This window comes from Rhodococcus sp. ARP2 (genome assembly GCF_001029585.1).
Lineage (GTDB): Bacteria > Actinomycetota > Actinomycetes > Mycobacteriales > Mycobacteriaceae > Rhodococcus_F > Rhodococcus_F erythropolis.
The window spans coordinates 1-57671 of record NZ_LEKE01000002.1 but is presented as its reverse complement, the minus strand read 5'-3'; the positions used below and the strand labels follow the sequence as shown (position 1 = coordinate 57671).

Sequence of the window (57671 nt, the reverse complement as noted above, 5' to 3'; positions counted from 1 at the left end):
TCGTCGAGTCGGTCGTACGTAGGACGCAGGTCGTCGACGGTCCGGTTGTGCATTTTTCCCCAATGCGGCCGGCCGTCGACGGCGCGCGCGATTGCTTCCACTGCGGCGAAGTATTCGGTTTCGGGTCGTCGGTGGTACTGGTGTACGGCGATGTATGCGGTGTCGCGTCCGTGAGCAGTCGAGAGCCAGAGGTCGTCGGCGGCAGCAAAACGTACTTCGACGGGGAATGCGACGTTAGTTCCGGACTTCTTCATCCAGCGGTCGATTTCGTGGAGTGTCTCGGTGACGTGTTCGCGGGGGATCGCGTATTCCATCTCCTTGAACTTCACCCGGCGCGAAGACGCGAATACTCGGTAGCTGCGATCGGTGAACTCCCGGGCGCCGAGCAATCGAGACGACACGTTGTTGATTCTCGGGATCGCGGCCGGTGCCAGGGTGGCAACGCGGTTGACACCTTCGAAGAGTGTGTTCGAGAGGAGTTCGTCGTCGACGAACGCGCGGACCTTGCCCACTGGATCGGGTTCGGTATCTCCGGGCAGTCGCGTATTGCTCTTCGTCAGGACACGGTCGGTGTGCGGAAACCAGTAGAACTCGAAGTGGTCCAAGCCCAGACGATCGCTCTCGAGGGTGTCCAGTATGTGAGACAGCGTGTCGGGTTCCTCGATTGCGCGAAGTGTGAATCGCGGGACGCAGGCGAGAGTGATCTTCGAAATGATGCCGATTGCGCCCAATCCGAGGCGGCCTGCTTCGAACAATTCGACGTTTTCGTCAGCGCTTGCGGTAACGACGGATCCGTCGGCGAGAACGATCTCGATTCCGCGAATCTGTGTGGCGATACCGCCGAATCGTGCGCCGGTGCCGTGTGTGCCGGTGGACGTCGCGCCGGCCAGTGACTGGACGTCGATGTCACCGAGATTGGCCATCGCATATCCGCGTTGCCACAAGGCCTCGTTGAGAGCATGAAGGCGAGTGCCTGCAAAAACAGTGACCAGCGCACCGTCGTCGGTCGGCGTGATCGAGTCGATTCCGCTCAGGTTGTCCAGGCTGACGAGGACACCGTCGGTGACCGCGACACCGGTGAACGAATGGCCGGCGCCGACGGCCTTCACGCGTTGGCCGCGCGCCGCGGCCTCGGCGACCAACGACGAAAGTTCACGGGTATTTGTCGGCGTCGCAAAGCGACGCGGCGCGGCACTTTGAGTGCCCGCCCAGTTCTGCCAAGTGTCCGAAGCCATTACGCAATAATGTACTTGGACGGTCGTCCAGGCAAGTATTGCGCGAAGATTTTGTCATTTGCGTTCTACGATCATTGGATGCTGAACAGGCTTCCGGCGGACGAACGCCGCACACAATTGGTCGAGTCCGCTTTGTCTATTGCGGAACAGCGCGGTGTCAGTTCTGTGACGGTAAGGGCGGTGGCAGAGGAGGCCGGCGTATCGCTCGGCGTCGTTCATTACTGCTTCGAGAGCAAGGAAGCGCTGATCGCGGCAATGGGTGAAACGCTCATTCTGCAGCTCAGTGCGTCGATGCAGTATGCGTTCGCGCAGGTCCGCCATGCGCCGGATCTCAGTGGCGTGCAGGGGCTCAGGGAATTGCTGCATATCGGCCTGACCGGAATGTGGCCGACCATCGAAGCAACCCCGGATCGCCAGTTGTTGACCTACGAAATTACCGCGCAGGCACTGCGTAGTCGCAATCTCGGAGCCGAACGTGCTGGGGCAGTTGCATTTGAGCAGTACCGAATCATGGATGAGCTCGCGGTGTCGTTTCTCGAAGAGTGCGCCAAGATATCGGGCACGGTGTGGACGGAGCCGTTGAGTTCGATTGCGCGACTGAGTCTTGCAATGATCGACGGCCTTGTTCTGCGATGGCTGGTCGATCGTGACTCCGACGCGACTATTGCCGAGTTCGGAGAAATGGTTCAGGTAATCGCCAATAAAGCAGTGGTCGCGCCTCAGTAGAACCGCCATCCTGGACATACGTCCAGGATTGGTGATTGACTGGTCGCACGCCGCGACGATTGGATCATCTGTGACCAGGACCCTCGATCGACTCACTGCTGCCACGCGAGAACTCGACCCGCCTCTGGCTGCTCTGGATCTGACCACACTGCGCAGTAATGCAGCCGACCTGGTGCGCCGCGCCGGTGGAACCCCGGTGCGAGTGGCGAGCAAATCGGTTCGTTGTCGTACGGTTCTGACTGAAACTCTCGGTGACACACTGACTGCATCCGGCGGGTTCCGCGGAATCATGGCGTACTCACTGCGCGAGGCTCTGTGGCTGGTCGGGCTCGGCGCACGGGACATCCTGATGGGATACCCGACCGCCGATCGTGGCGCCATCGCGGATCTCGCTGCCGATGACACCGCCCTCCAATCGATCACCTTGATGGTCGACGACGATGCGCAGTTGGATCTCATTCGTTCGGCGTCGACGGGAGATGCGCCTGTCCGGGTATGTCTCGACGTCGATGCGTCACTGCGGATCGGTCCGATCCATCTAGGCGTACGACGCTCGCCGCTGCGCGAACCTGCCGCGGTCGCCGCACTCGCGGCGCGTGCTCGTCAGCGCGGATTCTCCGTCGTCGGAGTGATGTTCTACGAAGCCCAGATCGCCGGCCTCCCGGACACCAGCGCTCCGATCGGTTGGGTCAAGAAGGCCTCTGCCCGCGAACTGGCGTCCAGAAGGGGCGCTGTGGTCGCGGCCGTCACCGATGCCGTGGGTGCACTCGAGATCGTCAACAGCGGCGGTACGGGGTCGCTGGAGGTCAGCTCGGCCGATCCTGTGGTGACCGAGGTAACAGCAGGCTCCGGACTGTACGTACCGACCCTGTTCGACCGCTACCGCGCCTTCCGTCCCGATCCGGCGCTGTTCTTCGCACTGTCGGCCGTGCGCAAGCCGACGCCGTCGGTCACGACCCTTTTCGGCGGCGGATACATCGCGTCGGGACCTGCCGGAGCCACCCGCGTTCCGTCACCGGTCTGGCCCGCTGGTCTCAAACTGCTCCGCAACGAAGGAGCCGGCGAAGTCCAGACACCGGTCACCGGGAAGGAAGCCGGAAACATCGCGATCGGCGACCGCGTATGGTTCCGTCACGCCAAAGCCGGCGAGCTGTGCGAGCGCTTCGACCGCGTGTATGTGGTCGAAGCCGACGGCACCCGAACCTCGGTTCCCACCTACCGCGGCGAAGGGCAGTGTTTCGGGTAAGGCAGTGTTTCGGGTAGGACAGGCTTTGGGTGTGAAAACATTCGGCTAGCTCGTCAACCTCATGAACGCGCCCAGCTCCACCAACCCTGCGGGCGTGCTCGGCATGTACTGCGTCAACGCGTGTGATCGGACGATGATCGCGCACCACTTGCCGCGGGAGACAGCAACATTGAGGCGGTTCCGCGACAGGAGGAACGACATTCCTCGCGGGACGTCCTCGACGGCAGATGCGGCCATCGACACGATTGCCACCGCGGCCTCGCGGCCCTGGAACTTGTCGACGGTCCCGACCTCGACCTCCGTGAGACCGGCTTCGGTGAGATCGCGCTCGACGGTACCGACCTGGGCGTTGTATGCCGCGACCACGAGGATGTCCGACTGCTCCAGGGGCCGGGTTCCCTCGAACTCGCTCGGATCGGTCCATGGCGTACCGAGAAGGCCCTGGATCTGGCGAACGATTTCCTGGGACTCTTCCGGGGAGTACGTGGAATTGCCGCGGTGATCGACGAACACTGTGTGCACTCCGGCAGCGAGTCCGTCGAGTTTCCTTGCCGCACTCACGGTTTCCTGAGAATGGAGCTTGCCCTCGTACGACAGTGCGGACACGGGCGCACACAGATCCGGGTGCATCCGCCAAGTCTTCTCGAGGAAGTAGCCGAGTTCGGGTGGCAGTGCGCCGTGTCCCTCGGCGAGCCAACCGAGCGCCGATTCGTCGACAGGTTCGGGGTGAGTACCTTGGCTCACCTGCGGCAACTGCTGCGGATCGCCCAGCAGCAACAGGTTTCGCGCGGAAATCGCGACGGCAATGGTGTTGGCGAGCGCGAACTGGCCCGCCTCGTCCACCACGAGCAGGTCCAAGCTGCCCGCTGGAACACGATCGGTGTTCGCGAAGTCCCACGCAGTGCCGCCGATGACGCAGCCGACGCCTTCGGCCTCGGCGATGAATCTCGCATATTCTTCGGATGCGATGTCCTGCCATTCTGCGGTCTTGCTGCGGCTGCCCTTCTTCGCGACCAGTGCAGGGTCCACGCCGGCCTTCAGAATGCCGCCGAGCATGTTCTCGACCACCGAATGTGATTGAGCCACGACTCCGATTCGCCACTGATGTTGTTCGATCAGTGTCTTGACGACACGAGCGCCCGTGTAGGTCTTGCCCGTACCAGGGGGACCCTGTACTGCCACGTAGGAATCATCGAGGTCGAGAAGTGCGGCGGTGATGGCGTCCGCGTAGTTGTTGTCGGTGCCGACGGGCGGGAGCGGTGAACCCGAGCGTGTCCTCGGGGTGCTGCGCCGGAGAATGTCGACCGCTGCTACGGGTGGCAGTTCGGGCAGGATCTCGCTGGCGCCGGATGCGGCAGCGGCGATGGACTTCTCCATGCGTCCGGTGGGAATCGGACGACCAGGTGCCAATGCGACTGGAGCATCGAGGTATTCGTCACCGCCGAGCAGTTCTTCGACGGTGACCACGTCGAGTCCTTCGGACTTGACCACGGCCGTGACCTTGACGCTGCTGGTGCCGCGTTGGGTGGGGTTCTCGCTGGCAACGGCATCGGGGGAGGGGGTTGCGTAGAGAGCGAACAGATCACTGCCCGGGCTCAAAGACGTTCCGGTGCCGAAACTTCCGGTCAGCTGAATGTGTCGACGGAACTTCTTCTGACGTGGGGTGCTCTTGTGCCAGTCCGCCTCGATTTCGGACTGTTCGACCACCATGACGTCGCGGATGTCCACCAGGTCTTCGATCGGTGTGACCAATCGGTCGAAGTGGGCCCACCAGTACGGCTTCCGCTCACGATTGTGGTACCCCACCGCAGCAGCCAGTAGAGCAGCTGCCTGCTGATCGGGGGTACGCGCCGAACCTGCCTTGTGTCCTGCGAATTCGCGGAGCGCGATCTCCGATTCGGTGAGCTCCTCGAGTGGAATCTTGATCTGCCCGGTCGGCTCACGAAGTTCGACGCCGTGTTCTGCGGCGCGCTCGGCAAGCCAATCGCGCAGGCGCAGAGTGGATTCGCAGTCGTATTCGTTGTAGTCGGAGATGCCCTGAAGAAGTTCCCTGGCCTGGTCGGCTTGTCCGCCGTCGCGCAATTGGCAGTAGTCGGCATAAGCGACAACCGAAGCGGCGGCGTTGGTCACGTCGCCGTCGCGGCCGTGCTCACCCATGTAGAGCGGCTCGAGTTTCTTGATGCTGTACGAGCGTTGTCCGATCCGCAGGCAGGCGCGGACGATCGGGTACAGGTCCACGAGCACGTTCTCGCTGAGCAGCGTGTCCACCGTCTGCTCGCCGACACCGTGACGTGCGGCCAAGCGCAACAGCGCCGATTTCTCGTACGCGGCGTAGTGATAGATGTGCATGCCGGGGTGAGCTTCTCGGCGCGCGGTGACATAGTCGAGGAAGTCGAGGAGTGCCTGGCGTTCACCGTCGCGATCGTGTGCCCAGAACGGCTTGAACACGTAGTCGTCCGCCGGTCCTTCGACCACACCGAAAAGGTATTCCAACCCCCAGTCGGTGGATCCGTCCTCGGCCCAGAGCGGATCGCCCTCGAAGTCGAAGAAGATGTCGCCGTCGTCGGGGACGGGTAGTCCGCCGAGCGCCGAGGGTTCGTAGACCTCGAATTCGGCGTCGCCGGATTGTTCCTGACGAAGTTGAACCGCGGCCTGTGCACGGAGTTTGTCGAGTGTTTCCCGTCGAATTCCCTCGACAGGGCCGGTGCTCGCGGCGAGTTCGTCAATTGTCGTGATCCCCGAGACGATCAGTTGTTCACGCTGATTGCCGCGGACGCCCGCAACCAGCAGCAGGTCCCGATGGCTTTCGACTTCGACGCTGCAGGTGTTGCATCGACCACAACGCAGGTACCGATCGTCGAGCCACTGTGTCGGTTTCCCCTCAGCACGGTGCTCGTCGAGGACTCGTTCGAGTTCAGCTCTGCGTGCTGCGAATACCGGCGCGATGTCTCCGATGTCGTGCGACGACGTGCTGCCGTCGCCGAGCAGTAGATGAACCTGATCGGAGGCGGCAATTGCATTGCGCTCCAACGCATCCGCGTATGCGGCGAGTTGTAGAAGTGCCGACACCTTGGCGTGCCGGGAGAGCTTGCTGTCGTAGACCGCGTAGGTGTTGCCTTCGCGGACGAGGAAATCGCAGAACCCGAGGAATCGGCCGTCGAAAAAGGTTCCCTGATAGATGACGGGCGCGCCCGATCGTGCTGCCTCGACGGTGGCCAACGTGGCAGCGGTCAGGCCTGCGCGTGAGTGTTCCGGTCGCGGCATGACGACGACGCCGTCTCCGTGTTGATCGATGAACTTCTGAAGCTGTTCGCGCTCGTGCGAGTCGCCGAGGCTCGACGTCCGCTCGAGCATCGGATCTGCCTCGGCCGCCTCGGCTGAGATCAGACCGGTGCGGGCGTCGAGTTGCCGCAACAGTGCGAACTCGCACGAGGCCGCGGCCGAGAGGTCGCTGGCGCTGTAGACGATCTGATCATCGAGTAGGAACACACGGAGATTGTGCCATCGCTCACCGACAAGGCAACCCACCAGTAATCGCCCACCGCCCGCGGATGCCCGTAGGAGAGTGCAGAATGACGAGCATGCCCTTCTTCGACGGACGAACCGGTCAGGTGCACTTTCGGCATTGGCCGGCGGCAGGGGGCGCAGTGCCCACTGTGTCTTTGGTCTTTCTGCACGGCCTCGGTCAGCACAGCGGGCAGTATCACCGTTTCGCGGGTGCAATGACGGCGTCGGGGATCGACGTGTGGGCGATCGATCACACCGGGCACGGTTTGTCGGAGGGTGATCCGGGAGTCGGGGCTCCGCTCTCCGATCTTGCTGCCGATGCAGCCGCGCTGGCTGACATCGCCTTGGCGGAACTGCCCGAAGTTCCGCAGGCGGTGATGGGTCATTCGTTAGGTGCCGTGACTGCGCTGACGGTGCTGGCTCATCGCGATCACGAATTCGCGTCCGCCGTGTTGTGCGGCATCCCGCGCAGCGCGGTGGAGCAACACGGGTGGGCGGAACTCTCCGACGCGGGCATCCCAGTCCTGGTCGTTCACGGTACCGACGACCGGATCGCCCCGGTCGATCCCGTCCGGGACTGGGCGCGGACGCTGCGCAACGTCGAGATGCGCGAGTTCGAGGACGCCGGTCACGACCTGCTGCACGAGAAGGTTCACGCCAGTGTCACCAACGTCAGCCGTGAATTCCTTCTCGCGCATTCCAGGTAGTCCTCTCAGGAGAGCGCGCCGAGCACCTCTTTCGACGTGACGGGGTGCGAGAACATCGGGTAGTCGTAGGTGATCGCGTTCTCGTGTTCGGCGACCGAAGTGCCTGCCACGCAATCGGTGAGTGTGATGACCCGGTAACCGTTCTCGTATCCGGTGCGCATGGTCGATTCGACGCAGCAGTTGGTCAGGAAGCCGCCGAGAAGGATCGTGCGAATTCCTTTGCTGCGCAGAATGAAATCGAGGTTTGTGCTGGCAAAAGTGTCGAGTCCACGCTTGCCCTCGATGACGATGTCGCCGTCTTTCGGGGCGAGTTCGTCGACGATCGCAGCTCCCCAGGAACCCTTCACGAAAGCCTTGCCGTCGACGACGCCCTTGAGGATGCCGTACGGATGCGAGGTGATTTCGTTGTACCCCTCGGCGAAGGTGATCGGTGCGTGCATCACGGTGACACCTGCCGCCCGAGCCGCATCGACCAGCGCAGTGGTGTTCGCGAGGAGTCCGTTCGATTCCATGACCGGAGCGACGGCCTCGTGAAGAACACCGCCCTCGGTGGTGAAGTCGTTCTGGTACTCGATGAGCACGACGGCTGTGGTTGCTGGATCCAATTCGAGCTTGTCGGTCATGGTCGACACCTTGTCTGTTGTGGTCCGGGTCACGAATCTCCTCAATTAAACAGTTTGTCAGACAAGCAGGCAAGGGGTGGTAGCGTCGCGGTATGGATACGACTCCGTTGTCGCGCATGCCGCTCAGCCTTGCCGTGTCGGGAAGAATCCGTGCTGCCATACTCGACGGCTCGCTTCCCGTCGGCGAGGCATTGCCAACCGAACAGGAACTCGCGCAGACGTTCTCGGTGGGTCGGTCGACGGTCCGCGAGGCACTTCGTGTCCTGCAAGCACAGGGATTGTTGACCGGCGCGGACACCACCTCTACCGCCAGGCCTCGGGTGACGCACGAGCACACCGCAGATTCTGCGGCCACCGCTCTCAGTACGGCACTGCAAGTGGGCGCGGTTCCGCTCGGCGATCTTGTCGAATTGCGAGTGCTGCTCGAAGCTGCTGCGCTACGAACCGTCACCGCCGTGCCAGACGACGCCCGGGCTGCGATCGAGCGAATGCGCATCGCAACCCGGGCCGACGACTCGGTCGCATTCCACGACGCCGACGTCGACTTTCATGTTGCGCTCGCCGGAGCGGGCGGGAACAAGGCGTTCGGGTTGGTCATGACGGTTCTCCGCGACAGCATCGCCGGCTACCTGCTGAGCGAACTCGACTCGCGCGAGAACTCGGCGGCCACGCTCGGCGCACTGCTGGCAGAGCACGAGGGTATCGCCGACGCGATCGAGCGCGGCGCAGCTGACGAGGCCGCCGATTTGGTCGAGCGCCATGTGCGCGGATTCTACGAAGGACGAACGGAATGACCACGAGTATCGATCTGTTGGGCGAACGCTTGCAGAAAGCGGTGGGGGACAGGGCGACAACCGATCCCGACCGAATGGGCGCGTACGTCCGGGATCAATCACTGCTCACCGCAGCCGGAAGGCCCGCCGCGCTGGTCAAGGCGAAGACGGTCGACGACGTCGTCGCGGTTATGACGGTGGCGCACGAACTCTCCGTTCCGGTGGTGACACGAGGGGCAGGTACCGGGTTGGCCGGCGCTGCCAATGCGCTCGACGGGTGCATCGTCTTGAGCGTCGCGGGCATGGATCGCATTCTCGAGATCGATCCTGCCGCGCGCACCGCCACGGTGGAGCCCGGAGTGATCAATGGTGACCTGGCGGAAGCTGCTGCACAGCAGGGTCTTTGGTACGTACCGGATCCGGGAAGCCAGTCCATCTCGAGTATCGGCGGCAATCTGGCGACAAATGCAGGCGGCATCTGTTGTGCCAAGTACGGCGTCACCGGTGATCACGTCGCGGCCCTGACGGCGGTACTCGCCGACGGGCGTGTGATCCGTACCGGTGCGCGGACGCGCAAAAATGTTGCGGGGCTGGACCTGACACATCTGCTCGTGGGCTCGGAGGGAACGCTCGCGGTCATCGTCGAAGCCACGATGCGGTTGCGTACGGCGCCCACTGCCGCGACCACCGTCGTCGCCTTCTTCGATTCCGCGGAGTCCGCGATCGATGCCGTCCTCGCCGTGTCGGCAGTGGCCGAACCGTGTCAGATGGAGTTGATGGACGACGTCACCATCGGCGCGGTCAATCGGCTGACGAGGATGGGGCTGGACGAATCGGCCGGGGCGATGCTGCTCATCCAGTGCGACGGTAGGTCGGCGGCCGCCGAGGCAGCGGACTGCGCCGCGGCGTGCGAAAGTGCCGGGGCTCGAGAGGTTTTCCACACCGACGATCCCGTGGAAGGTGAAGAGTTCACTGCCGCCCGCCGGATGGCGTTGCCAGCTCTCGAGGCGTTGGGCACGGTACTTCTCGACGACGTCGCGGTGCCGGTGCCGGCGTTGCCGTCCATGTTGGAATGCATTCGTGAAGCGGCCGATCGCCACGGTGTCACGATCGGAACCTTCGGCCACGCCGCTGACGGCAATCTCCACCCGACCATCGTGTTCGACGCTGCCGAAACGGGAGCGCAGGATCGTGCGCGCGGAGCTTTCGACGACATCGTTGCCGGCGCACTGGCATTGGGCGGAACGATCAGCGGTGAACACGGTATCGGGGTTCTCAAAGCGCCGTACATGGCAGACATGGTCGGCCAGACCGAACGCCAGTTGATGCTTGCGGTGAAGGCCGCATTCGATCCGAAGAGCATTCTCAATCCCGGACGGGGTATCTGAGCGCTTCGTCCGACCCTCACTCGTCGGAAATTGCGCTACCAGACGAACTTGTTGCTGCACGACGCTTTTCGAGTGACGATGGCCGTCATGAAGCTGCTGATGCTCGGAGGAACACGGTTCCTCGGCCGTGCCCTCGTCGACGACGCCCTGGCACGGGGCTGGGAAGTGACAGTGCTCCATCGGGGGCTCACCGGAGCGCCACCACCTACCGCGGAGGTTCTGTTCGCGGATCGCACCGATCAGCGAGCGATGGTTGAGGCGCTCGGTGATCGTCGATGGGATTTTGTCGTCGACACCTGGTCGGGTAGCCCCCGAGTTGTCGGTGAGAATGCACGCGTCTTGCACGGTCACGTCGACCGGTACGCATACATCTCCAGTGGATCCGTCTACCAATGGGGCTTGCATGTGGACGAGGGCTCGCCGGTGGTTGCCGCATCTGCGACGTCCGATGACTACAGCGATTACGCGTCCGCCAAACGCGGGGCCGAACTCGCTGTCCTGGAATCCTTCCCGGACGCGCTGCTCGCGAGGGCAGGGTTGATCCTCGGTCCGCACGAGGACATCGGGCGGTTGCCGTGGTGGTTGCAGCGCATCGCTGCGGGTGGACGCGTCGTTGCTCCCGGAGCGCCGACCAGACCGTTGCAGTACGTCGATGCCCGCGACATCGCATCGTTTGTCCTGTCCGGACTGGCGGCCGAAATCAGCGGGACGTACGACGTCATCAGTGCGTCCGGGCACACCACTACCTCCGGGCTCCTCGAGGCGTGCGTGGACGCCACCGGTTCGGGTGCGGAGTTGGTGTGGATCGACGAGGACCGACTTGCAGCAGCGGGAGCGCAACCGTGGACACAACTGCCGTGTTGGGTCCCGCAAGAGGGCGAGTTCGCGGGTTTCCTCGAAGCCGACACTGCCAAGGCGGCGCGGGCAGGGTTGCGGTGCCGTCCCGTCGAAGACACCGTGCGCGATACCTGGGAATGGATGCAACGGGAAACTCTGCCGACCCAGCGGGAGGATCGTGCGGTGCACGGCCTTCCATCCGAGATCGAAAAGGAACTACTCTCCGCCGGAGAGTGAATCGAGTCTGGCCCGGTTCGCATTCGAACCGGGCCAGACTCGTGAAAGACGATCGATCAGGCGTACAGGTCGCTGATCTTGGTCTTGTGAGCTTCGTGAATGATGTTGCGCTTGAGCTTGAGCGTCGGCGTCAATTCACCGGTCTCCTGGGTGAAGTCGACCTCGAGGATCGTGTACTTCTTGATCTGCTCGGGGTTGGAGACCTTCTTGTTCGCGTCGGCAACGGCCGAGTCGATCTCGGCGATCAGGTCGGCGTTCTTCACCAGATCCGCGATCGCGGTGCCGGCGGGCAGGCCGTTGCGCTCGACCCAACCGGGCAGAGTCTCCGGATCGAGGGTGATCAGTGCACCGATGAACGGCTGACCGTCGCCGACGACGAGGCACTGGCTGATCAGAGCGTGCGCACGCAGGGAATCCTCGAGGCCTGCCGGTGCGACGTTCTTACCTCCGGCCGTGACGATGATTTCCTTCTTGCGCCCGGTGATGGAGACGTAGCCCTCGTTGTCGATCGATCCGAGGTCGCCGGTGTGGAACCAGCCGTCGACGATCGATTCGGCCGTCGCCTTGTCGTTGTGCCAGTAGCCGGCGAACACGACCGGGCCCTGCAGGAGGAGTTCGCCGTCCTCGGCGATCCGTGCTGCATGGCCGTTGATCGGCTTGCCGACGGTCCCGACGCGCTGCGCGCTCGAGGTGTTGACGGTGATTGCGGCGCTGGTCTCGGTGAGTCCGTAGCCCTCGTAGATCGGGATGCCGACGCCGCGGAAGTAGTGGCCGAGACGCGCGCCGAGGGCTGCGCCACCGGAGACTGCACGCTCGCACTCGCCGCCCAGAGCTGCGCGCAACTTCGAGTAGACGAGCTTGTCGAATACCGCATGCTTGAGCTTGAGTGCCAGCCCGGGTCCACCCTTTTCGAGGGACTCGCTGTATTCGATGGCAGTGGCGGCAGCCTTGTCGAAGATGCTGCCCTTACCGCCGTCGACTGCCTTCTGGCGAGCCGAGTTGTACACCTTCTCGAACACGCGCGGTACCGAGAGGATGAAGTTGGGCTTGAAACCGGCGAACTGCTCGAGGAGCGTCGTCAGATCCGACGTGTGGGCGACGGTGACCTTGGCGTCGAAAGCGCCGAAGGAGATCGCTCGCGCGAATACGTGGGCGAGCGGCAGGAACATCAGCGTCTTCTTGCCGGGGACCATCGACTCCGGCATCGCCAGGCGGCAGGCGTTGGACTCGGCGTAGAAGTTGGAGTGCGTCAGCTGGACACCCTTGGGGCGTCCGGTGGTTCCGGAGGTGTAGATCAGGGTCGCGGGCGAGGCAGCGGTGACCTGGTGACGACGAGTGTGCAGTTCTTCGTCGGTGATTGCCGAACCGCGACTGGACAGCTCGTCGATAGCACCTGACTCGATGACCAGAACCTCGCGGAGGGCTTCTGCACCGTCGGTGACTTCCTTGTGAGTCTCCGCGTGCTTGGCCGTTTCGACGACCAGAAGTGTTGTCGCGGAATCCTCGAGGATCCACTGCGCCTGATCAGGGGAGGAGGTCTCGTAGATCGCGACGGTGCATCCGCCGGCAGTCCAGATGGCGTAGTCGAGAACGACCCACTCGTAGCGAGTTGCTGACAGGATAGCGACGCGGTCGCCGAGCTCGACGCCCGAAGCGATCAGGCCCTTGGCAACTGCGGAGACCTGCTTCGCGAATTCAGCTGCAGTGACGTCGACCCATCCACCGTTCGACGGCCTCTTGAACGGCACGAATGTGGGGTCTTCTTCGGCGTGACGGAACACGGAGTCGGCCATGGATACGTTCTCCGGAATTGAGAACGACTGTGGAACTGAGAACTCGCGCACTATTGACCCCTCCAGTGACTACTGACATTTCTGATGTGCATTGCATCACATTAGTCGTCATTTTGCACTGTCGTTACTATTCGGTAGAACTGGTCGGGCGCTGACCTGCAGTTTAGTGTGACCGCCTGTTTACAGGTACTCATGCGACGTGTTGGAGCATGCGGCCGTGCACGGACAACCACCGGCGAATTGCGTAGTCCAATCGGTCCGGATCCACTCCGAGTTGCTCTGCAGTAGCTGCAAGGATCTCCGAGGTGTCTCCTGGCAACTCGGTGGTGCCGAGTGTTGCGCTGATGAACGTGTCGGCAGCGGTACCCAGATCGGTGTGTGGAATTCCGGCCAACATCAACAGGTGTGCCCAGGTCACTTCGGAACCGTCTCCGCAGGCGTCCACCCAGGCAAGGTGAACCGCATCGAGAGCGTTGTCGGAATCGGCAGCAGAGAGCAGGTCCTCGACGCTGTTGATCCGCAAGTGATGGAGTTTCTCGGCGACCTGTTGGATGTGACGTGCCTCGATCGGGACACCCGTCGCCGTGTAGCGACGCTTGTACGAGCCGATCTTGCCTGCCCACTGGTCCGAACTCCCGGCTTCCTCGAAGGTGCGGAGTAGTTCGCGTGCGCCGTCCGTGACGGGTTTGTCTTCGCGGGCTTTCCGGTAGGCCAGGTAGCGATCTACGACGGTCACTTCGCTGTGACCCGACGTGGACTGAACGGATTCGATGATGCACAGGGCGAGGCTCTGTCGATAAGCGTCTGACGCAACCCAGGCGGAAGGGTCGCCCAGGCGGTCACGGCACGCAGCTGCGACGGCGTCGACGGTATCGGTCGAGATGGTCACGGTTCCTCCAGAAAGCCGAATTCTTTTTGTTCCATTTGGGCTATCGGCACCGAGGAGCGAAATGTTGCACACATCACAAATTCTCAGAGATCTCTTGGACTGCGCTCAGGCTGGAGGGGTGTCCTCTCAGGCGAGGAAGGTCAGCACTTCGTCGTCGCTGAGTTGATGAAAGTCCTCGAATGCAGCACCGACGCCGCCCAGCAGGGCAGGAACGAAGGGGCAGACGACCCGATCGGCTGAGCACGCGATCACTCTCATTGCTTCAGGGGAGGCAACTGGGACAGCGACGATGACGGAGGCAGCACCCGCGGTGCGCGCGCAGCGGCAGGCAACGGCGGCACTCGCACCCGTGGCCATTCCGTCGTCGACGATCACTGCGGTGCGTCCGTGGAGGGAAACCGGGGTCCGTCCCTCGCGCAGGAGCCGCGCTCGCCGTTCCAATTCGGTTCGTTCGTCGCGTTCGACGGCGGCGAGTTCACTTTTCGAGACGCGAACCGCTGCGATGACGTCGTGATTGAGGACCCGCACGCCACCCTCACCGATGGCGCCCATCGCCAGTTCCGGGTTGTACGGACTGCCGAGCTTGCGCACCACCACGATGTCCAGCGGAGCGTTCAGTGCCGCAGCCACCTCGGCTGCGACCGGTACTCCGCCGCGTGGGAGTCCGAGAACGACAGGCTTGTCGAGACGCAAAGACTCGAGCCGCCCGGCCAGAAATTTGCCGGCGGAAGATCGATCCCGATACTGGGTCACTGCGTTGTCCTCGAGAAGCTCGAACCCCGACCTGTTCGACGCTACCCGCTGCAGGTCACCGCGACGAGACAGTGAACCTCCGCAGCGCGAGAGCGGGATTCTTCTCGCGTACTTCGGCGATGCGAGCGGCCGAAACAGTCGCGGCGGCAACCCCGACCTGCTCGCCCAGTGAACACATCACGACGCCCATCGGGTCGACGATCATGCTGGCACCCGCGCCGCCGCGCGCGCTCTGGTCAGCCGCTGCGATGTACATCGTGTTCTCGATGGCCCGGGCGCGTACGAGAGTGGTCCAGTGGTCTTCCTTGAGTGGCCCGGGCACCCACTGGGCGGGCAGGAGCAGGATGTCCGCGCCGACGTCGACTATGCGCCGGGTGACTTCCGGGAAGCGCAGGTCGTAGCAGGTCTGGAGGCCGAAGGTCAGGCCGTCGCACCCGAAAGTCTGCGGTTCCGTGATGTCGCCGGCACGGATCACGGCCGACTCCTGGTAACCGAATGCGTCGTAGAGATGCAGCTTCCGGTAGGTCGCCACCAGTTCGCCGTTCGGGTCCATCGCGACGAGGGTGTTGGAGATTCTGCTCACGTCGTCGATCCGCTCGTTCATTCCCGCTACGAGGAAGATTCCGAACTCCGCGGCGACCGCCGCCAATGCCGAACCGAATTCGCCGTCCAGGTCCTCCGCGGACTCGATCAGTCGTTCATCCGTCTTCGGTGCGGTGAACATCGAGTATTCCGGCGCCACGACAACTTTCGCGCCCCGTGCTGCTGCATCGGAAGCCAGTGATCGCAGTGATTCGAGGTTGGCTTTCTTGTCCGTCCCCGGGGCGAATTGGGCAATCGCGACAACGGTCTGGGCGGGGGTGGCAACGGTGGCTTCGGTCATGCTCCATACGCTAGGCGAAACCCGCTGGGAGGGTGGATCTGTCGTAAATGCACCCCCGGTATGTCGTCGTGTCTATACTCTATCCGCTAAACTGCTGGTCAAATGAGTGATATTGAGCGTGACCCCGAACCCCCAACATTTGCCGACCTCGACATCGATGATCGGGTACTGAAGGCACTGTCAGACGTGGGCTACGAGTCGCCCTCGCCCATTCAGGCTGCCACCATTCCGCCGCTGCTCGAAGGCAAGGACGTCGTCGGTCTCGCACAGACCGGTACCGGCAAGACCGCAGCCTTCGCAGTTCCAGTCCTGTCGCGGATCGACACGTCGATCAAGCAGACCCAGGCGCTGGTGCTTGCTCCCACGCGTGAGCTGGCGCTTCAGGTTGCCGAGGCATTCGGCAAGTACTCCGCGCACATCCCCGGACTCAACGTGCTGCCGATCTACGGTGGCCAGAGCTACGGCGTCCAGCTGTCCGGCCTGCGCCGCGGCGCACACGTCGTCGTCGGTACCCCGGGTCGTGTCATCGACCATCTCGAAAAGGGCACCCTGGATCTGACCAATCTCAAGTACCTCGTTCTCGACGAGGCCGACGAGATGCTCAAGATGGGGTTCCAGGAGGACGTCGAGCGCATCCTCCGCGACACCCCCGGCGACAAGCAGGTCGCCCTGTTCTCCGCAACGATGCCCGGCTCGATTCGCCGGATCTCGAAGCAGTACCTGAACAATCCGGTCGAGATCACCGTCAAGTCCAAGACGTCGACCGCCTCGAACATCACGCAGCGCTACATTCAGGTTGCTCATCAGCGCAAGCTCGATGCACTGACCCGAGTCCTCGAGGTCGAGGCATTCGAGGCGATGATCATCTTCGTCCGTACCAAGCAGGCCACCGAAGACCTGGCGGAGAAGCTGCGGGCCCGCGGGCACTCGGCTGCCGCGATCAACGGCGACATCGTCCAGGCACAGCGTGAGCGGACCATCGGTCAGCTCAAGAACGGCGCCCTCGACATCCTTGTCGCGACCGACGTTGCCGCTCGAGGCCTCGACGTCGATCGAATCTCCCACGTCGTCAACTACGACATCCCGCATGACACGGAGTCGTACGTTCACCGCATCGGTCGTACCGGCCGCGCCGGTCGTCAGGGTGACGCGTTGCTGTTCGTCGCTCCGCGTGAGCGTCATCTGCTCAAGTCCATCGAGAAGGCGACGCGTCAGCCGCTTGCGGAGATGCAGCTTCCCAGTGTCGACGACGTCAACGCCCAGCGCGTGGCCAAGTTCGGTGACTCCATCACCGAGAGCCTGGCCTCGGAGAATCTCGCGATGTTCCGCAAGATGATCGAGGACTACGACCAGGAACACGATGTTCCGCTCATCGACATCGCTGCCGCTCTGGCGCTGCAGTCGCGCGACGGCGAAGCATTCTTGCTTTCTCCCGAGCCGCCGGCACCGCCGCGTCGTGAGCGCGAGCCGCGTGAACCGCGTCCCCCTCGTCGTTTCGACGACGGCCCGGCTCCTCGCTCGCGTGGACCCGAGGGCCAGGAGTTGGCTGCATACCGCATTGCAGTCGGCAAGCGTCACCGCGTCGTTCCGGGTGCCATCGTCGGTGCCATCGCCAACGAGGGTGGACTTCGTCGAAGCGACTTCGGGCACATCAGCATTCGCCCGGATCACAGCATCGTCGAGCTGCCGGCCGACCTCTCCAACGAGACTCTCGAAGCTTTGCGTCGCACACGCATCTCCGGCGTCCTGATCCAGCTGCAGCCTGATTTCGGCCCGCCGCAGGGACGTCCGAGTGGCCGTGGCGACCGTGGTGGCCGGGACGATCGCGGTGGACGTGACGACCGCCGCGGTGGCGGACGCGATCGCTACAACGACTGACCTACAGCTTCAACGACTGACATAAAGACTGAAACAGGCGCTGCCCTCCGCGAGGAGGACAGCGCCTGTTTTCTGTGTGGGGGGGCAAGGCGCTGCGCGGTATCAGATCGGCGTCGGTGCGAGGGCGCCGTTCTTCCGGGCGTTGGTGTCGAACTGCGTGCGGTACAACTCGGCGTAGCGGCCACCGCGCGCGAGCAGTTCCTCATGGTTGCCGCGCTCGACGATCTGGCCTGCTTCGACGACGAGGATCAGGTCGGCGGAACGGATCGTCGACAACCGGTGAGCGATCACCACCGCAGTCCGCCCGGCGAGTGCTTCGCCGAGTGCTTCCTGAACCGCGGCTTCCGACGTCGAGTCGAGATGCGCGGTGGCCTCGTCCAGGATGACGACGCGAGGCTGGGCCAGGAGCAGTCGTGCGATGGTCAGGCGTTGACGCTCGCCGCCCGAGAGGCGGTAACCGCGTTCACCCACCACGGTCTCCAATCCGTCGGGCAGCGACGCAACCAGGTCGGTGAGCCGTGCTCGCTCCAGAACCTCGCGCAGATCTTCTTCGGTGGCATCCGGTCGCGCAAGGAGCAGGTTGGATCGAAGGCTCTCGTGGAACAGGTGCCCGTCCTGCGTGACCATGCCGACGGTCTCGCGGATGGAATCGGCACTGAGGTCGCGGACGTCGACGCCGCCCAACTCGACCGAACCGGAGTCGATGTCGTAGAGGCGCGGAATCATCTGGGCCACGGTCGACTTTCCGGCGCCGGACGTGCCGACCAGGGCGACCATCTGTCCTGCTTCGGTGCGGAAAGACAGGTTGTGCAACACGTCCTCGCCGCCGCGGGTGTCGAGGATCGCGACTTCCTCCAGCGAAGCTAGTGACACCTTGTCGGCAGACGGGTAAGCAAAAGTGACGTTCTTGAACTCGACGGACACCGGGCCCTGCGGCACCGTGCGTGCCTCGGGCTTCTCGGTGATGAGCGGCGCCAGATCGAGAATCTCGAATACCCGCTCGAAGCTGACCAAGGCGCTCATGACATCGACCCGGGCGCTGGCCAGTGCGGTCAACGGCGAGTACAGCCGCGTCAACAACAATGCCATCGCCACGACGGCGCCTGCGTCCAACTGTCCGCGCAGCGCGTAGAAGCCGCCGAGTCCGTAGACGAGGGCAAGAGCAAGGGCCGAGACCAGCGTCAGTGCTGTGACGAAGACGGACTGCAGCATTGCGGTCCGGACTCCGATGTTGCGCACACGCCTGGCGCGAACCGCGAACTCCGCGGACTCTTGCGACGGGCGGCCGAACAGCTTGACCAGAGTCGCGCCGGGAGCGGAGAACCGCTCCGTCATCTGGGTACTCATGAGCGAATTATGGTTGGCTGCTTCACGATTGAGTGCTGCAAGTTTTGCGCCCATGCGCCGTGCGGGGATGACGAAGATCGGGAGAAGTAGCAGCGCGAGGACGGTGATCTGCCAGGAGATCCCGAGCATGACGATCAGCGTGATCACCAGGGTGACCAGGTTGCTGACCACTCCGGACAAGGTGTCGCTGAAGGCGCGCTGAGCGCCGATGACGTCGTTGTTGAGACGGCTGACCAGTGCTCCGGTTCGAGTCCTGGTGAAGAACGCGATGGGCATCTTCTGGACGTGATCGAAGACGGTGGTGCGCAGATGCAGGATCAGGTCTTCGCCGATGCTGGCCGAGAGCCACCGGGTCAACAGGCCCAGAGCGGCTTCGAGAAGTGCTACCAGTGCGATCAGGGCGGCAAGTTTGACGACCACGTCGACGGCGTCGCCGCCGACTATCGCGTTGACCACACGCCCGGCCAGGACGGGTGTTGCCACGGCAAGCGCAGCAGTGACGACACTCAGTACGAGGTACCAGCTGAGGTTGCGTTTCTGTGGAACTGCGAACGTCGCGATCCGCTTCAGTGTCGCCTTCGAGAACGGGCGCCGATCTTCTTGCGCGTGCATCGCGTTGTACATCGCGTTCCACGCGGTGACTTCCATACTCATGACTTCGCCCCTCCGGTCGCCGGCCACGAAGATTACGTGGCCGGTACGACACGAAGGTAGAACCTCAACCAAACTTCAGGTCAAGTGCGGCCTCAGCGGGCCACGTCGACCACCACTCGCGGAGGGTCGCTGAGCGTCGTGACCGTGAACGGCTGCTTCTCGGTCACGCCGATGAACGACTGGGTGACTCCCTCGAAGACGTTGGACCCGTTGACCTCGGTCACGACTCCGCCGACGCCGGGGACCGGGTTGGGGCCGGAGTACTGCTCGACTCCGCTGTCGAAGGGATAGGCGGAACCGTCGATCAGGACCTGGATCACTGCGGCACCCTTGATGTCCACGGGCTTACCGCTGCCTTCCTGTGTCGCCGCGTCGACGTACTTGACGCGCCATCCGGGTGTGCCGGTTCCGCCCATTTCGTAGACGACGCGATCGAATCCGTCGTGCTCGCCCACTCGGATGTCGACGACGGTGAGCTTGGATTCGGTGCCCGCAGCCGACGTCTTGTCGGAGCTGTCCGTCGGGACTGGTTCTGTGGTCGACGCTGCTGCACTCGAGGTCGAGGTGACGGCCGAGGTGGCTGCCGTGGGAGTGGTCTCCGCGTCCTGCGAACAGGCAGTCAGGCTCACGCCCACTGCGATGGCAGCGACAGCGGCAAATGATCTCGTCCGGTTCGTTGTCATGACTCGATCGTAGGGCTCGCGTTATCGGGATCCGCGGCGGCGGTGCCCGGAGTTACCTAACCGATATCGCCGTCGACGTAGAGCCACTTGCCTTCTGTTCGCGCAAATCGACTGCGTTCGTGGAGCATTCCCCGCTCGCGCCCGAATGTGTAGTGAGCGCGAAATTCCACGACGCCGTCGGAATCGAACAGCCCGCCCCGTTCGGTGTCCAGGATCTCCAACCGGAGCCATGTCTGGTCGGGGTCGAGATCGAGTTCGGTGGGGCGATGGGCGGGATGCCAAGTCTGCGTGAGATATTCGTCGTCCATCACAGCGAAGGCCGTGTAACGCGAACGCATCAGGGTTTCGGCAGTCGGTGCGTGCGCTTCGCCGCTGATGTACTTTCCGCAGCATTCGGCCAACGCGTTGCCGCTGCCGCACGGGCACGGATCGGTCGGATTGGGTGTGGTGGGGCGGCGCGAAGTCACCGCCCCATTACAGCACGCGAACTCAGACCAGTTTGTGTTCGCGGTTGTCCCAGTACGGTTTGCGGAGGTCGCGCTTGAGGATCTTTCCGGTGGGATTGCGGGGAAGGATCTCGACGACGTCGATACTGGTCGGGCACTTGAACTTTGCGAGGCGTTCCTGTGTATAGGTGATCAGTTCGGCTTCGTCGATCTGCGCTTCGGCAGTGAGAACCACGACAGCCTTGACGGTTTCACCCCAACGGTCGTCGGGAACGCCGATGACCGCGACCTCGGCGATTGCCGGATGCTCCACCAGTACTCGTTCGATCTCGGGGGAGTAGACGTTCTCGCCGCCGGTGATGATCATGTCCTTGAGGCGGTCCTCGATGAAGACGAAGCCGTCGGAGTCGGCGCGGCCCATGTCGCCGCTACGCAGCCACCCATCTGCGGTAATCGTTTCGGCCGTCGCCTCGGGCTTGCCCAGGTATCCGGGAGTGCACTGTTCGGATCGCCACCACAGTTCGCCGGTCGTTCCGGTGGGCACGTCCTCGAGCGTGACGGGGTCCACCACACGCATCTCGACGCCTGGGATCGCCGTGCCTGCTGATGCCATGCGCTCGACCTGCGACTCGTCGCGGTGAACGTCCGGCATCAACGCGGTAATGACACCTGCCATTTCGGTCATGCCGTAGACCTGGACGAATTCGGTGTCCGGCCAAGCCGCGAGTGCTGCTCGCAACAACGGAAGGGGCATGGGGGCGGCGCCGTAGGTAATGCGTTTGAATGCCTTGAAGGCGGCGACGGCCTGCTCGCCTGCGGCCAGGACTCCGGCAATGACCGGTGGGACGAGAAAGGCGATGTTGGCTCCGGCGGCGAGACCGGCGAAGATCGACGGTCCGTCGGCTTCTCTCGTGAAGTAACAGCGCCCACCCGTGTGAATTGCCATGATGGCGTAGCACGTTCCGCCGACGTGAAACATCGGCATCGCGATCAAGAATCGGTGATCCTCGTGGGCCGGCAGGATTTCGAGCACATTGTTGCTGTGCGCGAACAGGTTTCGATGCGTAAGCTGTACGCCTTTGGGCCGACCGGTCGTCCCGGAACTGTAGAGAACCAGAGCGGTGGCATCGGGGCTCACCTCGGGGCGGGAGTGCAGCGGTGCGACCTCGTCGATCCACGGTTCGAACTCGTCGTGTTCCCCGCCGACGGCGAAGATCGATTCGACGGCCGTCAAGCGGTCGCGCATGGCGACGATCTGGGGGAGTAGTTCGCTGCCGACAAACAGAATGCGAGCGCCACAGTCCGCGAGGACGTAATCCAGCTCTTCGCCCGAAAGTCGCCAGTTGGGAATGACATTCGCGGCGCCGAGCAGTGAGGCGGCGTAGGTGACTTCGAGGCAGGACAGATGATTCTTGTCGACGAACGCGACAGTGTCGCCGGCGCCGATGCCGGATTCGGCGAGGGCGGCGGCGATACGCAAGATGCGGTCTCGCCACTGGGCCCACGTGTATTCGGTCCCTTGGAAGGTCATCGCTGCTTGATCAGGCTTGACCGTCGCCCAGTGCTCTAGCCGATCGAAAATGATTCCAGCGGTGGCGTCGGACATTCGGCCGCCTCTCTCGTGTGATTGGTGTCACAAGGTTAATGTGCGCCCGGTCTTCGTATCGCTGTTTCTCGTCAATGCGCACAAGCAGAGAGAGCACATTCCCGCGACCCTGACCGGCTCGGCTGCAGATATCAGGGTGGTCCCCGATGGCGAGCGCGCCCGACACCCGACAGGATGGAACCAACCATTGCGGGCGTCCGTGTTTTCACGGGCGCCCGTCACGCCCACAAGTAGTACCGAAGTGAACAGGAAAGGCGATCATGAGTTCGCACGCCCAGGATGTCGCGGCCCGCGCAGTCGGCCTGTCCAAGACCTACGGCACCGGAGATACCCAGGTGCACGCACTCAGTTCGGTGTCCGCAGATTTCGCCCGCGGTGAGTTCACGGCGATCATGGGGCCGTCCGGTTCCGGTAAGTCGACGCTGATGCATTGCCTCGCCGGTCTGGATTCCGCAAGTTCGGGTTCCGTTCTCATCGGCGACACGGAACTCACGACGCTTTCCGACAAACAGATGACCCAATTGCGACGCGATCGCATCGGTTTCGTTTTCCAGGCGTTCAACCTGGTGCCGACGCTGACGGCGCTCGAGAACATCACGTTGCCGCTCGACATCGCGGGACGCAAAGCGGACCCGACCTGGCTGAACAGCGTCCTGACCAAGCTGGGTCTCGGGGATCGCCTCGATCACCGGCCGGGAGAGCTCTCGGGTGGTCAGCAGCAGCGTGTGGCGTGTGCGCGTGCCCTGGCGGGTCAGCCGGAGATCATCTTCGGCGACGAGCCGACCGGAAACCTCGATTCGAAGTCCTCCGGGGAGGTGCTCTCGATCCTGCGGGCGGCCGTCGACGAGTTCAACCAGACCGTGGTGATCGTGACGCACGATCCGCGGGCAGCGGCGTATGCCGACCGGGTGGTGTTCCTCGCGGACGGCAAGATCGTTGACGAATTGCGCGAGCCTACGGCGGATTCGGTCCTCGACCGGATGAAGCGTCTGGACGCTCCGCAGGCGGTCGTGAACGTGGAAGCCGGGGCTTGAGCACATGGCTTCGGTAAGCAACTCGCCGATGCGCAAGGTTTCCCTGCGCAACTTGGCGGCACACAAGGTGCGACTTGCGCTGACGGTTCTCTCCGTGGTGCTTGGCACGGCTTTTGTCGCGGGGTCGTTCGTTTTCACCGACACCCTCCAGAAGACTTTCGATTCGATCTTCGAGAACACCGCCCAGGGCGTCGACGTCCGGGTATCGATGGAAGAGCGCAACACCAGTGGTGTTCCGGTCGAGGATGTCGACAAACTTGCGGCGGTCGACGGCGTCCGAGCGGTAGCCCCGGCCGTCAGTGGACAGATCGTCCTGATCAACGCAGACGGCGGCGCTGTTCAGACCGGCGGCGCGCCGAGTATCGGGCAGTCCTACCTACCGCCGGGCCAGGCGATTGCCGAACCCGACACCTTCGTCGAGGGCGCGCCTCCGACGCAGACCGGTCAGGTCGCGCTGAACACCAGCGCCGCCGAGCGAGCCGGACTGAAGGTGGGGGACTCCGCCAAGGTTCTGGCACCGGCCCGCGGAATCGTGGACGTGACGTTGTCCGGCATCTACGAGGGGGCGGGCAGTGACACCGGCGGGTTCATCGGCGCGCTCTTCACCGACGAGCAGGCCCGTGGACTATTCACCGACGGCCAACACGTCGAGTACATCGACGTCGCGGGCGACGGGGTGTCGCAGACGGAACTACAGCAACGCGTCGAGCAGGTTTTCCCCGATCTCAAGGTGCAGACCGGCGACCAGGTTCGTGAGGAGACCAAGGCCGAGGTCGACTCGGCGCTGAGCTTCATCAACTACTTCCTGTTGGCGTTCGGCGCGATTGCTCTGCTCGTCGGAACGTTCATCATCTACAACACCTTCTCGATGATCGTGGCGCAGCGTCTTCGTGAGCTGGCGCTGCTGCGTGCGATCGGTGCGAGCCGAGCGCAGGTCGGCCGTTCGGTGGTCACCGAGGCGCTCGTGGTCGGACTCATCGGCAGCATCATCGGTCTGCTCGGCGGTATCGGTCTCGCCTACGGATTGCGCAGTCTGCTCAACACATTCGACGTCGGTCTGCCGGAAGGCCCGCTCCAGGTGGGTGCCCGCACGATCATCGTCGCGTTGGTAGTCGGCGTCGTCGTCACGACGCTCAGCGCTTACGCCCCGGCTCGTCGTGCGTCGAAAATCCCGCCGGTGGCGGCCATGCGTGAGGAGTTCGCCTCTACCGGTGACTCACTGCGAGTGCGGACGTTGATCGGTGCGATTCTCGGCGTGATCGGTGTGGCACTGCTCGTGTTCGGCTCTCGCGGAACCGGCGGCGGCGCGGCGCTGATCGTCGGGCTCGGTGCGTTCTCGTTGATCATCGCGGTTCTTCTCGGGGCTCCGGCGCTGTCGCGGCCGATCGTCGGCGCGCTCGGTGCCGTGTTCGCCAAGCCGTTCGGCGCCATCGGGCGATTGGCCCGTACCAATGCGGTGCGTAATCCTCGCCGTACGGCCGCAACGGCATTCGCGCTGACTCTCGGTCTGATGCTGGTGACGGTCATCGGAGTGTTCGGTTCCTCGGCCAAGGCGAGCATCAATGCTCTTGTGGACGTGGGTGTCTCGGCCGACTACATCCTGACCGGTCCCAACGCGATCGGTGTGCCGCGAGGTGCGGCCGACGCGGTCCGGCAGGTACCCGACGTACAGAGCGCGACGTCCTTGCACGGGGTGCGCGCGAAGGTCGACGGTGAGGACGAGCAGGGTGCTTCGTTCGACGGACCGATCGAAGGCGTGCTCGAGTACAAGATCCTCGAGGGCGCGGTCGATCTGACCGGCAACAACATGCTCGTCTCGAAGTCGACTGCGGATGACAAGGGCTGGACTGTCGGCTCGACCCAGACGTTGACCGGTCCTGGCGGCGTCGAGTACCAGACCGTTGTCGCGGGAGTGTTCGAGGACAACCAGTTGATCGGCTCGTGGATCGTCTCGGACGAGGCGTACCGGAAACTGATGCCGGCCGAGAGTCTCCCGGACTTCGTGGTGCTGGTGAAGGCGAAGCCTGGTGCGGATCTGACTACGCTGCGATCCGAGCTGGAAACGGCCACGGAGAAGTACGTCGTCGTCCAGGTGCAGGATCGTGAGGAGTTCAAGGGAACTCAGGGCCAGCAGATCAACACCTTGTTGGCGATCCTCTACGGACTGCTTGCACTCGCGGTCGTGATCGCAATCCTGGGCATCATCAACACCTTGGCGCTGTCGGTGGTCGAGCGGCGACGAGAAATCGGAATGCTGCGAGCTGTCGGCATGCAGCGCGGACAGATGCGACGCACGATCTACCTCGAGTCGGTGCTCATCGCGGTGTACGGCGCGGCGGTCGGAGTTGTTCTCGGCATCGCGTTCGGTTGGGCCTTCGTGAGCACTCTCGCGGATCAGGGCCTCGACAAGATCACGATCCCGTGGGGTCAGGTGGTCGGAATGCTGATCGGCTCGGGTGTGGTCGGTGTCTTGGCGGCGCTGTGGCCGGCCAACCGAGCGGCCAAGACGAAGCCGCTGGAGGCGATTGCAGACATGTAGGGCCTTCGGCCCCGTGCGCACTTTTGGTAGCGGAAGCAGCCGAAAGTGCGCACGGTACCGTTGCCACATGAGCACCCTTCAAGAAGTCGGCGAACGTGAATCCTGGCGCTGCTGGCTGTGTGACGAACCGGTCGATCGCGATATGTCCGTCAATGATCCGCGCGGCCCGAGTATCGACAGCATCAACACCGCAAAAAAGGGTGGCAAGACCAAAGGTGGCGTCGAACGCTTGGCGCACCGCGCATGCAACACCAAGAAGGGTGCGGTCAAACCTGTTGTGGAATGGCCGGATCGGCTGTTCGTCGTGGATCCCGCCCCGATCATCGGGGTCGTCGAGCAACTCGAGCGCAAGGGTGGCCGCGTCGCCGTCGCTCGCTGTCCCGGCAAGGACGACGCCCAGGAAGCGTCGGACTGGCTGATCGACCGGTTGTCACGTTTGGCTCCGTCGCTGAACGTGGAAACGAGCATCGACGCCGCGGGCGGGGGTTACCTGTTGGTCCTCAAAACCGTGTAGTAGCTCGGTTCCGAGTGCCGTCTTTCGCGGTACCTGTTCCGCCTCCATGGTCGTCGGGGTACGGTCGAACCGAACATGAATCCGGTTTCGAGTGCGAAGGAATCCCGATGAACCTGGCATTGACCGACGAGGAACTAGCGTTCCGCGACGAGATGCGGACGTTCTTCCGTACGCAAATCCCCGCGGACATCAGGGAGGCGTACGCCCACGGCGAGGAGTTGGGGCGCGACCGTATGGTCGAGGCGCAGCAGATCCTCAATGCTCACGGTCTGGCGGTACCGCACTGGCCGGTCGAGTGGGGCGGCAAGGACTGGACCCCGGTCCAGCACAACATCTGGCTCGACGAACTTCAGCTTGCGTCGGTCCCCGAACCGTTGGCGTTCAACGCCAACATGGTCGGTCCGGTCATCGCAGCCTTCGGCTCGCAGGAGCAGAAGGAGAAGTTCCTTCCCGCGACCGCGAACCTCGACATCTGGTGGTGCCAGGGATTCTCCGAACCCGAGGCCGGCTCCGACCTCGCTTCGCTCAAGACCCGCGCGGTCCGCGACGGCGACGACTGGGTCATCAACGGTCAGAAGACCTGGACGACGCTGGGACAGTACGCCGACTGGATCTTCTGCCTCGTGCGTACCAATCCCGATGCGCCCAAGCGCCAGGCAGGTATCTCGTTCATTCTGGTCGACCTGAAGACGCCTGGAGTCACGGTCCGCCCGATCAAGCTGATCGACGGCGGCTACGAGGTTAACGAAGTGTTCTTCGAGGACGTCCGCGTTCCGGGAGAGAACCTGGTCGGTGAAGAGAACCAGGGCTGGGGCTACGCCAAGTTCCTGCTCGGCAACGAGCGCACCGGTGTCACCCGCGTCGGTTTCTCGAAGGTTCGTCTGGCCCAGGCCAAGGCACGCGCTGCCGAGGTCAAGGTCGGTAACGGGACCCTGCTCGAAGATCCGCTCTTCGCTGCTCGCCTCGCCGAACTCGAAAACGAATTGCTTGCCCTCGAGCTCACTCAGCTCCGGGTGGTCGCCAGTTCCGCTGACGGCCAGCCGAACCCGGCGTCGTCGCTGCTCAAGCTTCGTGGCTCCGAATTGCAGCAGGCGAGCGTCGAATTGCTGATGGACGTGGCCGGCCCTGATTCACTGCCGTACGACGCGGGCAGCGACATCGCCTCCGCGAGCTGGGCGCAGCACACTGCCCCGACGTACCTGAACTACCGCAAGGTATCCATCTACAGCGGATCGAGCGAAGTGCAGCGCAGCATCATCGCCTCCTCGATCCTCGGATTGTGAGGCGTGGCATGGACTTCGAACTGAACGACGAGCAGAAGCTTCTCCGCGACACCACCAAGGACCTCCTCTCGCGTAGCTACGACGCCGAAAAGCGCAACGCGATCATCGACTCCGATCCAGGGTGGAGTCCGCAGGTCTGGAAGCAGTTGGCCGAGGTCGGCTTGCTCGGCCTGACGTTCTCCGAGGACGACGGCGGCATGGACGCGGGCCCGGTGGAAATCGGTGCGGTCATGACCGAGATCGGTCGACGCTTGGCCCCCGAACCGTTACTCGACGCGGTCGTGACGCCGGGCGGGCTCATCTCCGAAGGCGCCAGCGCAGAGCAGCGCTCGTCGATTCTTCCCGGAGTGGCCGAGGGCACCACGTTCCTCGCGTTCGCCGATCAGGAACCCGGAATCCGTTGGCCGGCAACCGAACGGGCCACCGCGGCGGCGCAGGTCGAGGGCGGCTGGACCATCACCGGTATCAAGAATCCCGTTGGCCACGGCGCGACTGCAGACATCTTGGTCGTGAGCGCTGCGCTCCCTGGCGGTGGCGTCGGACTGTTCCTCGTCAAGAGCGATGCCTCCGGCCTGGTACGCAAGTCCTACGCCACTCACGAAGGGTTGCGCGGTGCGCAGATCGAGTTCACCGATACTCCGGCCGAAGCACTCGGTGACGGCGGTGACGCTTCTGCTCTGATCCAGGCCGCGCAGATCCGTGAGCAGGCCGCGCTGTGTGCCGAGGCTGTCGGAGCGATGGAAGAGGCGCTACGCCTGACCACCGAATACCTCAAGACGCGTAAGCAATTCGGAGTTCCGCTCGCGAAGTTCCAGACGCTGACGCACCGCGCCGCCGACCTGTACGTCTCGCTCGAGTTGGCACGCAGCATGAGTCTGTACGCAACGATGTCCCTTGCCGACGGCGTCGTCGATCCGGTGATCGCTTCGCGGGTGAAGTTGCAGATCGGGCGTTCGGCTCGGCTCATCGGCCAGGAAGCGATCCAGATGCACGGTGGTATCGGTATGACCGCGGAGTACCCGGTGGGTCACTACGTGAGCCGACTCGTCGCCATCGAGCACACCCTCGGCAGCACCGAAGACCATCTCCGGGTGTTGGCCGCCGGCGTGGCTGATCACGAGATGGTCAGCGTCGTCTGATCTTTCACGATCAACCGAAGGGTCGCATTCCGTTCGCGGAGTGCGACCCTTCGTCGTTCAGCGGTGAGAGCGTAAGACGTCCAAGCGGAGTCGACGCTGCTCGATGTTGACCGCACTGTCGGTGAACGCTTGTTGCCAGCCGGGGTCGCTCGTTCTGGACGCGGCGCTGCGGAGCAGTGGTATCGCCTCGAAAGGGAAGCGCGCCTGCACGCTTCGCAGAGTGGAAAAGTGACTGTGTCGCGAGTGAATGCCCAAGTCCTCACCCGTCGCAGCATGCTCCATCGCTTCGTTCTCCAAGGCGTTCAACAACTTTTCGGCGACGGCCAGGGGCCATGGACGGTCGATGCCGTCGAGTAGTGCGCTGCCGTCGACGCCCAAAAGGTATTCGTCCGCGTGGCCGGCAACGATGTATTCGACGCGCTCGCGTGGGTCCGCGATGGCGACGATTCTCCGGTCGGTCGTGCGCCCGTCCCGCTCCAGAAATGCCGATGCCCACGCTGTGTTCTTCTGAAGAACTGTTGCAGCAGTCCATGATTCGATCATCACGGTGCGCCATTGCTTCTCGATGGGGATGGTGAGGGCCTCGCGTGGCGAACCGGCCATCGATTCCCACAGCGTCAGTGGAGTGGCGGTCACGACTTGCCGTAACCACCAGCGCCGGATGCCTTTGTTCTTGTAGTGGACGTCTTCGATGCCGTCACGAAATGCGAGGTCGTCGAGCGAGCCTGGCAACCGGACGGCAAGGCGCGGTCGCAACGGCTTCGTCTCGAGCCGGACCCACGACTTAGCCCGAGTGACCATGCGAGAGGCAAAAGGAGATCGGGGGAGTTGCCGTAGTAGTTGAATTGCACGCTCACGAACCCGCACGGCTGGATCGTCGAGTGCACGCTCGAGGAGGGTGTGATCGTGTTCACCCAGTCCGACCTCGAGGTGATCGAGGAAGTGCAGGCGGTTTGCGGTGGGCTCGTCGTCCCAGGCGATCTCGAGCTCCTCGCTCGCCAGTTCCGGGTCGACCGTACGTATGTAATCGAACCAGGCCGTACGGTCGTTCGGATCGGGCGATAGCCACAGTTCGTCCCGGCGTGACCCGATCCGCCGCAATTGGGCCCAATCGGGATTCTGCTCCGCCAGGTACTGCCCGCGTCGACCGGCGAGGCGAAGGAGCGCCTCGCGGTGCTCGGGATACTTCAGCGCGGCTTCCATGAAGAGCGGAACACTGGCCGCGGGCGCGAGGAATCCGCGTTGGTCGGCCATCGCGAACCATTCCGCGAGAGTCCAGGAACGTACCTGCAACAACGACTGGAGTTGTTCGATCGCGAGATCGGGAAGTAGTGGTTGAACCGCTGGAGGAGTCCGCGGTGCGCGCGAGTGACCTGCTTGCGCGTCTGATCGCAGGGAGGTCACCCGCCTACGGTATGGCAGAGGTGCGTCGACTTCGGGAGCAGGGTCTGCCCGGGCTCACACGCGGTGTCCAGGCCGCGTACTCACACTCAGCCGTGTTCGGTCGGCACGGAACAGGTCTACCGAGTACTCGACGGGACGTTCGTGCTGGTCGTAACCGATTCGTTCCAGCTTGAGAACCGGGGCCGGCATCGGTTGTCCGAGAAGCATCGATACTGAGGAGCTGACCTCTGCCAGTTCGATGGATTCATCGGTGGCCGAGATGTCGATTCCGAATTTACAGCGCAGGGCTTCGTAGACAGAGTCCATGTGCGTTCGGAGCAGATCGCGGCAACCGGGATCGCCGAGATACATCCGTTCCAGAGACAATGTGTCGCCGTCGGCAAATCGTAAGCGCAACAAGGAAATCACATCGCGGTCCGGCGAAACTCCGAGTACCTGAGCGGCTCGCGGGCTGGGCCGCTCCATACGTGCTGACAGCACCCTCGTGCCATCTTGGAATCCTTGTTCCTGAAGCATTTGCGGAACGCCCATGACTGTATTCAGATTTCGGGACAGGCGTCGGCTCGCACACAGGGACCGTGCGTCTTCCGGGGTGGGGGTGACCGCATGGACGTTTGTGAGAAAGGCACCGCCTGCGCGCCCTTTGACCCGATGTACCAATCCGTCACGTTCCAGCGCATCGAGTGCGCTGCGCACTGTCGTGCGAGATGTTCCCAGTCGTGCTGCCAGTTCGCGCTCGGGCGGGAATTTCCCCACTGAGCGACCTTCGAGTTCCTGAGCGAGCCGCAACAGCGCAGATCGAGTCTGCTCCATCATCGACATATGGCGTGACCTCGCAATACGGCAGTTCGTTGAACCCTCAAACTAGTGAGGCACTTGATCCATCACAACACGAAGTGTGATCTGTAACACGCCGTTAACAATTGGTGAGAGAACCAGAAATGGTCTAGCCCGAATCTCTGAGGAGTCCGAAGTCGTCGCTTTCGGACTCCTATTCAGGGAATGGAGGGCACCAGCAGTGAATCGAATCCTTTCGACCCGTGCCGAGATCGCGTTGGCGATCACTCGAGAAGCAGGAGATCTCGCCAGGCACTGGTTCGACAAGTCGACGCTTCGGGTCGACACGAAGTCGGACGGATCGCCCGTCACACAGGCGGATCAAGAGATCGAACAGATGATTCGCAACGCTCTGTCCGAGAACTTTCCCGACGACGGGATCATGGGAGAAGAGTTCGACGACATTGAGGGTTCGAGCGGTAATCGGTGGATCATCGACCCGATCGACGGAACGAAGTCGTTTGTCCACTCGGTGCCGCTCTATGCGAACCTTCTCGCGTACGAAGAGGCCGGTGAAATCACGTTCGGGGCGATCAATCTGCCTAGTGCCGGCGTGCTCGTGTCAGCGGAAAAAGGCGGTGGATGCTGGAGAAACGACGAGCCTGCCGCTGTCTCCGACCGGACAGATCTCGACGGCGCATATCTGATGGCCACGTGGCTCGAGGACTGGAAGCCGGATACGATCCGCGATCTCAACTCGCGAGGCGTCATTCTCCGCACCTGGGGCGACGCGTACGGCTATGCAATGGTCGCCTGCGGGCACGCCGATGCGATCGTCGACTACACGACCAAGGCTTACGACCTCGCGCCGATGCCGGTGATCATCGAAGAGGCGGGTGGTCGTTTCTCGAGTCTTGACGGTCGACGGAACTTTGACTGTGGCAACGGAATTGCATCAAACGGTCATCTGCACGACCCTATTCGCCAGCTCGTCAACTGAGGGAAGGTCCGATGAAGGATTTCATCCGCGGGCTCAGTCACCGAATGATCATGGTGTTCTTCGGGTCCGTTTACGGTATTGCGCTGCTGTTTGCACTTTTCCCGCCCCTTTATCTCTGGGGCAGTGGAGTTTCGACGCTGGTGTTCGGAATCCCGTTCAGCATCATGTACTGGATTCTCGACGCGCTGGTTCTGGGGTTGGGACTGTGGGGCCTGTACCTGGTCGAAGACCTCCGCGGTGAACTTGACGAAGAGCTGGCACTCACGCCGGCCGGTCCGAATGGAGAATGACATGGCGATCATGCTCGGAATGCTGGCGTTGTTCTATGCCGGAGTGCTCTTCATTCTCTATGCGACCCAACAGAAAACGAAACCGACGTTCGAGGAGTACTCGGTCGGTGGTCGTAGCTACGGTCCCTGGTACGTGGCGATGTGCTACGTGAATTCCTGGTGGCCTGGCGCGGTGTTCATCGCATTCTTCGGGATGGCCGCGGGTGCAGGAGTTTTCGGATTTTACGGCCTTGCCTACTCCAGTCTCGGTGTCGCGATGATGTACTTCATGGCGACCAGAGCATGGCGGTGGGGCGCTCGATACAATCTTCGATCACAGCCGGATCTTCTTGGTTTGCGGTTCAATTCACGATCCGTGAAGATGATCGCCAGTCTTATCGGAATCGTCTCGGTATTCCCGTGGGTGGTTCTCGGAATGCAGGCGTTGGGGGAGGTATTTCAATACGCGAGTGAGGGTCGATGGTCGGTGACCACCTGCCTGCTTGTCGGATTGGCGCTGATCCTGATCCGTCAGTACTGGACAGTGAAGATGGGTATGCGTGGGTTGATCATGACCGATGCGTTCCAGGGGATCGTCGCATATGTGATTGCAGCACTTGTCTGTCTAGTTCTTTTGTCCGGTGTCGCCGGCGGCCCGATCAGTATGAGTGCGCTGGCGCAGGTCCCGATCGAATTTCTGCGGGTACCTGGCGACGGCGATGCTTATGGGCCGTTCTATCTCTTCAGTCTGATCTTTACCGGCGTAGTCGGATCGCTGTGCTGGCCGATGAGTTTCCAACGGATCTACTCGGCTTCGGGAGTCCGTGCAGTGAAGGCGGGGACTATCCGTACCGTGCTGATTTCGAGTGTGTTTTACACGCTGTTGATGCTGTTGGGTATCGCAGCGTCCCAGATGCCGGAAGTTATCGCCAACCCTCAGGCCGCGTGGTTCACGATCATGGAGTCGTACGGGGGAACGTGGCTCCTAGGCCTGGGCGTGACAATGGTGTTTGCGGCGTCCATGGGGCACATCGATGGAAGCGTTCAGGTGTGCGGTCTGCAAATTGCGAACGATCTCGTCAACTCGGACAAACGCAATCTGTCCGACTCCGCGCTGACCGTTGTCGCCAAAGTCAGCATGGTGGGCTTCATGGCGCTGGCAGGGGTAGTTGCCTACGCGACGTATGACATGACGCGGTTGCAACTCCTCGCACAAATCTCGTATCAAGGCGTTGTCCAATTGGCCGTACCGCTGTTCTTCGGAATCTTCTGGCGCGGTGGCAATAAATACGGCGCAATCTCGGGAATGCTCTCCGGTTTCGGTATCGCGCTGGTGTTGACCTTCATCTACCCGGATGACATTGCGGGACTCGGCTCATTGACCGGCGGTGTGGTCGGAATGGCTGTCAACCTCGTAGTTTTCCTAGTGGTCTCTGCTCTGACCGGAATCTCGAATGCCGAGCGAATTCGGGTAGGCGAGATGTTCGATATCGCTGCACGTTCGGTAGTGCCGAATCAAGCCTCGGCGGTGGAGGATTCGTCGGTGAGGGTATCGAATGTCTGAATTCCTCGCAGACTTCGACACGATGTCGGGATTCGGTGCTACCGCGAACGGTGGAGTCGAGCGTCAAGCTGGTAGCGAAGCAGACGGACTGACCAGGGACTGGTTCCGTATGTGGTTGACGAAGAACGGTTTCCGCTGCCGAGTAGATGCCGTGGGCAACCTGTTCGGTTCCTTGGAATGGATAGAGGGGGCTCCCCACGTGTTGGTTGGCTCGCATCTCGACAGCCAGCCGAAGGCAGGCCGCTTCGACGGGGCCTACGGCGTTCTCGCCGGGGCGCATGCGGCGACCACTGTTGCTGAACGAGTAGCCGCTGGAAAGATCAGACCCGCATTCAACCTCACAGTTGTCGACTGGTTCAACGAGGAAGGATGTAGGTTCAGCCCTAGTCTGATGGGTAGTGGAGTTTTCACGGGGAAGTTCACTGCGGAGAAGATCCTCGACGTCGTCGATGCTGACGGATGTACAGTCCGCACCGCACTGCGGAACATCGGCTATCTCGGTGCGGACGAGCCACCGATGTGCAAGGCGTACGTGGAAATCCATATCGAGCAAGGTCGGGTTCTCGAAGACGAAGAGATCTCGATCGGCGTGGTCACGGCCAACTGGGCGGTGCGCAAGTATCGCGTTCGAATTCGTGGTGAACAGGCACACACCGGGGCCACGCTGATCGAAGACCGCCGAGACGCCCTCCTCGGCGCAGCGCAGATGATCGTGGCGACTCGTGAGGTGGCGTCGGCGTTCCCTCCAGGAGTTGTTCTCACGTCGATCAGCAAATTGACAGTCGAGCCGAACTCGCCCGTAGTGGTGGCGTCCGACGTAGTCATGGCAGTTGACATCCGGTCAAGTGATGAAACAACTCTTGCCAAGGCTCATGAGCTGTTTCTCCAGGCGAGAACCGATATCGAAGCCCGCGGCGAAGTCTCCGTCGACGTCGAGTCTGGCTCGCTGCGCCCCAGCACGCCTTACCATCGCGCCGGTATCGAGTTGTCCGAATCGATTGCCGACGGATTGGGTCTGAGCGCCCGGAGAATGCTCACCAGAGCGGGGCACGATTCGATCAATCTCAAAGACTTGATGCCGACGGTGATGTTGTTCGTGCCGAGCGTCGGCGGCGTCTCGCATTCGGAGATCGAATACACCGAACCCGAAGATCTGTTGGCTGGGCTGAACGTGTTGACGGGTGTACTCGAACGGCTTGTAGTAGAAGGATTGTCGTCGGAACAGGAGCAGTCGTGATGGACAAGGTACTTCCTCAGAACATGTCGTCCCTCGTCGAGGGGTACCGAACAGGTGAGTTCACACCCCTGGATGCATTGGGCGCGACCCTCGAGTTGGTCGATGCCGTGAATCCGTCGATCAACGCAATGGCAATGGTCGATGCAGATGGCGCACGGGCCGCGGCGGCAGAATCGACGTCGCGATGGGCTAGCGGCAACGCGTTGAGCAGTCTCGATGGAGTTCCGGTCACCATCAAGGACAGTGTGAATGCTGTCGGCATGCCGTGGCGTCACGGGAGCGCCGCTCACACGAATGTTCCTGATGCAGAAGTTGATTCACCGCCTGCGGCGCGATTGAAGGAGGCAGGTGCCGTCATCGTGGGCAAGACGACGATGCCGGACTTCGGCATGATGGCTGCCGGAGTCAGTTCGCTGTACGGCATCGTGCGCAATCCTTGGGACCTCTCCCGCAATACGGGCGGGTCGAGCGCGGGAGCGGGTGCGAGCCTTGCGGCCGGCATCGGCTACGCCGCTGTCGGGACGGATATCGCGGGTTCGGTGCGTCTGCCAGCCGGACACTGTGGCTTGGTTGCGCTCAAACCGACTCAGGGGAGGATTCCGCATCTACCGTCTTCGATGATGCGCTCACCTGGTCCGATGGCCAGGACAGTTGATGAGGCCATCGCCATGTACCGGGCTATTGCGCGCCCTGACCGCCGTGACGCGTGGTCGCTCCCAGCGGAATCCATTGAGGAATCACAGTGGGAGGCAGACGTACGAGGACTGAGAATCGGGGTGATGACCGACATGGGATATGGATACGAAGCAGACGCTGCGGTTGTGGCAGTGGTAGACGCCGCGGCGCAGGTATTTGCCGTTGCGGGGGCAAAGGTGACGAGGGTGACCCCGCCGTTCGATTCCGATCCATACGCACCATTGGATCGCTTGTTCCAAGTGCGCGCCCGGGCGGAGTGGGAGTCGATACCTGAGGAACGACGAGGGGAGGTGATCGGTGCAGTATCCGCGTGGGCCGAACCTGCGTCCTTCGCGAGCGCTACCGATTATTCACGCGATCTGGAGGCGGTCAATGCGGCGCAGATGCGGATCCAACGGCATCTCGAACCGTATGACTTCGTGATCAGTCCGGTAATCCCCGTGGTGGGTTTCGCCGCTGATACGGTCGGCCTCGACCCTGAACGGCCCTTGGCACATTGCAGTTTCACCGCGTGGTTCAATCAGACTGGGCAACCAGCGTCGACGCTGTGTTTCGGAATGCTTGAAGGGTGTCCGGTAGGAGTGCAGATCGTCGGGTCTCGATTTGCGGATACAGATGTTCTCGCGATGACTAAATGGCTCGAGGACAGACGACGATTCGATATGAATTGGCCCGATCTTGCGCTCGGTGTGTCGGGAGGTGCCCGATGATCGACACGAAACAGCTTGTTCGGCAAGAATTGTCGGTAGGCGGACTCTTTCTCGACACTCACGTGGCTCTGGACGCGGGATCGCCTGTGATGGCGAGTCCGAGTTGGTGGGGCGCGGATTCAGCTCATTGGATCGTCGAGGGCGCGGCGCCGAACTCGGGTGGCGACGATCGGGTCTTCGTCAAAGTAATGCAAGAGCATTCGCTCGACTACGTTGACGTCGGAGCCTCATTCCAGGCCGCCATCTCGGCCGGGCTCGCGGGTATCGGACCTCGTGTCCGTCACTCGAATGCGGCAACGGGAGTGCTGGTGATGGACGATCTGGGGCAGGCGGCATCGACGGCAACGCTTGATCTCTTCGATGACCCGAAGGCGATCGAACGTCTGGTGGAGTTACGGCGGGCCGTCCACACATTGCCTCCATTTGCGCGCACAGCAACGGTCTTCGACGATCTTGATGCCGCACTGCTCATCGCGCAGCGCGCTGGCTCATCACTGCCGAATGACCTCGATTGGATGCTTCGGACCTTGGAACCCGCCAGATCGCGAATAGCGAGTCGCGGATTCGATGCAGTTCCGTGCCACGGCGACGGCAATGTTTCGAATGTGATGGTCATGAAAAACGATGCATCGTTGAGATTGGTTGACTGGGATTGTGCGGCGATGATGGATCCGTTACAGGAACTCGGCGTCATGCTCGCGGAACTGACCCCGTCAGATTTCGACGCGCGCCCTGTTTTTGAATTGTATTGGGGAGATTGGGATTCAAGCCTGTTTGATCGCAGTCGAGTCTACGGAATCGCAGACTCGGTGAAGTGGGGTCTGATCGGTTCCTACGTCGACGCACTTCGACCCGGAACCTTGGAGTACTCGAAGTTCGCAGATTGGCAGTTCCTACGCGCGCGAATCGGCTTGCGCGATCCGCATTTCGACGACCGAGTCCGCAACCTGTGAGGCAAGGATGACCATGACCGAGAACACTCAGCAACCTGACCTTGCGCACTGCGCAGCCGACGAGCGTGTATGTGGTACTGCTCGAACGGATTTCGAGAGGGGTGTCGAAGAAGCCTTGGCGTCGATCTCCGACTGGCGCGGACGGGAGATCCGGTACTCGCCGGTGCACGGTGGCCTTCAGAACAGCAATTGGCGAATCACTGTCGGGGGAATCGACCGCCGGTACTTCTTGAAAATTCCCGGTGCCGGAAGTGAGTCGTTTGTCGATCGCGTTGCGGCGAATGAGGCCGCGATGCTGGCGGGTTCGCTGGGAATAGCTCCGGAGATGATTCTGTTCGATCGTCGAACGGGAATCGAGGTGATCGAGTACATGGAAGGGTATCGCGGCTGCACCAACGGAGATCTCAAGCGTTCGGAGGTCGCGTTGCAGATCGTCGACCTGTATCGGACGCTGCACTCGGCCCCGCTGATGTCCCTGACGAAGACGATTTTCGACATGATCGACGAGCATCTCGATCAGGCGCGCGAACACGGTGTGATGCTTCCTCGGGACTTCGCCCTGATCGAGCGTGAGTATCACACCGCAAAGTCTGCCTTGTTGGCTTCCGGTCTGGATCTGGTTCCGTGCCATAACGATCCGATGCCAGGAAACTTCTTGTATTCGGACGGTCAGCCGCTCAAACTTGTCGACTACGAGTTCGCCGCCAACAATGACAGAGCCTATGAGTTGGCGATCTTCGTGACCGAAATGTTCTTCGACGAGCGGCGAACGCTGGAACTGATCGAAGCCTTCTACGGGAGTAAAGACTGGTCGGTCGTGTCACGTGTTCATTTGTTCGGGGCGTTGGCAGACGTCAAGTGGGGACTGTGGGGGTGCATCAACAATCGACTCAATTCCGGTTGGGACTTCGACTATCACAAGTACGGAGTGTGGAAGCTGATGCGCGCCCGGGCAAAGATGTCCGATCCACGATGGGCCTTGTGGCTTGCCTCGGTCTGAACGGTGCAGTTGGACAGTCTATTTCGTATACACACTTCGGAGGATTTGATGACGGCTCACTTTCAGGATGCGAGCACATCGCGTGTCTCGCCACTCGACGTGAACGGCTACGTGCCCGCGAACGCTCCAGGACTCGATGCGCGAACTCGAAATCTGATCAAACGTAGGGCCGACGTTCTCGGTCCGGCATCGCCGTTGATGTATCGAAACCCAGTGGAAATTGTTCGGGCGCAGGGTCTTCGACTTCACGATCGCGACGGCACCACGTATCTCGACATGTACAACAATGTAGCGAGCGTCGGACACGCGCACCCCAAAGTCGTTGACGCTGTGCGTAGACAGATTGCCGAATTGAACACTCACACCCGTTATCTGAACGAGGCGCTAGTCGAGTACGCAGAAGATTTGGTCTCCACGTTCCCGAATCGGCTCTCCACTGTGATGTTCACGTGTACGGGTTCGGAGGCCAACGATCTCGCCTTGCGAATTGCGCGGGAAGCAACGGGGAAGACTGGTGTCATCGTCACCGAAAATGCCTATCACGGCGGCACGATCAATATTGCCGCGTGCTCGCCATCAATGGGTTCTGCTGCCTTTGGCGATGCGCAGTGGGTACGCGTCGTGCCGTTGCCGGACGCACGCATTGTCGAAGAGGCGGACCGAGAATCCTGGTTTGCAGATCGCGTTCAGGAATGCATCGACGGACTGAACCGCGATGGCATCGGACTGGCGGCACTACTTGTCGACACGATCTTTGCTTCCGACGGAGTACTGACCGACTCGTTCCTCGCGACGGCTGTCGATCGGGTTCGCCGGGCTGGTGGCTTGCTTATCGCAGATGAGGTTCAGCCTGGCTTCGGTCGGCTGGGGTCCAGTCTGTGGGGGTTTACGCGGCACGGAGTGGACGCAGATCTGGTCACTCTCGGGAAACCGATGGCCGGCGGGGTACCTCTCGCCGGAGTGGTACTCGGAGACAACTTGGTTGGGCTGACCGCGGGCGAGCTCCGGTACTTCAACACGTTCGGCGGCAATGCGGTGTCGATTGCTGCGGCGCAGGCGGTGCTCGATGTGATTCGGGAAGAAGAGCTGATGGAGAACGCCGCAGTGATGGGAGATCGACTAGCAGATGGCCTGCGCACGTCCGTCCACCGCAACCCGAGCGTGGGTGCGATTCGCGGCGCAGGGTTGTTTGTCGGGGTGGATGTGGTCGACGCGGACTCGGGTGAGCCGGACCCGTCCGGTGCACTCGACATTGTCAACGGATTACGTGCGCACGGAGTGTTGATATCGGCGACGGGTAAGCACGGCAATGTACTGAAGATTCGACCACCGCTCCCCATATCCGCCTCGGATGTGGACGAGTTCCTGACTCGGTTCGAGATCGTGATGGCGGCTTAGCGAAGCTTGATGGCTGCGTAGCGGGCAGATAGGAGCGCGTTCGGGCGCGTGTCGGCGGATTCTGGAACAGTGGTAACCGGCACCCAGCAGGAGGCGTGAGATGACGGATGGCCGTGAGATGGCAGACGGAAATGGCGACGTCTTTGTCGTGGCGTCGGTGACCGAACGGCGAACGCTCATCTCCACCCGAGTCAGGGAGTGGTGTGCGGCGGGGACCGTCGAGTCGAACCGGCCGGAGTTGTCCGACGATGTCGCATTGCTGATCGCCGGCGGCTATGCGGACGAGTCGACGCGGTCGATCCTGGCGAACCGGCGCGGTGTCGGACGTTCGTTCCCGGAGATCGGCGGCTTTTCGGAGTTGAGGTATCTCACCGACGAGCTGGCCCGCACCAGGCGTCGACTGCTCGCGACACGCATCGGTCCAGTTCAGGTTGTCCTCGAACGGCGGGTGCAGACGCTGGACAAGCGCGTTCAGTCGATGCGATCGGCGATCGTGCATTCCAATCGTCATTTCGCGAGCAGCGTCCGTGCCATCCGCAAGGACCGCCGCGACGGTCTCCATCTCGACGTCGAGCAGCGCGAGGCTCTCTTTGCCGGGCTCACCTGTACGCCGGTTCCAGCCAAGCTGCCGGTGGGTCTCGGTGTCGTGGCCAGCAGTGGAAACGCAGCACTCGACAAACTCGCCGCCCAGTTCGGGAAGGTCCAGGGAACCGGTGTCATCGCCGATGCCGGAAGACGCATCGCGGAAGTCCTCGACGGACTGGTCGATTCCGAACCCGAAGGACGCGCCGGTGAGTACGACGCACTGCTTTACCTCGCCGGGAATCTTTTCGACCGGATCGAGAGTTCCAGCGCGTGGCATTCCGATCACTTCGTCATTCAACGTAATCAACTGGACTTGGCAGACGAGATCACGCAGATCGCGGTCGATACCGTAGCGCTGCGTTCGATACTCGCAGAGCTGGACGACGCGGCTGCGCTGGCACGCGACGAGGGAACCCGAGCCGGAATCGCTTCGCGAAGGGAAGCGCTCGGCACGGTCTGGGACCAGCTGGTCGAGCGCGTCGCGGCGCTCGCGCGGATCGGTGACCTGGTCGCACGGGCCGAGGATCAGTTGAGTTCGCAGCGCGCGGTTGCGCATGCAGCGAGCCTCGACAGCCGGATCGACGACCTACTCGCGCGCTCTGGTTCACGTGAACTTTCGGCTGCCAACACGCACTACGTCGGGGATCAATTCGACGGTGTGGAAGAACTGATGTTCGCTCACCGGGCGGCTCTTTACGGGGACATTGCACTGCTGACCTCCGGGAACGAGCGTCGGGCGCCGTAGTCAGGCTGTCGCCGGAGCTGTAAGGTCGAAGGTACTGACCGGCCGCACGATCGAAGAACAGGCCGAGAATTCGCTCTTTGCTCGACCCCGATGCCGATCCGGTGATGCGGGCGTACCCGCTCGAGACAGGTCGATCATGGAAGACACCGCAAGCCGCGGCATCAATGCGTTCATTTCCGAAGCTACGCAGCGTGGGGGCAAGGCTGTCCGCCTCACGCACTCACGTCGTAATCCCGTCGAGGTGACAGGCGCAGACGGCATCAGCCGAATCGTCCGAGTGCGTTCCAAGCTCGACGGTGACTGGCAGGCCAGGCGTCAGGACGAGTCGCTCGAGAGCGACGACACGCGCTCCGAGTTCTGGGTATTCGTCGACCTGGCTGCAGACCCGCACGAGTTCTTCATGCTGCCCTCCAACGAGGTCGCGGACGACATCCGTGCCGAGGTCGACCTGTGGATCATGGACAGCCCCGGACGCAATCGCACCGGACATCACGCGATTCCGCGCGGACGCGTCGTGCACGGTCACGATCGTTGGGATGCGCTGGGACTGGCCGCGGTCAAGGATCCGAGCATTTACGTGGAGGCCCCGGTTGCGACCAAGCGCAAGACGTCGCCGGTCGCCGCGAAGAAGCGTCGCGCCAGCGGTGTCGAGGAGATCGAAGTTGTCGACAATCGCCTCGAGATGACGGCTGATTGCCATGGATACCGCTGGGTCGGACGCTTCGACGAAAGCACCGAGGTCGTCGAGATCATGCGCGGACCGATGGAAGGCCGCCGATTCCCTGATCCGACCGCGGCCGCCAATGCCGTGACCGGTCACATTTCAGGCGACACCGAGAGCCATGACGGCTGGTCGTTCTGGACGATCAACAACACGGCCCTCGGCGCTCATCTCAAAACTGCCTGATTTCAGGCGCCGACTGCCGCCGACACCCGTTCGAGAGTGTCCAATTCATTCGACGACAGCACCAGATTCGGGGCGTCCAGTAGCGCCGGGAGTTGCTCCGGCCGGCTGACGCTCGCGATCGGTGCGGTGATGCCAGGTCGAGTCAGCAGCCAAGCCAGCGCGACGGTCGAGATCTCGCTGTCGTGTGCCTGCGCGATTGTTGCCAGTTCCGCGACGACGTCGAGTCCGGCGTCGCTGAAGTATCCGGCGGTCAGTCGTTCGCGGGAGCTGCCTTCGATGTCCGCGCGGGTCTTGTACTTTCCGGTCAGGAAGCCGGAAGCGAGAGCGAAGTACGGGAAGACGCTGATGTTGTTGTCGGTGGCGATCTGCGCGAGTTCGGGTTCGTACGACTTGCGGTGCACCAGGTTGTAGTGCGGTTGCAGCGCGATGGGCGCGGCGTAACCGTTCTCCTCGGTGATCCGCAGCCACTCCCGGACGCGGTCGGGGCTGTAGTTGGAGATTCCGAGATAGCGAACCTTGCCCGCGACGACCAACGCATTGAAGGCTTCGAGAGTTTCCTCGAGCGGAGTCTGCGGGTCGTCGAAATGTGCGTAGTACAGATCGATGCAGTCCGTCTGCAGGCGCTGCAGCGACGCCTCAGCTGCGGCCGCGATGTTGTCGGCCTTCAGTCCCTTGAAATCGGGATGGCTACCCACCTTGGTGGCGACGACGATGTCGTTCTGCAGTCCCCGATCGGTGATCCATTTCCCGATGATCGTTTCGGATTCCCCGCCGGAATTGCCGGGAGCCGACGCCGTGTACGAGTCGGAGGTGTCGATGAAGTTTGCACCGGCTTCGGCGAACGAGTCGAGGATCTCGAAGGACGTCTTCTCGTCTGCTGTCCATCCGAAAGGGTTGCCGCCCAAGCTAAGTCGGAAGATGTCGAGGTCCGAATTTCCGATGATCGCCACTGTGTGGAACTCCCGTCGATGAAGGTGGTCGCTGCATCCCGCACCGTACCCTCTCACGGCGCTGACGATGGCGCGCCCTCGCCAGGTTCGCCGAAAAATGTATCGGATCGTGATTGCCGCCGTCGGTGTTGGGTATGGCCTCAAATACTGAATTCTTCGATGGACTGCTGATAGGAGCGTCCGATGATGATTGTGGACGAAGCCACCCGCGTCGTTCGTGGTGTGGCAGACGCAACGACGACGGTGGCTGGAGCCGTCGGTGGTGGAGTGATCGGTGGAGTGACGGGCGGGATACGCGGAACGGCGGAGGGCGTCCGAGACGGAATTCGTGCGGGTAGTTCCTCGACGCCGACCGCGGTTCTCACGATGGCCGCCGTCGGCGCGGCGGGATTGGTGGAGTGGCCGGTGCTCTTGGCGGTCGGCGGCACGGCCCTGGTACTTCACGAATGGGATCGCAAGAGCGCGCGACCCGATCATGCGGTCAAGGCGGTTGGGCGCGCGACCAAGACGGAACCGGCAAAGAAGGAATCGAGCGGAAACTCCCACAAGGCGGCCAGTCGGTCGCAGGATCGAACTCACAGTTCTTCGCACACTCGATCCACTCACTGATGTTCTCAGCGATGGCCCGGCGTGCGGTGTCGGTGGCAACTTTGCCGCCGCGCCTGGCGTTGTCTGGTCTGGCGTTGGTCGGTGGTTCGACGATTCCGCGAACCGCTGTCAGTGACGTGGCGCTGCGGACTGGCACTCTTGCGCTGGCGGGCGTCGGGATGATTCCTGCAGCAGCGGGATCGATTCTTCGTGCCCCGCGAATGCCGGGTTCCGCCTATGTCTCGGCGGCGGTGTCGGCGATCAATTATCAACCCCGGGTGCGTCGGCGAATCGAACAGCGCCTCGGCCGTTCGCTCACCGACTTCGCATTGGAGTCGGCGACGTCGTTCGCGGATGTTCTGACCTACGCGCCTGCGTCATTGGGCGTGGATTTCGGGCTGCGGACGATGCTGCTACGCGAAACTCTGGCGGCGCGAAACTCTCGGCTGGTGTGGCGACTCGAACCTGGCGGTCGCGGTGCTTCCACGAGGCGTGACCCGAGTGGTCCGGGGGAGCGTTATGCCGACAGGATCGCTGGGGTTCAGCTGGCGGCTGGGGCTGCACTGGCTACCGTGTCTGCCGGCGGTGACACCGTTGCGACGAGCATCAAGGTTTCGGCGCCGCGGCCGCTTCGGATGTCACGCGAATCGTTCGCTGCTGGTTTGTTATACGGTCTGTGGCGGACGCACCACGTCGCCGTTTCGGACCCTGCGGCTCTACGCATGCTCGATCGCGTCGATACCGTCCTCGTCGATCCGAGTGTCCTTTTCGACGACGCGCTCCGGGTTTCCGACATACGAGAGGTGTCCGAGTCGGACCGCGTCGTGGTGTGGGCACATGCCAGGGAAGCGCTTGACGCCGGCTCGCTCGGGGTCGGAAGACACCGCATCGACGGCGCCGAAGTTGTCGTAAGACCGGTGCGAAAAGGGTTGGCGGAATCACTGATAGGTGAGATACGCGCGAGCGGGGTCGCAGCGGCCACGATCGACGACGACGGGCTCGGATCACTGCGAAGCGGATTCGACGAGCTCTATCCGGCGCAATCGACTCCCGAAGCCGGCCTGCGCGAAGCTCTCTCGGCGTTGGTGGCCGAGGGTCGGACAGTTGCGATCGTGTCGAGTAGGGCGATAGCGGGGCAGGCAGTGCTGCGCATCGGGATTTCACCACCGAGTGGCGAGCACGTGAGTGCCGACATCCACACCGACTTGGCCGGGGCGTGGCGGGTCGTCCATGCGCTCTCGGCTGCCCGAACAGCGACGAGGCGCGGCGTCGAACTCTCCTCGGGTTCTTCGGCATTGGGTGCCTTGATTATGCTTCCGGGAGTTCGAGGGGCTGGGCCGGGGCCGGTCACGGCTGGTTCGGTCGCGGGACTGTGGACCGGATACACCCTGTCCCGATCTGTGATTCAGGCTCCCGCCCCTGTCGGTGCTCCGAGCGATCGCTGGCATGAGATGGACGGTGATTCTGTCGTTCGCGAACTCGCCGAATCCGTCCGGCATACGCCGCAGCGCGCCGACGCTCGTGTGCGAGCGCCCGCACGCTTCAGGTTGATCCGTGACGGATTGTCGGCGTTGCGAACAGAATTGGCGGATCCACTCACGCCGGTGTTGGCAACCGGCTCGGCGGCCAGTGCAGTCCTCGGTTCACCGGTAGACGCCGTCCTGGTCGGTTCGGTTTTGGTCGGCAATGCCGCGATGTCCGCTGTTCAACGACTTCATTCGGAACGGGCAGTGCAGCGACTTTTGCGGACTCAGGAACCGGTAGCTCGGCGAGTAACCAACATTGGCGAGGTCGAGACTGCGGCAGACGCGCTCGAACTCGGTGACGTCGTGGCCCTCGAGTCCGGGGACATCGTGCCCGCCGATTGTCGACTGTTGATCGCCGAATCGCTGGAAGACGACGAGTCGTCGTTGACGGGGGAGTCCATGCCCGTCGACAAACAGACCGACCCGACCCCTGGGATGCCCCTGGCCGAGCGAAGGTGCATGGCCTATACCGGGACAACAGTGCTTGCCGGCTCCGGTCGTGGCGTGGTCACGGCCACCGGAGCTCGAACGGTGACCAGGCGCGCCGATGTCGGTGTATCCCGATCCGGACCTGCTGTGGGCCTGACCAACAGACTGCGCGAACTCACCAGGGCGACTCTGCCGGCCAGTATCGGCGGCGGAGCGTTGGTGACAGTCGCGGGTCTGATTCGTGGTACCGGTCTGCGCCGCGCCGTCACCGGAGGCGTGGCCGTTGCCGTGGCCGCCGTGCCGGAGGGATTGCCTCTGGTTGCGACCCTGGCTCAGCAGGCGGCAGCTCGAAGGCTCACTGCAGCAGGAGTGTTGGTGCGTGCTCCACGTTCGATCGAAGCGCTCGGGCGTGTCGACGTGGTCTGCTTCGACAAGACCGGAACCCTCAGTGAGAACAAGCTACGGGTGGCCGCGGTCGAACGCGTCGACGGTTGGGGCGAAAGTGAGATTTTGGAAGTTGCGGCGCGCAGTGCTCTGGGAAGTCGCGACGATCGCGTGTTTCATTCGACGGACGCCGCCGTCGTCGATGCAGCCGAACAAGCTCTGGACGAGGCTCGGGTTTTCGGTGATGCCGACGCGCTCAACCTCGTTCCGTTCAGGTCTGGGCGGCCGTACTCGGCAGCCCTACTGGGCAGACGGATCGCACTGAAGGGTTCACCGGAATTCGTGGCGGAGGCAGGGCGGGATCCGAATGCTGTGTCGGCGAGCCACGTTCAGAGCATGGCCGGACGCGGACTGCGGGTGGTTGCCGTCGCACAGCGCGAGTTGTCGGAACACGATGCGCGACGCGCTGCGGAGGACTCGGAATTTCTCGAACAGTGTTGCTCCGAGGGGTTGGAAGCGGTCGGCCTTCTCGGACTCTCGGACACGCTCAGACCCGAAGCAACGCAACTTGTTCGAGAACTTCAAGGCAACGGACAGCAAGTGCGCGTGCTGACCGGGGATCATCCGACAACAGCGGCGGCGGTCGCCACCGAACTGGGGATGGATGTGGCGCGTGAGGACGTGGTCACCGGTCCGGACTGGGAGAACTTCTCTCGCGCAGAACGACGGAACGCCGTCCGCGGCAGCAGCGTCTTTGCGCGCGTGACACCCGAGCAGAAGGTCGAGATCGTGCAAGCGTTGGAGACTGACGGGCGCGTGTGCGCCATGGTCGGTGACGGCGCGAACGATGCTGCGGCGATCCGAGTTTCCAGCGTGGGAATCGGGGTGGCGTCGACTGACAGCGATCCGGCGCGCGGCGCCGCAGACATCGTGCTCCTCGACGGCCGTGTCGGCGGATTGACCGACGCATTGGACGAGGGCAGTCAATTGTGGCGGCGGGTCAGATCAGCGGTGGGGGTTTTGCTCGGAGGCAACGCGGGTGAAGTCGCATTCGCTCTGATCGGTTCTGCGCTGTCCGGCGAATCACCGCTCAACGCAAGGCAGTTGCTACTGGTCAATCTGATGACGGACGCCTTGCCCGCTGCTGCGCTTGCGGTGAGCACCCCGTCCGAGAACGGATCCGAGAAGTCCGAACAGATGGACACTCATGCGTTGTGGCAGACGATCGCTGTCCGCGGCGGTGCCACGGCAATCGGTGCGCTGGCAGCGTGGCTTCTGGCCCGGACGAGCGGCAGGCGGCGGCGAGCGTCGACGGTGGCGTTGGTTGCCCTGGTGGGCACCCAACTGGGGCAGACGCTGCTCGAATCGCGCAGTCCGCTGGTGGTCGCAACAGTTGCCGGGTCCGCTGCGGCGCTGGCGACGCTCGTCAGCACACCGGTGGTGAGCCAATTTCTCGGTTGCACGCCGCTCGGTCCGATTGGGTGGGGCCAAGCCGTGGGCTGTGCGTCGGCAGCGACGCTGCTGGCGGCGCTGGCTCCGCGGGTGTTGGAGCGGATCGCCGCAACTGAGGAGACTGGAACTGAGGAGAGCGCGGAAGGTCAGTCGACGATTCGCAAGATCCCGACGCGGACGAGCACCGCGTACACCTCCCGAACCGGGGGAGTCAGCGCTCGCGACAGCGTGGAAATCAGCGAAGCGGAAATCAAAGAAGCGGAAACCGGTGAATCGGACACGCTTGTGAGCGTCGCTGCTGGAAGTGACACGTCGCCGAACTCCCGGGCGACCCGAGATGAATCCTGAGGAATCGTGACATGTCCCAGAACACCGTCGACCACACGAACCCCGTCGATCACCGCGCGGTAGTGGAATCCGTCCGTTCGGCTCGGAGCTTCGAGTTGGAGCTACCGATCGTCGGTGCCATTCCGGTTCCGAGACCCGAGCAGATCGCCTATTTTGCGGTGATGGGACTGATGGTTGCGTTCGAGATCATCGAGTGGCCCGTGGCAGTCACCATCGCGGCGGGGCATCTGCTCGCAACAGAGCAGCACAATCACGTCCTCGAAGAGATCGGAGAGGCGCTCGAGGGCGTCTGATGCCGGCGCGGTGCGGACACAAATCGAGCGGCCCCGCATTTCGCGGGACCGCTCGACGTGCGGAGAAACTTACTGCGCGAGTGCGCGCTTCATGCCGCGTTCGACTGCTGCGATGATCTGCGGACGCAGTTCTGCGGCAGGGACGATCTCATCCACCGAGCCGACCTCTCGGGCCCGCTGGATGTTGTGGATCGCTTCGAATTCGGATGCCACTTCGCCGAGCTTGTCGGAGCGGACGGCGATGCGCTGAGCGTTCAGTTCGACGCGCAGGTGTGCTTTCTCCGTGTCGTCCTTGGCTGCTGCCAAGTCTGCTTCCAGTTGCTGCACCTTCGGGTCGTTGTTGGTGCGGGTGTTCACCTCACGGGTGAAGACCACTGCGGCGGCGGGGGCGCCGCCGAGTACCGAGGCGAACGAACCTTCGACAGCAAGAACTTCCATGTTGTCGTTGAGCGCACCGGAGAATACGACGAACGCGCCGCCGTGGTAGCGGGAAACGACGCAGAACACGATCGGTCCGTCGAAGTTGACGATGGCGCGGCCGATCTCGGCGCCGTACTCGAGCTGGATGTTGCGCAGCGACTCCGGGGAACCGTCGAAGCCGGACAGGTTGGCCAGCACCACGATCGGACGGTTGCCGCTCGCAGCATTGATCGCGCGGGCAGTCTTCTTCGACGAGTTCGGGAACAGCGTTCCCGACGTCCAGGTGTCGGGACCGTCGGCGGGGAAGTGCCCCTTACGTGGGATCGCGCGGGATTCGATGCCCACCACTGTGACCGGATGTCCGGCGAGGTGCGCGTCCAGAACGACCGAGGTGTCGGCGCCGGCCATGTCGGCCCAACGCTCGAGAACCGAGTGGTCCTGGTCGACCACCGACCGCATCACGGTGCGAATGTCGAAGGGCTTCTTGCGATCCGGGTTCTTCGCCGAGGAGAAGATGTCGCCGACCGTCTCGAAGTCGCTCGACGGGTGGGTGTGCGGGAAGCTACGTACGTCGCGATCGATGGGGTCCGTCGTCGCTGCGCGACGCGGGAACCGTTCGCCGGGAGCGAGGTACGAGTGTGCGTAGTGACGGAACAGGATCTCGCACGCCGCAGTGAGGTCGGGGGCCCAGTACTGCGCCTGGCCGTTGGGGCCCATGACGCGGTCGTAACCACCGATACCGAAGTTGTCCTCGGCCGACACACCACCGGAGTAGTCGAGAGACTGCTTGCCGGTCAGCACCATCGCGCTGTCCGGGGTCATCACCAGAATGCCCTTGGTGTGCATCAACATGGTGGCTTCGGCGTTCCAGTAGGGCTGAGCGCCGACGTTGATTCCCGTGACGACGATATTGATTTCGCCGCCGTTCTGGGTGAAGGTGATGATCCGGCGCAGGCCACGGGAGACCCAGTCCATGTTCTCGGTGCCGCTCTCCATCGAGATGGTGGCACCCGAGGACAGTGCAAACCACTCGACCGGAGCGTTCAACTTCTCGGCCAGGTCGATGGCAGCGACCACGCGTGAGCATTCGGCCTCGGCCACGGTACCGAGCGCCTTGGTGGGGTCACCGAAGAGCGCGACACGGGTCATTCCCTCGGGATAGCGCGGCGTCGGAGTGTTCACGAGGCCGACGACGATGCCGGCCTTGTTGAGCCCGTACGGACGCTCGACAGGTGAGAGGACGCCCGCTTCGTCGAAGTCGTGCTCGACGAAGGTGCCCTTGGTGCCGGTCAGGAGCGGAATCAGCTCGTACGGGTACACCGTGCCGCGTGCCCGCGAACTCTGGACCTTCTGGGCGTACGCGTCGAGGGGGAGCAGCGGTTCAGTGGGAGGCGTGGTCTTGTTGATGACCACACCGGCACCTGCGCGGTAGGAGAATCGCAGTGCAACTTCCTTGGGCGCGCCGCCCTTTCGGTCCTTCAGGCGGGTGATGAGTGTGATCTCTTCTAGCCCGGCGCCGACGGTCAGTCGGGCTGCGTTCTGAGCGATCACGGAGAAGCGTTCGCTGGGAACGTCGGCGACCGGCCACACGTAGAGCACGACGCGGTTGGCTGCCAGTCGACGCTTGTCTCCGCGCTGGGACTGCGCACGGCGGATGCCGTCGAGGCACGCGGCAAGTGTGCGCTCGATGGCGGGAAGCGCAACCATCTGGCCTTCGTCGTCGAGCTGCGGTGTCACGTCACGGATTTCCGCGAGAGCGATCAGGCGCTCGTCCTTCGGGTTCTCCTTGGCGGAGAGGTGGAACAGGTAGGTGTTCTCCGGAGCCGGCAGACGCTTGCCGTTGAAGTTCTTCAGACGCCACATGTCCAGACGCTGACCCGTGAGCGGATGCATGTCGCGGATGATGTTGTCCTCGACCAGTTCACCGTCGATCGGGCGGAAGGTGACCCAGCGGACCGGCTCCCCATTCGGATTGCAGATGATCACAGTTGCGCGGCGGGACCGCGTGATCGTCTCGTTGCGCGAGAGTTCGGTGCGCAGCGTCTCGACGAGCGTGTCGCCGTCGGCGGGCTGATTCGGCCAGTCGAGGTAGATGTCGACTACCAGACCGCGACCGGATGGAGCATCCTGCGCGATCGTGGTGACATCGTCGAGAGCCGTTCCGAGAGCGTCGAATTCGGCCACCGTCGAGACCAGATGTAGCCCGTCGCCCTTGAGGTCGAAGTTACCGGTCACGAAACGGCGGTCGACGTGCTCGAAAACGCGGACGTCTTCGAAGGAATGAATCTTGTAGTAGCGACGCGTGATGACCTCGAGCAGAGGGCCGCCATCGCGGTTGCCAAGGCCGATCTTTCGACCCAACAGGTCCAGGAGCGGTTCGGGAGTGGCGACGAGGTTGGCGATTCGCTCGTCGAAATCGGCAGCGTCCGGCTGCTCTTCGAGGTAGGCGAGGTTGCCGCGTACTCCGTCGTAGACGTCTTCGCGAACCTTGCGGATGCGCGGCTCGTCGAAGAACCGGAAGCGAAGGTTGCGGGCGACGTCGCCGATGACGGGGTAGCGGACCTGCGTCGCGACGATGAGTCGATCGAGAACCTCGTTGAGCTCCTGAGCCGAGCAACCGGGAGCCTTGTCGCCGACGAGCCAGCCTTCGAGAAGTGCTGCAATGACCGGGATTTGGGCTTCCATGCGCTGCAGAGCCAGGAAGAGTCGGTACACCGCTTCCTCGACGGCCTGGCGATCTTCCAGATCGGTGACGTCGTAGTGGCGAAGTGCCCGTTCGAGTCTCGTGCGGAACGACGCCGGCAAACCTTCGCGCTCGGAGTCGAGTGAGTGCAGGAAGGTGTGGAAGTGCTCGCGGGGGCTGTGGACGGATTCGTCCTTCGCGGACTCACCCGAGGTGGGCTTGTTGCGCGAGAGTTCGCAGATGTCGGCGAAGGTGGTCAGCACAGCCAGTTCGGCCTGTACCAGTTCGCGGTCCTCGGATTCGAGAGCGCTGCGAAGTGCGTCGTACTCGGCCAGAACAGCATTTGCGTGCTTACCGCTGACGTCGTAGCCACTGATCATCGCGGTCAGTGCTTCGAGCTGTGCCAATGCGTCGTCGCGGGCGTCGGAACCGGAAGTTGCCGCCGGAAGATCGAATTGGACTCGCGGAGCTTTCTCCGTGACAGCTTCCTCGCTGACCTGGTCGACGCGCAGGAGCGGCGCGCCGGCATCGACCTGAGAGTTGACGGTAGCGAGAACTTCACGCACCTTGCCCGCGTACGGTGCGCGAACTGCGGTCTCCATCTTCATGGATTCGAGCACGACCAGGGTGGAGCCGGCTTCGACGTCGTCGCCGACCGCGACCGGTACGGCCACCACGACGGCGGGAGCCGGTGCGCGGACCACTCCGGCGTCGTCCTGGCTGATCTGGTGGCTGATGCCGTCGACCTCGACGAGATAGCGAGCCGGGCTCACGACGGACACGACGTGGAAGCGCCGATCACCGATCACCAGCCGTGACTCGAAGTCACCGAGACGATCGACGTCGACCTCGATGTCGCCGGCGTCTCCGTCGACGCGGTAGCGGTGCGGGCCGATACGCCCGACGGTCAGTTTGTATGCCTGACCTTGGTAGTTGAGCTCGACGGTACGGCCGATCGCGTGATTGGCGCGGGGACGGCCGCCACGTGCAGAGGCGAGGAAGGCCGCACGCTCGAGGGACTCCTCGGCGTCGTAGGCATCGATGGCGGTGGCGATCAGTGCGACGTCCGCGCGGCGAGTGGTGCCGGTCAGGGCGCCTGTGCGGTCGAGCCAGCCGGTATCCGCGGATGCCGAGATGACCTCGTCGCGATCGAGTAGATCGAGGAGGAACGACTTGGTGGTGGTGCCGCCGTCGAGTACGACTGTGGTTTCACGAAGGGCGGTACGCAGGCGCGCAAGTGCCTCGGAGCGGTTGCGGCCCCAGGCGATGACCTTCGCGACCATCGAGTCGTAGTCGGGCGGAATGACGTCCCCGGCAGCGATGCCGGTGTCGACCCGGATGCCGGAGCCGAGCGGGAACTTGAGGAGCTGAACCGTGCCGGGTGCCGGCGCGAAATCGTTGTCCGCGTCCTCGGCATTGAGGCGGGCTTCGACGGCGTGGCCGAATGCGGGCGGGCAGTCACCGACCAATTCGTCACCACTGGCGACCAGAATCTGCAGTTTGACGAGGTCGATTCCGGTGGTGACCTCGGTGATCGGGTGCTCGACCTGCAGACGGGTGTTGACCTCGAGGAACGTGAAGAGCTTGTTCTCGGGCTGGTAGAGGTATTCGACCGTGCCTGCGCCCTGGTATCCGGCTGCCTTGACCAGTTCGGCGGACACCTTCTTGAGGTGGTCAGACTGTTCTTCGGTCAGGACGGGGGAGGAGGATTCTTCGATGACCTTCTGGTTGCGGCGCTGAATCGAGCAGTCGCGAACGCCCGGAGCCCAGACATTGCCGTGGTTGTCGGCGATGACCTGTACCTCGACGTGGCGTGCATCGGTGACAAGGCGTTCGAGGAAGACGACGGGGTCGCCGAAGGATCGCTCTGCTTCGCCCTGCGTGCGCTCGAGTGCAACTTCGAGTTCGTCTTCGGCCCAGACCTTGCGGATACCGCGTCCACCGCCGCCGCTTCGGGCCTTGATGATCAGGGGATATCCGATGGACTGAGCATGACGACGAGCGTCGGCGCGGGTTTCGACCGGTCCGCCGCTCCACGGGGCGACAGGTACGCCGACCTTCTCGGCCAGGATCTTGGCAGCAACCTTGTCGCCGAGCAGGCGCATCGCGTCGGCGCTCGGGCCGATGAACGTGATGCCCAGTTTGGCGACGATCTCGGCGAAGGCGGGATCCTCGGCCACGAAGCCCCAGCCGACCCAGACTGCGTCGGCCTTGGCTGCGAGGAGTGCTCGCTCGAGTTCGGCGTAGTCGAGATACGGGCTGCCGGTGCCGGTGCTGCGCAGGGTCACACCCTCGTCTGCCTGGCGGACGAACATGGCGCGGCGCTCGGCCTCGGTGTGCAGTGCAATGACGCGAATGCCGTAGTCGTGTTCGGCGTTCAGTTCGCGTACAGCCCTGATCAGCCGGACCGCGGCCTCACCTCGATTGACCACTGCGATTCGTTTGAACATTGTCACTGCCACCGTCCTTGATGAGATTCTTCGTCACGTACGTTGCGATATGAGCCGACCGTGTCCCACATACCCGGATTACCTGGTTCGTGAACTACGCCGCGATGCGCTGTGTTTCCCCCGGTTGCGCGTCGGCAAGTGATTGCCCTTCCGGTTCGTAGAGTCCCCTGCGCTCAGGCACGGCGTGCCTTGTGCGCCACCCTGCAGGCGTGGACTCAGAACCGCTCCAATCACGAATCAGCAACATATTGTGTCTGCTTCCAGGGAATCCCTGGTTTATCTAAGAATGCAGTATGTCGACGCTCATGTCACCTGGGCGAATTGAAGAATATTAGTCAACGTGAACCACGGTTACACTTATAGCGTTAAATCATTGTGGTGCAATGGAATTCGACCCTGTGACACGGATCACGATGGTAATGAAATTGGCAAGAAAGTGAATACTCACTGGTAACAAAATCGCGTATTCGGAGAATTCTCCCGATTGCTCGATTATTACTGATCGGTACTACTGGCGAGTATTTTCTATGTCCCCTCGGACTGTATTCGAGAAATCGCCTTCGATGGTTGCAATGTGCTGTGCGATCGCGTCGAGTCCTGCGGGAGGGAGCTGCAATGCGTTGGCGAGAGCAAGCGAAGCCCGCTTGAAGTGCTCCACGAGTGGTTCGTACTTCGTGACCAGCCTCAGCGTGTCGGTCTCGCTCAGGTACTTCACGCTTCCCGCGTTGTCGACGAAGTCGCTGAACTTCACGAGGAACACAGCGGGATCCGCGATCGCGCGGATGACGTGATCCTGGTAGCCGGTGGTGTTGTCGTGCGGGTAGTCGATTGGATTGGTCACTGCCTCAACAAGTTCGGAGATTCTGTGGCCGAAGTGCGAGGCGATGAGTGTTGACGCACGTTCTTGCGCTTCGGATGCAGACATGTCGTCCGCAGTCCGGCCACCGAGGAGTGCGATGACGGCGTGTGGTCGGTCCTCGACCGTGTCGTGAAGCGCGGTTGCGCTCAGGATCTCGACATCGGAGCACCCGTACCGAAGCAGCCGCAACACATTTCGTAGGGGATGAACGATGTAGGGATCCTCGTCGGACTTGATCCCGTTCTTTCTGAACTGATCGAGGTGCGCGAGGGTCGCGACCTCCATGGCGAGTCGCAAGGTTTCACCCGGGAGTGCCATCTCGTCGACGGCGCTCTCTATCGCGAAGACCAGCGTCGCGGCGTCCATTTCCTTCAGGGGTAGCTGGTCGAATGCAGATCTGATCGGGTCGGAGTGGCTCATGGCGAACAGCCTTTCGTTTGGTGTAGGTGTCGCGACGAAAGTCTTTATCAGAATCTGCCCTCGAACCGTGGTCGTCACCGGGCGTGGGGCGGAAGTCAGAATCATCTTGATTCTATCCGGCGACTACGACAGCAAGTGTTCCTAGCGTTGTGATCGAGGTGGGCGGGGAGTTTCGGTCGCCTCCATCACTGGCAGACTTGGGTAGGAAGAGGTTCGATGATCACGGAGGCGACCCTGGCGTCGTTTGTCGAGACTGTTGACACGGATGTCGACATCCATCCACTGGACGATCCTGTGCGACAAGGTCTTCGCGGACATCATGCGCAATTCGCTCGCTGGGCAGGGAGAGTTGCGCGATACGACCCGACAGTCGCTCCGTTTGTCGGTCATCCGCCTGAGTTGGACGCCGAAGACTGGGAGAACCTACGCACACTCGTAGGTCCAGGCGGCACAGTAGGTTTACGAGGATTTGATCATCAGCCGCCGGAAGGGTGGCGCGTTGTGGATCAGTTCGGCTCGGTGCAGATGGACGGTTCAGCACTCGAAGTCTCCGTTGATCCGGCGGTCGAACTTCTCGGAACGGGCGACGTTCCCGAAATTCTGGCGTTGATCGAGCGCACCAAGCCCGGACCGTTTCTTCCTCGTACCGTCGAGATGGGGAGCTACTACGGCATTCGCGTCGACGGAAGACTTGTTGCCATGGCAGGGGAGCGGTTGCACCCTCCGGGATGGACGGAAATCAGTGCGGTGTGCACCGACAGCGACTTCCGAGGTCGAGGCCTGGGCACGACGCTGATCCGTGCCGTAGCCGCCGGGATTCGCGAACGCGGCGAGCTGCCGTTTCTCCATGCAGTGCAATCGAATACGAATGCGATCAGACTCTACGAATCGCTGGGGTTCGTTCTGCGGAAGCGATCCCGGTTGACTGCGGTTCAGGCGCCGGCCTGATCGAATTCTCGCCGACGCCTGTGTTTCGGGCGCTCGGCCACTAGTCTGAACAAATGACAGTCGATCAGGCGTTGGACAGTGATTTCCTCACTCTTGCCGATCCGTACCGCCGCGAGTTGCTGGCGCACTGCTATCGCATGATGGGGTCGATTCACGACGCCGAAGACCAGGTCCAAGAGACGTTCATCCGGGCTTGGCGCGGGTTCGAAGGTTACAAAGGCCAGTCGTCGCTCAGGACCTGGCTCTATCGCATCGCGACGAATACGTGCCTGACCGCGCTGGAGGGGAGATCGAGGCGTCCACTCCCGACCGGCCTCGGTGCACCTAGTTCGGACCCGGCCGACGATTTGATCGAGCGCAACGAGATTGCCTGGTTGGAACCGATCGCGGATTCTGCGTTGGGCGACGTCAATGATCCCGCCGTCATGGTCGTCAATCGCGATTCGGTCAGGCTTGCGCTGGTTGCCGCGCTGCAGCACTTGTCCGCCCGCCAACGTGCGGTTCTGGTTCTGCGTGACGTTCTCCAGTGGAAGGCGTCAGAAGTTGCGGAGGCGCTGGACACCACAACCACTGCGGTGAACAGCCTGCTGCAGCGGGCTCGCGCGCAGATCAATCACATCGGGCCCACTGAGGACGATCTCGTGGAACCGACTACCGAGGCTGCCCGGAAGTTGCTTCGCGACTACGTGCACAGCTTCGAGAGCTACGACGTCGAGGCCATCGTTGAGCTGTTCACGCGTGAAGCCATCTGGGAGATGCCTCCGTTCGAGGGCTGGTACCAGGGCCCCGAGGCAATCGGGCAGCTCATCGGAACCAAATGCCCGGCGGACGGACCAGGAGCGATGCGGCTGCTACCGACCGCCGCCAACGGCCAGCCGGCGTTCGGCCTCTATATGCGCGAGCCCGATGGGGTTCACCGTGCTTTCCAGTTGCACGTTCTCGATGTCACCGAGTCCGGGATCTCGCACGTCACGTGTTTCTTCGATCTGAGTCTGTTCGCACGGTTCGGATTGCCTGCAGAGCTGTAGGGGCAAGGAGTTGCGCGAGCCCTCCGGTATGGAGGGACCCGCGCGCCTACTCGTTACTGCTGTTGTTCTGCGTTACTGCTGGGGAACAGTCGCAGCCGGGTCCATCCACATGACCTCCCAGACGTGATTGTCGAGGTCGCGGAACGCGCGTCCGTACATGAAGCCGTGATCCTGGGGCTCCATCCACTTGCTACCGCCGGCAGCGATCGCCGCGTCGACGAAGGTGTCGACTTCCTCCCTGCTGTCGGCCGACACGCACATCAGTGCTTCTCGAGCTTTCGACGTGTCACAGATGTCGTCGGCGATGAAGTCCCCGAAACGGGGTTCGTTCAGGAACATGACCGTGGCGGAATCACTGACGATCATCGAGACAGTGTTCTCGTCACTGAACATGTCGTTGAACTCGAAGCCGAGGCCGCTGAAGAACGCGCGGGTAGCGGCGACGTCCTTGACCGGCATGTTGACGAAGAGAAGACGAGACATTGGGTGCTCCTTGAAGTCGGTTGACTGATTACTGAACGCTTCGGTTCCTGTTGGTTCCTGCTCATACAGACCGCAGTGGGCGCGGAAAGTCATCGCGAGAGGTAAAAATTCGAGGAAACTATCGGCTGTTAACCCGCTTCAGTGCTTTGACCTGGCGATTTGGTGTTGTGTTGATCTTCGCGTAACTTTGTCCAGGTCAGAGCGACACGGACACCGACTCCCACCTGCGAGGGTGAGTGACACGAGGTTGTACGAAGTGCCTGGCGAACACAATCCAGTTTTTCTTCACGGGGTTCCGGTTTGCGCCGGTGACCTGGTTGGGATAGGCTGGAAAAGTTGCCCCGGAGCGGCGGCCATAGGGTCGTGGTGATGGTGTGTGCGTGTTCTTTGAGAACTCAACAGTGTGTCGATGAATGTCAGTGCCAAATATTTTTTGGTACTTCAC

General features: G+C 62.5%; 44 protein-coding genes (1 of these 44 running past the window's edge). 27 read left to right on the top strand and 17 right to left on the bottom strand.

What is annotated here, in order from left to right; all coding sequences use genetic code 11:
- A protein-coding gene (locus ABX74_RS01105; RefSeq protein WP_047888041.1) for a D-arabinono-1,4-lactone oxidase crosses the window boundary here: on the bottom strand, positions 1-1235 show its 5' portion. The gene continues 79 nt to the left of window position 1, outside the view; 1235 of the gene's 1314 nt are visible here — the first part of the coding sequence; the start codon lies at positions 1233-1235; its stop codon lies beyond the left edge, outside the window.
- A gap of 78 nt (positions 1236-1313) precedes the next feature.
- Between ABX74_RS01105 and ABX74_RS01100 the strand changes: the two genes are divergently transcribed.
- Together ABX74_RS01100 and ABX74_RS01095 are read left to right on the top strand one after the other, a co-directional pair.
- Complete coding sequence (locus tag ABX74_RS01100) at positions 1314-1961, top strand: TetR/AcrR family transcriptional regulator (protein WP_020908434.1); 648 nt, start codon at positions 1314-1316, stop codon at positions 1959-1961.
- Positions 1962-2031: 70 nt separating this feature from the next.
- Positions 2032-3207, top strand: coding sequence for an amino acid deaminase/aldolase (locus ABX74_RS01095; protein WP_020970184.1), 1176 nt, complete (start codon positions 2032-2034; stop codon positions 3205-3207).
- A gap of 45 nt (positions 3208-3252) precedes the next feature.
- On the opposite strand, the gene ABX74_RS01090 is transcribed toward ABX74_RS01095, so the two are convergent.
- Positions 3253-6696 carry a TM0106 family RecB-like putative nuclease gene (locus tag ABX74_RS01090; RefSeq protein WP_047888040.1) on the bottom strand — a complete coding sequence of 1148 codons (3444 nt, stop codon included), beginning with the start codon at positions 6694-6696 and terminating at the stop codon, positions 3253-3255.
- Between the two features lie 83 nt (positions 6697-6779).
- On the opposite strand from ABX74_RS01090, the gene ABX74_RS01085 reads away from it, so the two are divergent.
- Positions 6780-7421 (top strand): alpha/beta hydrolase, encoded by a 642-nt coding sequence (locus ABX74_RS01085; protein WP_020970182.1) that lies wholly within the window; start codon positions 6780-6782, stop codon positions 7419-7421.
- 5 nt (positions 7422-7426) lie between these two features.
- Here ABX74_RS01085 and ABX74_RS01080 read toward each other — a convergent pair whose 3' ends face one another.
- The gene (locus tag ABX74_RS01080; RefSeq protein ID WP_020908430.1) at positions 7427-8044 is read right to left on the bottom strand and encodes a cysteine hydrolase family protein; all 618 of its coding nucleotides are present in this window, start codon (positions 8042-8044) and stop codon (positions 7427-7429) included.
- A 92-nt stretch (positions 8045-8136) separates the two neighbouring features.
- Here ABX74_RS01080 and ABX74_RS01075 point away from each other — a divergent pair, with 92 nt between their 5' ends.
- The 3 genes from ABX74_RS01075 to ABX74_RS01065 all read left to right on the top strand — a co-directional run bounded on the left by ABX74_RS01075 (position 8137) and on the right by ABX74_RS01065 (position 11279).
- Positions 8137-8838 carry a FadR/GntR family transcriptional regulator gene (locus ABX74_RS01075; RefSeq protein WP_047888039.1) on the top strand — a complete coding sequence of 234 codons (702 nt, stop codon included), beginning with the start codon at positions 8137-8139 and terminating at the stop codon, positions 8836-8838.
- Complete coding sequence (locus tag ABX74_RS01070) at positions 8835-10205, top strand: FAD-binding oxidoreductase (protein WP_047888038.1); 1371 nt, start codon at positions 8835-8837, stop codon at positions 10203-10205. The genes ABX74_RS01075 and ABX74_RS01070 overlap by 4 nt, the downstream gene beginning before the upstream one ends.
- A 78-nt stretch (positions 10206-10283) precedes the next feature.
- A complete protein-coding gene (locus ABX74_RS01065) occupies positions 10284-11279 on the top strand; it encodes an NAD-dependent epimerase/dehydratase family protein (protein ID WP_082148439.1) in 996 nt (331 codons plus the stop codon).
- 56 nt (positions 11280-11335) lie between these two features.
- Here the strand turns inward: ABX74_RS01065 and ABX74_RS01060 are convergent, their stop codons facing one another.
- From ABX74_RS01060 to ABX74_RS01045, 4 genes are all read right to left on the bottom strand, one after another.
- Positions 11336-13123 (bottom strand): AMP-dependent synthetase/ligase, encoded by a 1788-nt coding sequence (locus ABX74_RS01060; protein WP_019749307.1) that lies wholly within the window; start codon positions 13121-13123, stop codon positions 11336-11338.
- A 139-nt stretch (positions 13124-13262) separates the two neighbouring features.
- The gene (locus ABX74_RS01055) at positions 13263-13961 is read right to left on the bottom strand and encodes a hypothetical protein (protein ID WP_019749306.1); all 699 of its coding nucleotides are present in this window, start codon (positions 13959-13961) and stop codon (positions 13263-13265) included.
- Between the two features lie 126 nt (positions 13962-14087).
- The gene (locus ABX74_RS01050) at positions 14088-14714 is read right to left on the bottom strand and encodes a phosphoribosyltransferase (protein ID WP_029255786.1); all 627 of its coding nucleotides are present in this window, start codon (positions 14712-14714) and stop codon (positions 14088-14090) included.
- Between the two features lie 55 nt (positions 14715-14769).
- A complete protein-coding gene (locus ABX74_RS01045; RefSeq protein ID WP_020908425.1) occupies positions 14770-15597 on the bottom strand; it encodes a carbon-nitrogen hydrolase family protein in 828 nt (275 codons plus the stop codon).
- A gap of 102 nt (positions 15598-15699) precedes the next feature.
- Between ABX74_RS01045 and ABX74_RS01040 the strand changes: the two genes are divergently transcribed.
- Positions 15700-17475, top strand: coding sequence for a DEAD/DEAH box helicase (locus ABX74_RS01040; protein WP_003945121.1), 1776 nt, complete (start codon positions 15700-15702; stop codon positions 17473-17475).
- A gap of 102 nt (positions 17476-17577) precedes the next feature.
- On the opposite strand, the gene ABX74_RS01035 is transcribed toward ABX74_RS01040, so the two are convergent.
- From ABX74_RS01035 to ABX74_RS01020, 4 genes are all read right to left on the bottom strand, one after another.
- Positions 17578-19476, bottom strand: a complete 1899-nt coding sequence (locus ABX74_RS01035) for an ABC transporter ATP-binding protein (protein WP_046378885.1) — start codon at positions 19474-19476, stop codon at positions 17578-17580.
- Between the two features lie 92 nt (positions 19477-19568).
- On the bottom strand, positions 19569-20159 hold the full coding sequence (locus ABX74_RS01030; protein ID WP_019749302.1) for a hypothetical protein: 591 nt from the start codon (positions 20157-20159) through the stop codon (positions 19569-19571).
- A 56-nt stretch (positions 20160-20215) separates the two neighbouring features.
- Positions 20216-20626, bottom strand: a complete 411-nt coding sequence (locus ABX74_RS01025; RefSeq protein ID WP_021344960.1) for a YchJ family protein — start codon at positions 20624-20626, stop codon at positions 20216-20218.
- A gap of 22 nt (positions 20627-20648) precedes the next feature.
- Complete coding sequence (locus ABX74_RS01020) at positions 20649-22211, bottom strand: long-chain-fatty-acid--CoA ligase (RefSeq protein ID WP_019749300.1); 1563 nt, start codon at positions 22209-22211, stop codon at positions 20649-20651.
- A 260-nt stretch (positions 22212-22471) separates the two neighbouring features.
- Here ABX74_RS01020 and ABX74_RS01015 point away from each other — a divergent pair, with 260 nt between their 5' ends.
- The 5 genes from ABX74_RS01015 (at position 22472) to ABX74_RS00995 (ending at position 28720) form a co-directional block, all read left to right on the top strand.
- Positions 22472-23245 (top strand): ABC transporter ATP-binding protein, encoded by a 774-nt coding sequence (locus ABX74_RS01015; protein WP_003945134.1) that lies wholly within the window; start codon positions 22472-22474, stop codon positions 23243-23245.
- A gap of 4 nt (positions 23246-23249) precedes the next feature.
- Positions 23250-25784: an ABC transporter permease gene (locus tag ABX74_RS01010; protein WP_047888037.1), complete on the top strand. Its 2535-nt coding sequence runs from the start codon at positions 23250-23252 to the stop codon at positions 25782-25784.
- Positions 25785-25851: 67 nt separating this feature from the next.
- Positions 25852-26298, top strand: a complete 447-nt coding sequence (locus tag ABX74_RS01005) for a hypothetical protein (protein WP_047888036.1) — start codon at positions 25852-25854, stop codon at positions 26296-26298.
- Between the two features lie 107 nt (positions 26299-26405).
- Complete coding sequence (locus ABX74_RS01000) at positions 26406-27581, top strand: acyl-CoA dehydrogenase family protein (RefSeq protein ID WP_007736177.1); 1176 nt, start codon at positions 26406-26408, stop codon at positions 27579-27581.
- A gap of 8 nt (positions 27582-27589) precedes the next feature.
- Positions 27590-28720 (top strand): acyl-CoA dehydrogenase family protein, encoded by a 1131-nt coding sequence (locus ABX74_RS00995; protein WP_047888035.1) that lies wholly within the window; start codon positions 27590-27592, stop codon positions 28718-28720.
- 57 nt (positions 28721-28777) lie between these two features.
- Here the strand turns inward: ABX74_RS00995 and ABX74_RS00990 are convergent, their stop codons facing one another.
- Both ABX74_RS00990 and ABX74_RS00985 read right to left on the bottom strand, forming a co-directional pair.
- Positions 28778-30124 (bottom strand): DUF5691 domain-containing protein, encoded by a 1347-nt coding sequence (locus tag ABX74_RS00990; RefSeq protein WP_047888034.1) that lies wholly within the window; start codon positions 30122-30124, stop codon positions 28778-28780.
- A gap of 54 nt (positions 30125-30178) precedes the next feature.
- The gene (locus ABX74_RS00985) at positions 30179-30940 is read right to left on the bottom strand and encodes a GntR family transcriptional regulator (protein WP_047888053.1); all 762 of its coding nucleotides are present in this window, start codon (positions 30938-30940) and stop codon (positions 30179-30181) included.
- Positions 30941-31142: 202 nt separating this feature from the next.
- On the opposite strand from ABX74_RS00985, the gene ABX74_RS00980 reads away from it, so the two are divergent.
- The 10 genes from ABX74_RS00980 to ABX74_RS00935 all read left to right on the top strand — a co-directional run bounded on the left by ABX74_RS00980 (position 31143) and on the right by ABX74_RS00935 (position 41965).
- A complete protein-coding gene (locus tag ABX74_RS00980; RefSeq protein ID WP_189637301.1) occupies positions 31143-31901 on the top strand; it encodes an inositol monophosphatase family protein in 759 nt (252 codons plus the stop codon).
- 11 nt (positions 31902-31912) lie between these two features.
- Complete coding sequence (locus tag ABX74_RS00975; protein WP_047888033.1) at positions 31913-32191, top strand: hypothetical protein; 279 nt, start codon at positions 31913-31915, stop codon at positions 32189-32191.
- Position 32192: 1 nt separating this feature from the next.
- Positions 32193-33734: a sodium:solute symporter gene (locus ABX74_RS00970; protein ID WP_047888032.1), complete on the top strand. Its 1542-nt coding sequence runs from the start codon at positions 32193-32195 to the stop codon at positions 33732-33734.
- Entirely contained in the window at positions 33727-34971 is a 1245-nt protein-coding gene (locus ABX74_RS00965) for a M20 family metallo-hydrolase (protein WP_024488217.1), read from the top strand. Before ABX74_RS00970 ends, ABX74_RS00965 begins: the two co-directional genes overlap by 8 nt.
- Positions 34971-36377, top strand: a complete 1407-nt coding sequence (locus ABX74_RS00960) for an amidase (RefSeq protein WP_047888031.1) — start codon at positions 34971-34973, stop codon at positions 36375-36377. The genes ABX74_RS00965 and ABX74_RS00960 overlap by 1 nt, the downstream gene beginning before the upstream one ends.
- Positions 36374-37330, top strand: a complete 957-nt coding sequence (locus tag ABX74_RS00955; protein ID WP_047888030.1) for a phosphotransferase — start codon at positions 36374-36376, stop codon at positions 37328-37330. Before ABX74_RS00960 ends, ABX74_RS00955 begins: the two co-directional genes overlap by 4 nt.
- A gap of 13 nt (positions 37331-37343) precedes the next feature.
- Complete coding sequence (locus ABX74_RS00950; RefSeq protein ID WP_047888051.1) at positions 37344-38330, top strand: choline/ethanolamine kinase family protein; 987 nt, start codon at positions 37344-37346, stop codon at positions 38328-38330.
- Positions 38331-38378: 48 nt separating this feature from the next.
- Positions 38379-39728 (top strand): aspartate aminotransferase family protein, encoded by a 1350-nt coding sequence (locus ABX74_RS00945; RefSeq protein ID WP_047888029.1) that lies wholly within the window; start codon positions 38379-38381, stop codon positions 39726-39728.
- A 100-nt stretch (positions 39729-39828) separates the two neighbouring features.
- Complete coding sequence (locus tag ABX74_RS00940) at positions 39829-41058, top strand: hypothetical protein (RefSeq protein WP_047888028.1); 1230 nt, start codon at positions 39829-39831, stop codon at positions 41056-41058.
- Positions 41059-41194: 136 nt separating this feature from the next.
- On the top strand, positions 41195-41965 hold the full coding sequence (locus ABX74_RS00935) for a hypothetical protein (protein WP_019749294.1): 771 nt from the start codon (positions 41195-41197) through the stop codon (positions 41963-41965).
- 2 nt (positions 41966-41967) lie between these two features.
- Here ABX74_RS00935 and ABX74_RS00930 read toward each other — a convergent pair whose 3' ends face one another.
- Positions 41968-42915, bottom strand: a complete 948-nt coding sequence (locus ABX74_RS00930; RefSeq protein ID WP_007732210.1) for an aldo/keto reductase — start codon at positions 42913-42915, stop codon at positions 41968-41970.
- A 183-nt stretch (positions 42916-43098) separates the two neighbouring features.
- Here ABX74_RS00930 and ABX74_RS00925 point away from each other — a divergent pair, with 183 nt between their 5' ends.
- Genes ABX74_RS00925 through ABX74_RS00915 form a run of 3 tightly spaced genes read left to right on the top strand, consistent with a single transcriptional unit; the run spans position 43099 to position 47935 of the window.
- On the top strand, positions 43099-43524 hold the full coding sequence (locus ABX74_RS00925; RefSeq protein ID WP_047888027.1) for a hypothetical protein: 426 nt from the start codon (positions 43099-43101) through the stop codon (positions 43522-43524).
- Positions 43524-47642, top strand: a complete 4119-nt coding sequence (locus ABX74_RS00920; protein ID WP_047888026.1) for a cation-translocating P-type ATPase — start codon at positions 43524-43526, stop codon at positions 47640-47642. Before ABX74_RS00925 ends, ABX74_RS00920 begins: the two co-directional genes overlap by 1 nt.
- A gap of 11 nt (positions 47643-47653) precedes the next feature.
- Complete coding sequence (locus ABX74_RS00915) at positions 47654-47935, top strand: hypothetical protein (RefSeq protein WP_030536904.1); 282 nt, start codon at positions 47654-47656, stop codon at positions 47933-47935.
- A gap of 69 nt (positions 47936-48004) precedes the next feature.
- Here the strand turns inward: ABX74_RS00915 and ABX74_RS00910 are convergent, their stop codons facing one another.
- Positions 48005-53488 carry a carboxyl transferase domain-containing protein gene (locus tag ABX74_RS00910; RefSeq protein WP_047888050.1) on the bottom strand — a complete coding sequence of 1828 codons (5484 nt, stop codon included), beginning with the start codon at positions 53486-53488 and terminating at the stop codon, positions 48005-48007.
- A 508-nt stretch (positions 53489-53996) separates the two neighbouring features.
- A complete protein-coding gene (locus tag ABX74_RS00905) occupies positions 53997-54767 on the bottom strand; it encodes a hypothetical protein (RefSeq protein ID WP_223257797.1) in 771 nt (256 codons plus the stop codon).
- A gap of 216 nt (positions 54768-54983) precedes the next feature.
- On the opposite strand from ABX74_RS00905, the gene ABX74_RS00900 reads away from it, so the two are divergent.
- Together ABX74_RS00900 and ABX74_RS00895 are read left to right on the top strand one after the other, a co-directional pair.
- Positions 54984-55715, top strand: a complete 732-nt coding sequence (locus ABX74_RS00900) for a GNAT family N-acetyltransferase (RefSeq protein ID WP_047888024.1) — start codon at positions 54984-54986, stop codon at positions 55713-55715.
- A gap of 53 nt (positions 55716-55768) precedes the next feature.
- Positions 55769-56743 carry a sigma-70 family RNA polymerase sigma factor gene (locus ABX74_RS00895; RefSeq protein ID WP_020970164.1) on the top strand — a complete coding sequence of 325 codons (975 nt, stop codon included), beginning with the start codon at positions 55769-55771 and terminating at the stop codon, positions 56741-56743.
- A gap of 72 nt (positions 56744-56815) precedes the next feature.
- On the opposite strand, the gene ABX74_RS00890 is transcribed toward ABX74_RS00895, so the two are convergent.
- Positions 56816-57226, bottom strand: coding sequence for a VOC family protein (locus tag ABX74_RS00890; protein ID WP_003945103.1), 411 nt, complete (start codon positions 57224-57226; stop codon positions 56816-56818).
- Positions 57227-57671 lie beyond the last annotated feature (445 nt).

Coding starts and splice junctions, on each gene's coding strand:
- ABX74_RS00945 (WP_047888029.1), top strand. CDS start 38,379: ATGACGGCTCACTTTCAGGATGCGAGCACATCGCGTGTCTCGCCACTC.
- ABX74_RS01035 (WP_046378885.1), bottom strand. CDS start 19,476: ATGAGTATGGAAGTCACCGCGTGGAACGCGATGTACAACGCGATGCAC.
- ABX74_RS01085 (WP_020970182.1), top strand. CDS start 6,780: ATGACGAGCATGCCCTTCTTCGACGGACGAACCGGTCAGGTGCACTTT.
- ABX74_RS00925 (WP_047888027.1), top strand. CDS start 43,099: ATGATGATTGTGGACGAAGCCACCCGCGTCGTTCGTGGTGTGGCAGAC.
- ABX74_RS00935 (WP_019749294.1), top strand. CDS start 41,195: ATGGAAGACACCGCAAGCCGCGGCATCAATGCGTTCATTTCCGAAGCT.
- ABX74_RS00955 (WP_047888030.1), top strand. CDS start 36,374: ATGATCGACACGAAACAGCTTGTTCGGCAAGAATTGTCGGTAGGCGGA.
- ABX74_RS00995 (WP_047888035.1), top strand. CDS start 27,590: ATGGACTTCGAACTGAACGACGAGCAGAAGCTTCTCCGCGACACCACC.
- ABX74_RS00905 (WP_223257797.1), bottom strand. CDS start 54,767: ATGAGCCACTCCGACCCGATCAGATCTGCATTCGACCAGCTACCCCTG.
- ABX74_RS01020 (WP_019749300.1), bottom strand. CDS start 22,211: ATGTCCGACGCCACCGCTGGAATCATTTTCGATCGGCTAGAGCACTGG.
- ABX74_RS01015 (WP_003945134.1), top strand. CDS start 22,472: ATGAGTTCGCACGCCCAGGATGTCGCGGCCCGCGCAGTCGGCCTGTCC.
- ABX74_RS01010 (WP_047888037.1), top strand. CDS start 23,250: ATGGCTTCGGTAAGCAACTCGCCGATGCGCAAGGTTTCCCTGCGCAAC.
- ABX74_RS00915 (WP_030536904.1), top strand. CDS start 47,654: ATGTCCCAGAACACCGTCGACCACACGAACCCCGTCGATCACCGCGCG.
- ABX74_RS01080 (WP_020908430.1), bottom strand. CDS start 8,044: ATGACCGACAAGCTCGAATTGGATCCAGCAACCACAGCCGTCGTGCTC.
- ABX74_RS00960 (WP_047888031.1), top strand. CDS start 34,971: ATGGACAAGGTACTTCCTCAGAACATGTCGTCCCTCGTCGAGGGGTAC.
- ABX74_RS00895 (WP_020970164.1), top strand. CDS start 55,769: ATGACAGTCGATCAGGCGTTGGACAGTGATTTCCTCACTCTTGCCGAT.
- ABX74_RS01045 (WP_020908425.1), bottom strand. CDS start 15,597: ATGACCGAAGCCACCGTTGCCACCCCCGCCCAGACCGTTGTCGCGATT.
- ABX74_RS00910 (WP_047888050.1), bottom strand. CDS start 53,488: ATGTTCAAACGAATCGCAGTGGTCAATCGAGGTGAGGCCGCGGTCCGG.
- ABX74_RS00940 (WP_047888028.1), top strand. CDS start 39,829: ATGACGGATGGCCGTGAGATGGCAGACGGAAATGGCGACGTCTTTGTC.
- ABX74_RS00950 (WP_047888051.1), top strand. CDS start 37,344: ATGACCGAGAACACTCAGCAACCTGACCTTGCGCACTGCGCAGCCGAC.
- ABX74_RS01030 (WP_019749302.1), bottom strand. CDS start 20,159: ATGACAACGAACCGGACGAGATCATTTGCCGCTGTCGCTGCCATCGCA.
- ABX74_RS01000 (WP_007736177.1), top strand. CDS start 26,406: ATGAACCTGGCATTGACCGACGAGGAACTAGCGTTCCGCGACGAGATG.
- ABX74_RS00890 (WP_003945103.1), bottom strand. CDS start 57,226: ATGTCTCGTCTTCTCTTCGTCAACATGCCGGTCAAGGACGTCGCCGCT.
- ABX74_RS00970 (WP_047888032.1), top strand. CDS start 32,193: ATGGCGATCATGCTCGGAATGCTGGCGTTGTTCTATGCCGGAGTGCTC.
- ABX74_RS01100 (WP_020908434.1), top strand. CDS start 1,314: ATGCTGAACAGGCTTCCGGCGGACGAACGCCGCACACAATTGGTCGAG.
- ABX74_RS00975 (WP_047888033.1), top strand. CDS start 31,913: ATGAAGGATTTCATCCGCGGGCTCAGTCACCGAATGATCATGGTGTTC.
- ABX74_RS01040 (WP_003945121.1), top strand. CDS start 15,700: ATGAGTGATATTGAGCGTGACCCCGAACCCCCAACATTTGCCGACCTC.
- ABX74_RS00985 (WP_047888053.1), bottom strand. CDS start 30,940: ATGATGGAGCAGACTCGATCTGCGCTGTTGCGGCTCGCTCAGGAACTC.
- ABX74_RS01070 (WP_047888038.1), top strand. CDS start 8,835: ATGACCACGAGTATCGATCTGTTGGGCGAACGCTTGCAGAAAGCGGTG.
- ABX74_RS00920 (WP_047888026.1), top strand. CDS start 43,524: ATGTTCTCAGCGATGGCCCGGCGTGCGGTGTCGGTGGCAACTTTGCCG.
- ABX74_RS01005 (WP_047888036.1), top strand. CDS start 25,852: ATGAGCACCCTTCAAGAAGTCGGCGAACGTGAATCCTGGCGCTGCTGG.
- ABX74_RS00965 (WP_024488217.1), top strand. CDS start 33,727: ATGTCTGAATTCCTCGCAGACTTCGACACGATGTCGGGATTCGGTGCT.
- ABX74_RS01075 (WP_047888039.1), top strand. CDS start 8,137: ATGGATACGACTCCGTTGTCGCGCATGCCGCTCAGCCTTGCCGTGTCG.
- ABX74_RS01065 (WP_082148439.1), top strand. CDS start 10,284: ATGGCCGTCATGAAGCTGCTGATGCTCGGAGGAACACGGTTCCTCGGC.
- ABX74_RS00900 (WP_047888024.1), top strand. CDS start 54,984: ATGATCACGGAGGCGACCCTGGCGTCGTTTGTCGAGACTGTTGACACG.